Origin of the sequence: Sphingomonas caseinilytica (assembly GCF_023516455.1) — a bacterium.
Taxonomy (GTDB): domain Bacteria; phylum Pseudomonadota; class Alphaproteobacteria; order Sphingomonadales; family Sphingomonadaceae; genus Sphingomicrobium; species Sphingomicrobium caseinilyticum.
In genome coordinates, this window is sequence record NZ_JAMGBA010000001.1 from 1 (window position 1) to 55460 (window position 55460).

At 63.0% G+C, this 55460-nt stretch carries 61 protein-coding genes (1 of these 61 running past the window's edge); 25 read left to right on the plus strand and 36 right to left on the minus strand.

Annotation, left to right across the window (positions count from 1 at the left end; translation table 11 throughout):
• Both LZ496_RS00005 and LZ496_RS00010 read right to left on the minus strand, forming a co-directional pair.
• A partial coding sequence (locus tag LZ496_RS00005; protein ID WP_249902555.1) for an Hsp20 family protein occupies positions 1-336 on the minus strand: 336 nt, incomplete at its 3' end.
• 206 nt (positions 337-542) lie between these two features.
• A complete protein-coding gene (locus LZ496_RS00010; RefSeq protein ID WP_249902556.1) occupies positions 543-1793 on the minus strand; it encodes a SulP family inorganic anion transporter in 1251 nt (416 codons plus the stop codon).
• 143 nt (positions 1794-1936) lie between these two features.
• On the opposite strand from LZ496_RS00010, the gene LZ496_RS00015 reads away from it, so the two are divergent.
• The 3 genes from LZ496_RS00015 to LZ496_RS00025 all read left to right on the plus strand — a co-directional run bounded on the left by LZ496_RS00015 (position 1937) and on the right by LZ496_RS00025 (position 4581).
• Positions 1937-2296 (plus strand): hypothetical protein, encoded by a 360-nt coding sequence (locus LZ496_RS00015; protein WP_249902557.1) that lies wholly within the window; start codon positions 1937-1939, stop codon positions 2294-2296.
• Positions 2297-2611: 315 nt separating this feature from the next.
• Positions 2612-3517, plus strand: coding sequence for a UDP-2,3-diacylglucosamine diphosphatase (locus LZ496_RS00020; protein WP_436286439.1), 906 nt, complete (start codon positions 2612-2614; stop codon positions 3515-3517).
• Complete coding sequence (locus tag LZ496_RS00025; RefSeq protein ID WP_249902558.1) at positions 3514-4581, plus strand: glycosyltransferase family 4 protein; 1068 nt, start codon at positions 3514-3516, stop codon at positions 4579-4581. The genes LZ496_RS00020 and LZ496_RS00025 overlap by 4 nt, the downstream gene beginning before the upstream one ends.
• Here the strand turns inward: LZ496_RS00025 and LZ496_RS00030 are convergent.
• From LZ496_RS00030 to LZ496_RS00075, 10 genes are all read right to left on the minus strand, one after another.
• Positions 4578-5393, minus strand: coding sequence for a class I SAM-dependent methyltransferase (locus LZ496_RS00030; protein WP_436286457.1), 816 nt, complete (start codon positions 5391-5393; stop codon positions 4578-4580). The two genes, LZ496_RS00025 and LZ496_RS00030, sit on opposite strands and share 4 nt — an antisense overlap.
• Before the next feature lie 79 nt (positions 5394-5472).
• Complete coding sequence (locus LZ496_RS00035; protein WP_249902560.1) at positions 5473-6984, minus strand: CpaF family protein; 1512 nt, start codon at positions 6982-6984, stop codon at positions 5473-5475.
• 117 nt (positions 6985-7101) lie between these two features.
• Positions 7102-8229 (minus strand): glycosyltransferase family 2 protein, encoded by a 1128-nt coding sequence (locus tag LZ496_RS00040; RefSeq protein WP_249902561.1) that lies wholly within the window; start codon positions 8227-8229, stop codon positions 7102-7104.
• A gap of 57 nt (positions 8230-8286) precedes the next feature.
• The gene (locus tag LZ496_RS00045) at positions 8287-9729 is read right to left on the minus strand and encodes a hypothetical protein (protein WP_249902562.1); all 1443 of its coding nucleotides are present in this window, start codon (positions 9727-9729) and stop codon (positions 8287-8289) included.
• Positions 9730-9873: 144 nt separating this feature from the next.
• Positions 9874-10134, minus strand: a complete 261-nt coding sequence (locus LZ496_RS00050; protein ID WP_249902563.1) for an ATP synthase F1 subunit epsilon — start codon at positions 10132-10134, stop codon at positions 9874-9876.
• 4 nt (positions 10135-10138) lie between these two features.
• Complete coding sequence (locus LZ496_RS00055; RefSeq protein WP_249902564.1) at positions 10139-10324, minus strand: eL24 family ribosomal protein; 186 nt, start codon at positions 10322-10324, stop codon at positions 10139-10141.
• Between the two features lie 5 nt (positions 10325-10329).
• Entirely contained in the window at positions 10330-11847 is a 1518-nt protein-coding gene (gene atpD / locus LZ496_RS00060) for a F0F1 ATP synthase subunit beta (RefSeq protein WP_249902565.1), read from the minus strand.
• Positions 11848-11877: 30 nt separating this feature from the next.
• A complete protein-coding gene (locus tag LZ496_RS00065) occupies positions 11878-12765 on the minus strand; it encodes a F0F1 ATP synthase subunit gamma (RefSeq protein ID WP_249902567.1) in 888 nt (295 codons plus the stop codon).
• Between the two features lie 18 nt (positions 12766-12783).
• Positions 12784-14313, minus strand: a complete 1530-nt coding sequence (gene atpA / locus LZ496_RS00070) for a F0F1 ATP synthase subunit alpha (RefSeq protein ID WP_249902568.1) — start codon at positions 14311-14313, stop codon at positions 12784-12786.
• Between the two features lie 2 nt (positions 14314-14315).
• On the minus strand, positions 14316-14870 hold the full coding sequence (locus LZ496_RS00075; RefSeq protein ID WP_249902569.1) for a F0F1 ATP synthase subunit delta: 555 nt from the start codon (positions 14868-14870) through the stop codon (positions 14316-14318).
• 219 nt (positions 14871-15089) lie between these two features.
• Here LZ496_RS00075 and LZ496_RS00080 point away from each other — a divergent pair, with 219 nt between their 5' ends.
• A complete protein-coding gene (locus tag LZ496_RS00080) occupies positions 15090-15557 on the plus strand; it encodes a DUF1203 domain-containing protein (protein ID WP_249902570.1) in 468 nt (155 codons plus the stop codon).
• Here LZ496_RS00080 and LZ496_RS00085 read toward each other — a convergent pair.
• Complete coding sequence (locus LZ496_RS00085; protein ID WP_249902571.1) at positions 15554-16015, minus strand: GNAT family N-acetyltransferase; 462 nt, start codon at positions 16013-16015, stop codon at positions 15554-15556. The two genes, LZ496_RS00080 and LZ496_RS00085, sit on opposite strands and share 4 nt — an antisense overlap.
• Before the next feature lie 68 nt (positions 16016-16083).
• Between LZ496_RS00085 and LZ496_RS00090 the strand changes: the two genes are divergently transcribed.
• The gene (locus tag LZ496_RS00090) at positions 16084-17151 is read left to right on the plus strand and encodes a bifunctional transcriptional activator/DNA repair enzyme AdaA (protein WP_436286440.1); all 1068 of its coding nucleotides are present in this window, start codon (positions 16084-16086) and stop codon (positions 17149-17151) included.
• Between the two features lie 4 nt (positions 17152-17155).
• Here LZ496_RS00090 and LZ496_RS00095 read toward each other — a convergent pair whose 3' ends face one another.
• The 5 genes from LZ496_RS00095 to LZ496_RS00115 all read right to left on the minus strand — a co-directional run bounded on the left by LZ496_RS00095 (position 17156) and on the right by LZ496_RS00115 (position 20899).
• Positions 17156-19318, minus strand: a complete 2163-nt coding sequence (locus tag LZ496_RS00095; RefSeq protein ID WP_249902573.1) for a primosomal protein N' — start codon at positions 19316-19318, stop codon at positions 17156-17158.
• 18 nt (positions 19319-19336) lie between these two features.
• Entirely contained in the window at positions 19337-20119 is a 783-nt protein-coding gene (purC, locus tag LZ496_RS00100) for a phosphoribosylaminoimidazolesuccinocarboxamide synthase (RefSeq protein ID WP_249902574.1), read from the minus strand.
• 81 nt (positions 20120-20200) lie between these two features.
• Positions 20201-20503, minus strand: a complete 303-nt coding sequence (locus LZ496_RS00105; protein ID WP_249902575.1) for a hypothetical protein — start codon at positions 20501-20503, stop codon at positions 20201-20203.
• A 2-nt stretch (positions 20504-20505) separates the two neighbouring features.
• On the minus strand, positions 20506-20712 hold the full coding sequence (locus LZ496_RS00110; RefSeq protein WP_249902576.1) for a hypothetical protein: 207 nt from the start codon (positions 20710-20712) through the stop codon (positions 20506-20508).
• A 13-nt stretch (positions 20713-20725) separates the two neighbouring features.
• Positions 20726-20899: a hypothetical protein gene (locus LZ496_RS00115; protein ID WP_249902577.1), complete on the minus strand. Its 174-nt coding sequence runs from the start codon at positions 20897-20899 to the stop codon at positions 20726-20728.
• Positions 20900-21041: 142 nt separating this feature from the next.
• On the opposite strand from LZ496_RS00115, the gene LZ496_RS00120 reads away from it, so the two are divergent.
• The gene (locus LZ496_RS00120; protein WP_249902578.1) at positions 21042-21965 is read left to right on the plus strand and encodes a LysR substrate-binding domain-containing protein; all 924 of its coding nucleotides are present in this window, start codon (positions 21042-21044) and stop codon (positions 21963-21965) included.
• Between the two features lie 544 nt (positions 21966-22509).
• On the plus strand, positions 22510-22971 hold the full coding sequence (locus LZ496_RS00125; protein ID WP_249902579.1) for a pyridoxamine 5'-phosphate oxidase family protein: 462 nt from the start codon (positions 22510-22512) through the stop codon (positions 22969-22971).
• On the opposite strand, the gene LZ496_RS00130 is transcribed toward LZ496_RS00125, so the two are convergent.
• The 3 genes from LZ496_RS00130 to LZ496_RS00140 all read right to left on the minus strand — a co-directional run bounded on the left by LZ496_RS00130 (position 22940) and on the right by LZ496_RS00140 (position 23988).
• The gene (locus LZ496_RS00130; RefSeq protein WP_249902580.1) at positions 22940-23149 is read right to left on the minus strand and encodes a hypothetical protein; all 210 of its coding nucleotides are present in this window, start codon (positions 23147-23149) and stop codon (positions 22940-22942) included. The genes LZ496_RS00125 and LZ496_RS00130 overlap by 32 nt on opposite strands.
• A gap of 158 nt (positions 23150-23307) precedes the next feature.
• Positions 23308-23511 carry a hypothetical protein gene (locus tag LZ496_RS00135; protein WP_249902581.1) on the minus strand — a complete coding sequence of 68 codons (204 nt, stop codon included), beginning with the start codon at positions 23509-23511 and terminating at the stop codon, positions 23308-23310.
• A 315-nt stretch (positions 23512-23826) separates the two neighbouring features.
• Positions 23827-23988: a hypothetical protein gene (locus LZ496_RS00140; protein WP_249902582.1), complete on the minus strand. Its 162-nt coding sequence runs from the start codon at positions 23986-23988 to the stop codon at positions 23827-23829.
• 207 nt (positions 23989-24195) lie between these two features.
• Here LZ496_RS00140 and LZ496_RS00145 point away from each other — a divergent pair, with 207 nt between their 5' ends.
• From LZ496_RS00145 to LZ496_RS00160, 4 genes are all read left to right on the plus strand, one after another.
• Positions 24196-24948, plus strand: coding sequence for a hypothetical protein (locus LZ496_RS00145; protein WP_249902583.1), 753 nt, complete (start codon positions 24196-24198; stop codon positions 24946-24948).
• Positions 24949-25184: 236 nt separating this feature from the next.
• Positions 25185-27431, plus strand: a complete 2247-nt coding sequence (gene parC / locus LZ496_RS00150) for a DNA topoisomerase IV subunit A (RefSeq protein WP_249902584.1) — start codon at positions 25185-25187, stop codon at positions 27429-27431.
• Positions 27432-27605: 174 nt separating this feature from the next.
• Positions 27606-29351 carry a putative bifunctional diguanylate cyclase/phosphodiesterase gene (locus tag LZ496_RS00155; RefSeq protein ID WP_249902585.1) on the plus strand — a complete coding sequence of 582 codons (1746 nt, stop codon included), beginning with the start codon at positions 27606-27608 and terminating at the stop codon, positions 29349-29351.
• Between the two features lie 55 nt (positions 29352-29406).
• On the plus strand, positions 29407-29694 hold the full coding sequence (locus LZ496_RS00160; protein WP_249902586.1) for a PilZ domain-containing protein: 288 nt from the start codon (positions 29407-29409) through the stop codon (positions 29692-29694).
• On the opposite strand, the gene LZ496_RS00165 is transcribed toward LZ496_RS00160, so the two are convergent.
• From LZ496_RS00165 to LZ496_RS00175, 3 genes are read right to left on the minus strand one after another with little or no spacing between them, the layout of a single operon-like run.
• The gene (locus LZ496_RS00165) at positions 29691-30860 is read right to left on the minus strand and encodes a CCA tRNA nucleotidyltransferase (protein WP_249902587.1); all 1170 of its coding nucleotides are present in this window, start codon (positions 30858-30860) and stop codon (positions 29691-29693) included. The two genes, LZ496_RS00160 and LZ496_RS00165, sit on opposite strands and share 4 nt — an antisense overlap.
• Complete coding sequence (locus LZ496_RS00170; RefSeq protein WP_249902588.1) at positions 30857-31441, minus strand: CoA pyrophosphatase; 585 nt, start codon at positions 31439-31441, stop codon at positions 30857-30859. Before LZ496_RS00170 ends, LZ496_RS00165 begins: the two co-directional genes overlap by 4 nt.
• Positions 31438-32004 carry a DUF1285 domain-containing protein gene (locus LZ496_RS00175; RefSeq protein ID WP_249902589.1) on the minus strand — a complete coding sequence of 189 codons (567 nt, stop codon included), beginning with the start codon at positions 32002-32004 and terminating at the stop codon, positions 31438-31440. The genes LZ496_RS00170 and LZ496_RS00175 overlap by 4 nt, the downstream gene beginning before the upstream one ends.
• Positions 32005-32104: 100 nt before the next feature.
• Between LZ496_RS00175 and LZ496_RS00180 the strand changes: the two genes are divergently transcribed.
• From LZ496_RS00180 to LZ496_RS00215, 8 genes are all read left to right on the plus strand, one after another.
• The gene (locus LZ496_RS00180) at positions 32105-32863 is read left to right on the plus strand and encodes an SDR family oxidoreductase (protein WP_249902590.1); all 759 of its coding nucleotides are present in this window, start codon (positions 32105-32107) and stop codon (positions 32861-32863) included.
• Entirely contained in the window at positions 32863-33282 is a 420-nt protein-coding gene (locus LZ496_RS00185; RefSeq protein WP_249902591.1) for a dihydroneopterin aldolase, read from the plus strand. Before LZ496_RS00180 ends, LZ496_RS00185 begins: the two co-directional genes overlap by 1 nt.
• A 219-nt stretch (positions 33283-33501) precedes the next feature.
• Positions 33502-34167, plus strand: a complete 666-nt coding sequence (locus LZ496_RS00190; RefSeq protein WP_249902592.1) for an energy transducer TonB — start codon at positions 33502-33504, stop codon at positions 34165-34167.
• A gap of 50 nt (positions 34168-34217) precedes the next feature.
• Positions 34218-34973 carry a MotA/TolQ/ExbB proton channel family protein gene (locus tag LZ496_RS00195; protein ID WP_249902593.1) on the plus strand — a complete coding sequence of 252 codons (756 nt, stop codon included), beginning with the start codon at positions 34218-34220 and terminating at the stop codon, positions 34971-34973.
• Positions 34974-35046: 73 nt separating this feature from the next.
• The gene (locus tag LZ496_RS00200; protein WP_249902594.1) at positions 35047-35538 is read left to right on the plus strand and encodes an ExbD/TolR family protein; all 492 of its coding nucleotides are present in this window, start codon (positions 35047-35049) and stop codon (positions 35536-35538) included.
• 18 nt (positions 35539-35556) lie between these two features.
• Positions 35557-35991 carry an ExbD/TolR family protein gene (locus LZ496_RS00205; RefSeq protein WP_249902595.1) on the plus strand — a complete coding sequence of 145 codons (435 nt, stop codon included), beginning with the start codon at positions 35557-35559 and terminating at the stop codon, positions 35989-35991.
• A gap of 132 nt (positions 35992-36123) precedes the next feature.
• The gene (locus LZ496_RS00210; RefSeq protein ID WP_249902596.1) at positions 36124-36564 is read left to right on the plus strand and encodes an ExbD/TolR family protein; all 441 of its coding nucleotides are present in this window, start codon (positions 36124-36126) and stop codon (positions 36562-36564) included.
• 49 nt (positions 36565-36613) lie between these two features.
• Positions 36614-37408 carry a hypothetical protein gene (locus tag LZ496_RS00215; RefSeq protein WP_249902597.1) on the plus strand — a complete coding sequence of 265 codons (795 nt, stop codon included), beginning with the start codon at positions 36614-36616 and terminating at the stop codon, positions 37406-37408.
• Here LZ496_RS00215 and LZ496_RS00220 read toward each other — a convergent pair whose 3' ends face one another.
• Together LZ496_RS00220 and msrB are read right to left on the minus strand one after the other, a co-directional pair.
• Complete coding sequence (locus tag LZ496_RS00220) at positions 37409-39115, minus strand: cytochrome c biogenesis protein DipZ (RefSeq protein WP_249902598.1); 1707 nt, start codon at positions 39113-39115, stop codon at positions 37409-37411.
• A complete protein-coding gene (gene msrB, locus LZ496_RS00225) occupies positions 39115-39603 on the minus strand; it encodes a peptide-methionine (R)-S-oxide reductase MsrB (protein WP_249902599.1) in 489 nt (162 codons plus the stop codon). Before msrB ends, LZ496_RS00220 begins: the two co-directional genes overlap by 1 nt.
• Positions 39604-39724: 121 nt before the next feature.
• Here msrB and LZ496_RS00230 point away from each other — a divergent pair, with 121 nt between their 5' ends.
• Positions 39725-40150 (plus strand): DUF1801 domain-containing protein, encoded by a 426-nt coding sequence (locus tag LZ496_RS00230; RefSeq protein ID WP_249902600.1) that lies wholly within the window; start codon positions 39725-39727, stop codon positions 40148-40150.
• Between the two features lie 13 nt (positions 40151-40163).
• Here the strand turns inward: LZ496_RS00230 and LZ496_RS00235 are convergent, their stop codons facing one another.
• Positions 40164-40973 carry a TerC family protein gene (locus LZ496_RS00235; protein WP_249902601.1) on the minus strand — a complete coding sequence of 270 codons (810 nt, stop codon included), beginning with the start codon at positions 40971-40973 and terminating at the stop codon, positions 40164-40166.
• A 238-nt stretch (positions 40974-41211) separates the two neighbouring features.
• On the opposite strand from LZ496_RS00235, the gene LZ496_RS00240 reads away from it, so the two are divergent.
• Entirely contained in the window at positions 41212-41478 is a 267-nt protein-coding gene (locus LZ496_RS00240) for a hypothetical protein (RefSeq protein WP_249902602.1), read from the plus strand.
• Here LZ496_RS00240 and LZ496_RS00245 read toward each other — a convergent pair.
• Positions 41475-41651, minus strand: coding sequence for a hypothetical protein (locus tag LZ496_RS00245; protein ID WP_249902603.1), 177 nt, complete (start codon positions 41649-41651; stop codon positions 41475-41477). The genes LZ496_RS00240 and LZ496_RS00245 overlap by 4 nt on opposite strands.
• A 122-nt stretch (positions 41652-41773) precedes the next feature.
• Between LZ496_RS00245 and LZ496_RS00250 the strand changes: the two genes are divergently transcribed.
• Complete coding sequence (locus LZ496_RS00250) at positions 41774-42085, plus strand: GIY-YIG nuclease family protein (RefSeq protein WP_249902604.1); 312 nt, start codon at positions 41774-41776, stop codon at positions 42083-42085.
• Positions 42086-42140: 55 nt separating this feature from the next.
• Here the strand turns inward: LZ496_RS00250 and LZ496_RS00255 are convergent, their stop codons facing one another.
• A complete protein-coding gene (locus LZ496_RS00255; protein WP_249902605.1) occupies positions 42141-43754 on the minus strand; it encodes an MFS transporter in 1614 nt (537 codons plus the stop codon).
• Between the two features lie 163 nt (positions 43755-43917).
• Here LZ496_RS00255 and LZ496_RS00260 point away from each other — a divergent pair, with 163 nt between their 5' ends.
• The gene (locus LZ496_RS00260) at positions 43918-44280 is read left to right on the plus strand and encodes a hypothetical protein (RefSeq protein WP_249902606.1); all 363 of its coding nucleotides are present in this window, start codon (positions 43918-43920) and stop codon (positions 44278-44280) included.
• A 16-nt stretch (positions 44281-44296) separates the two neighbouring features.
• Here the strand turns inward: LZ496_RS00260 and LZ496_RS00265 are convergent, their stop codons facing one another.
• Positions 44297-46069, minus strand: coding sequence for an ABC transporter transmembrane domain-containing protein (locus tag LZ496_RS00265; RefSeq protein WP_249902607.1), 1773 nt, complete (start codon positions 46067-46069; stop codon positions 44297-44299).
• Between the two features lie 138 nt (positions 46070-46207).
• On the opposite strand from LZ496_RS00265, the gene LZ496_RS00270 reads away from it, so the two are divergent.
• Together LZ496_RS00270 and LZ496_RS00275 are read left to right on the plus strand one after the other, a co-directional pair.
• Positions 46208-47437, plus strand: a complete 1230-nt coding sequence (locus tag LZ496_RS00270) for a polyhydroxyalkanoate depolymerase (protein WP_249902608.1) — start codon at positions 46208-46210, stop codon at positions 47435-47437.
• Positions 47438-47517: 80 nt separating this feature from the next.
• On the plus strand, positions 47518-49362 hold the full coding sequence (locus LZ496_RS00275) for a DUF885 domain-containing protein (protein ID WP_249903816.1): 1845 nt from the start codon (positions 47518-47520) through the stop codon (positions 49360-49362).
• On the opposite strand, the gene LZ496_RS00280 is transcribed toward LZ496_RS00275, so the two are convergent.
• From LZ496_RS00280 to LZ496_RS00305, 6 genes are all read right to left on the minus strand, one after another.
• Positions 49359-51122 carry a tetratricopeptide repeat protein gene (locus tag LZ496_RS00280; RefSeq protein WP_249902609.1) on the minus strand — a complete coding sequence of 588 codons (1764 nt, stop codon included), beginning with the start codon at positions 51120-51122 and terminating at the stop codon, positions 49359-49361. The genes LZ496_RS00275 and LZ496_RS00280 overlap by 4 nt on opposite strands.
• Before the next feature lie 67 nt (positions 51123-51189).
• A complete protein-coding gene (locus LZ496_RS00285; RefSeq protein WP_249902610.1) occupies positions 51190-51438 on the minus strand; it encodes a hypothetical protein in 249 nt (82 codons plus the stop codon).
• A 40-nt stretch (positions 51439-51478) separates the two neighbouring features.
• Complete coding sequence (locus tag LZ496_RS00290) at positions 51479-52828, minus strand: MFS transporter (protein ID WP_249902611.1); 1350 nt, start codon at positions 52826-52828, stop codon at positions 51479-51481.
• A gap of 47 nt (positions 52829-52875) precedes the next feature.
• Positions 52876-53484 (minus strand): DUF4126 domain-containing protein, encoded by a 609-nt coding sequence (locus LZ496_RS00295; RefSeq protein WP_249902612.1) that lies wholly within the window; start codon positions 53482-53484, stop codon positions 52876-52878.
• The gene (locus LZ496_RS00300; RefSeq protein WP_249902613.1) at positions 53450-54421 is read right to left on the minus strand and encodes a DUF2268 domain-containing putative Zn-dependent protease; all 972 of its coding nucleotides are present in this window, start codon (positions 54419-54421) and stop codon (positions 53450-53452) included. The genes LZ496_RS00295 and LZ496_RS00300 overlap by 35 nt, the downstream gene beginning before the upstream one ends.
• Before the next feature lie 261 nt (positions 54422-54682).
• Positions 54683-55460, minus strand: partial view of an acetyl-CoA C-acyltransferase gene (locus tag LZ496_RS00305; protein ID WP_249902614.1) — the 3' portion only. The gene runs 407 nt beyond the window's last position; only the last 778 of its 1185 coding nucleotides appear in the window; its start codon lies off the right edge, out of view; it ends in the stop codon at positions 54683-54685.

Here is a 55460-nt window from a genome sequence, read left to right on the forward strand (position 1 = left end):
ATCGGCCTCAGCCACCTTGACGAAATCGGCCAGGCCGAACTTTCGTTCGAACTGCCGGTTGGCGATTCCGCGATGGATGTAATCAATACCTTCGTCATCGCTTCGCTTGCCACTGACGATCAGCTGGTTTTGCTGGGCAGTGATGTCAATTTCATCGCGGCTGAAGCCAGCCACCGCCAGGTTGATGCGGTAATGGTTGTCGTCAACTCTAATGAGATCGAACGGCGGGTAGTTTTCAGAACCCTGTCCTAGCGAGCTGTTTTCCAGAAGGTCAAACAGCCGATCAAAGCCGACCGTGGAGCGCCGATAGGGCGCAAAATCAAACGCACTGCGCATATCTGTCCTCCTCTAGAGCAACCAGACGGGACGCAGTGCCGACAAGCCCCTGAGTCCCGTCGCCAGCCAGTTCTTGGCCGGCGGGCGGGAATTTGGTTTTGGGGAAAAAGATTTCAAGAGGCCGAAACGAACCTTCGCTAACGTCCACTTTGGGTGGAAAGCGGTCATTAGCCTCGCAGTCGATGATCGAACGCGGATCCGCCGGTCTATCGATCGGGTGGCGTCCACTCAGCGGGCTCGACATCTCTTCGAATAAGGCGTTGCGCCAGGCCCACAGCCGTTCCGACCGCAATTGCCACTGTGAGGTCGCTGACAACGGTCAGTGTCATGGTGAGGAACAGCAAGAACCGGTCTGCGGGACGTGCGTGTAGGTGCTCGCGCCAGCGATGCGGCTCGCTCATTGACCATGCGGTTACGATTAATAGCGCAGCCAGCGCAGGCATCGCGAGATAGCCAGCCAGCGGAGCAGCTGCGACAACGAATATCAGGATCGCGATCGCATGGACAATGCCCGACACGGGCGTGCGCCCGCCTGCCCGCACATTGGTCGCAGTGCGGGCGATAGCGCCGGTTGCTGGAAGGCCGCCAAACAGGGGCGAGGCGATGTTTGCGGCACCCTGGGCAAGCAGTTCGGCGTTGGATCGATGAGCCCCGCCGACCATCCGGTCTGCAACAATCGCAGAGAGCAGGGATTCAACTCCGGCCAGGAAGGCGATCACCAAAGCCGAGGGAAGTAGCTCGCTAATCCGCGCAATACTTATCGGCGGCAATGAGGGATACGGAAGCCCGTTTGGCAGATCGCCAAATCGAGAATGGATTGTCTCGACTGGAAACGAGAATAGCGCGACCAAGGCTGACGCCAGTGCAATGACCACAATCGAGCCCGCCCGACGTCGTAGCAGAGCAATCGCGACGATTGAGGCAAGGCCGACGACGGCGGCCACGGCGTTCACTGAGTGCCGTGCATTCCACAGGGCGGGCACAGTGTCGACGAAGTCGGCAGGTAGTTTTGTGACGGATAAGCCGAACAGATCCTTGAGCTGGCTGACGGCAATGATCAGCGCAATTCCCATCGTGAAGCCCTCGATCACCGATTCCGGGATGAGCGCGATCAGTTTTCCGGCCCGGGCCAAGGCGGCGCCGACCAATATCACGCCGGCCATCAGGGTTGCTAGCAGCAGGCCGTCGAAGCCGAATTGCTCGATCACTCCATAGACAACGACAATGAAAGCGCCGGTAGGGCCCCCGATCTGGACCCTGCTTCCGCCCAGCCCCGAAATCAGTAACCCACCTACAATTGCCGTAACCAACCCCGCCGCCGGTTCAGCCCCCGAGGCAATAGCGATGGCGATGCTCAATGGGAGCGCGACCATCGCGACGGTGAAGCCCGCCAGTGCGTCGGCCACGAAAAGCTTCGAGGAATAATCCTGAATGGTGGTGAGCAGCTTTGGCTTCATTGGCCAAGGCTATCGGGTCGATTGGCGGGGGGCAAATGGCAGCCGCTGCGTCCCTCCGGTTGGATTGCGGACGCTTGGCTAATGACCGCAATGGGTCGAACCTTTTGACCTCGGCGAGCGAGCCCGTGCCAGAAGCTTCGCGGATGCAGACAATGGCCGCGGCCAAGCGCCACAACCGTGAATTTGATGCTCGCAGGCGCGCCGCAGAAGAGGAAGCCGCGCGCCAACGGGCTGCGGCGGAACGAAGGCGCCAACTGGAACAGAAGGCGGTCACGGTCCTCGAACAGCTGCTTGATGAGCAAGCTCGACTGCAGCGATTGCGGACATTTGTTGGTCCGTTAATGGAGGTGGCGCCGAACCTTCCGGAGAGAACGAGACGGCTGTTGGTTTGGGCAGGGGCAAGGCTCGATCAGCTCGAGGCCGGCCTCAGTCCCGAGGGACTGGAGCAACGCCTTGTCGCTGCCGATCTGTTCGATGAAGAAAGTGACCAGGAAACGGCGTAAATCAGCCAAAATGCTCCACAGTGTTCCGCTGGTTCAAAGTGAACTTGGGCGGTTGGGAAACGGCCTTCAGATTGGCTAAAACGGCAATCTTCCAGATCCATAAACGTTGAAAATCAACAGCTTGGCTGAGGCAGCCGGAGTTGACATCGCAGGGGTCGCAAGTTCAATCCTTGCCACGCCCACCATTTTTCCAATAAAATTCAATGAGTTGTTGCTTTAGGCACTGAGCGCCTTGCAACAATAATGTCGTCGAACTGCAACGCCGATGACGCGGCGCTTCGCTAGGAACTTCCTTGACCGTATCGGGAGGGGTTGATGGGATCTGTCCAGCCGCCGCCGCGGAAATCCGCCGGCATCAAGCTTCCGCCAGGCTTTGTGCCGGCATTCCAGGACGAACCGATGCATTTCGAGCCGGGTATTCCCCGGCTTCTTCTTAGGACCGTCTGGATTTCCGACACGCACCTGGGAACGCCTGGCTGCAAGGCGGAACTTCTGCTCGATTTCCTCAAAAGCATCGAGTGCGAAACGCTCTACCTGGTCGGCGACATCGTCGATGGCTGGCAATTGAAGAAGGGCTGGTATTGGCCGGCGAGGCATAATGACGTTGTGCGCTGTTGGCTGAAGATGGCCAAGCATGGAACGCGCGTCATTTTCGTGCCGGGCAACCATGACGAGATTTTCCGCGACTATGTCGGGCTCAATTTCGGCGGGATCGAAGTGGCGAGCCAGTGCATCCACGTCACGGCCGACGGTCGAAGTCTGCTGGTTCTTCACGGAGACGAATTCGACGGAATCGTGCTTTGCGCCAAGTGGCTCGCCCTGTTGGGCGACCAGGCTTATACCCTTCTGCTGAAGCTCAACGCTGTGCTCAACAGGGTACGCCGGATGCTGGGCAAGCCCTATTGGTCGCTGTCGGCGCTGCTCAAGAAGCGCGTGAAGAATGCGGTCGAGTTCATTTCCAATTTCGAGCAGGCCGTCGCTCACGCTGCTCACGAACGCGGCGCGGATGGCGTGGTGTGCGGCCACATCCATACCGCCGAAATCCGCCAGATCGGCGAGGTAACCTATTATAACGACGGCGACTGGGTCGAAAGCTGCACGGCGCTGGTCGAACATGCCGACGGGCGGATGGAGATCCTGGATTGGGCGGCGCGCAAGCGCGAAGAAGCGGCCGGGGGCGGCCAGGCTTCGATTGCCGTCCCGCAAAGGGCGTTCGCTTGAAGATCGCGATCGCGACTGACGCCTGGCATCCTCAAGTCAACGGCGTTGTCCGTTCGCTGGCGATGACCGCCGCCCGGCTTCTGGAAATCGGGCATGAGGTCAAAGTCATAGAGCCAAGTCCGTTTCGCACCATCGCCTGTCCCACCTATCCGGAAATCAGGCTCGCGCTTGGCGCTGGGAGCGGGGTAGAGGCGATGCTCGACGCGGCGGAGCCGGATGCGATCCATATTGCCACCGAAGGGCCTATTGGCTGGGCCGCGCGCGGGTGGTGCCTGAAGCGGGGCAGGCAATTCACCACCAGCTTCCACACGCGGTTTCCGGATTATGTAGCGATGCGCACCGGGATTCCGACAGACTGGATCTGGCCGGTCATGCGGCGCTTTCATCGGCCGGCAAAACGAACATTCGCAGTTACGAAATCACTTGCCGAAGAACTGGAGAAAAGAGGGATCGGGCCGATCCACCATTGGCCGCTCGGCGTCGACCTCAGCCAGTTCAATCCGGCGGTTGCACCTCACCCGGCCCTTCAGTCATTGCCGCGACCGATCATGCTCAATGTCGGCCGCGTGGCCGTCGAGAAGAATATAGAGGCATTTCTGAATTGCCCGGTGCCCGGCAGCAAAGTGGTAGTCGGCGGCGGGCCGGCGCTCGAAGCCCTGCAAGCTCGCTATCCCGAAACATTGTTCATGGGCGTCAGGCATGGTGCGGAGTTGGCATCCATCTATCGCGCCGCGGATGTTTTCGTGTTTCCAAGCCTGACCGACACCTTCGGACTGGTGAATATCGAGGCACTTGCCTGCGGACTTCCCGTCGCATCTTATCCGGCGAGCGGGCCACTCGACATACTCGGTCCGGACGGCCGGGGCGTGCATGCCGGCAAGCGGCGCATCGGCGGCGTCGACCGATATCTGGCCGCAGCCGTGCAGCGCGCACTTACCGCGGATCGCGTCGCCTGTGCTGCGGAGGCCCGGCATTACGGCTGGGACCGGTGCACCGATCGCTTCCTTGAAGGATTGGCGACCGACGCTCCGCTCTATCTGGATCAGCGCGCGGAAGCCGCCTAGTTCGGCTTGACGAACTTCAGTGTCATCCGGTCGCTTTCGCCGATCGCCAGATATTTCGCACGATCCTTGTCGCCGAGCTGTAGGGACGGTGGCAACGTCCAGACGCCTTCGGGATAGTCCTTGGTGTCCTTGGGATTGGCATTGATCTCGCTTGCCCCGGCAAACTGGAAGCCGGCGGCTTCGGCGAGTCTTCGGACGGTCGATACCTTGACGTAGCCGCTTGTCATTTGCCGAGCGTCGTCGGCTTCTTCGGGCAGACGATGCTCGACCACGCCGAGGGTTCCGCCCGGCTTCAACACGCGAAAGGCCTCGGCGAAGACCTGGTCGGCGATGGGGGCGTCGCCATCCAGCCAGCTGTGGACGTTGCGGAACGTCAGGACGAGGTCGGCGCTTCCCGCCGCGATAGATGTTGGCTGCCCGGAATTGAAGGTTGCCACCTGCACCTTGCCATAGACTGGATTGCTTCCGATCTTGGTGCGGATGCGCTGGTCGTAATTGCCGGCGGGCGGAACCACGTAAAGTGTGCCGCCGGTCGCGAGATAGGGGGCGAGCACTTCCGTGTACCAGCCACCACCAGGCCATAGCTCAACGACAGTCTGTCCTGGTTGAAGGCCGAAGAAGGTCAGCGTTTCGGCCGGGTGGCGATATTTGTCCCGAGCGACATTCGCCGGAGTGCGTGTCGGCGCGGCAAGCACGGCCGACAAAGGCGATGGCTGCTCCACGGCGGGCTTAGCTGCTTCGGTCGACTGCTGGGCGGCCAGGGGGGCAGCTGCGGCGGCGATCAGGAAAAACGCTGCGGCACGGCGAACCATCATTTGTCTCCTCAAACGAATGCGGCCCGGACATTGGCCGGGCCGCGTTACAGGAGCAATGCTGGTTTCGACGAATGACCTACAGGCAGGATTCCAGATAGGGCTGGTCGAAGCCGAATTGCTTGGCCTTTTCGAGCGTGTAGGGACGAAGGCCCATCGAGCGATATTCGCCGATGATCTTTCCATCCGCGGTCTCGTCCAAATACTCGAACTTGAACAGTTCCTGGGTGACGATGACTTCGCCTTCCATCCCGATCACCTCGGTGATGTTGGTCGTGCGGCGCGAACCGTCGCGTAGGCGCTTCACCTGGACGATGAGGTCGACCGAGTCAGCGATCTGGCGTGAGATCGCTTCCTTCGGGATCTTGATGTCGCCCATCATGACCATGTTTTCCATACGAGCCAGGCATTCGCGCGGGCTGTTGGAGTGAAGCGTCGCCATCGAGCCGTCGTGGCCGGTGTTCATCGCCGCCAGGAGATCGAAACACTCCTGGCCGCGAATTTCGCCGAGGATGATGCGGTCTGGGCGCATACGCAGGGCGTTGATGACGAGGTCGCGAATGGTAATAGCGCCCTGGCCCTCAAGGTTCGGCGGACGGGTTTCCAGCGGCAGCCAGTGCGGCTGCTGAAGCCGGAGTTCGGCCGCGTCCTCGATGGTAATCACGCGCTCGCCCGGGTCGATCATCTTCGACAGGGCATTGAGCATGGTCGTCTTACCCGAACCGGTACCGCCGGAGATGATGACGTTCATTCGGCAGGCGCCGGCGATCTTCAGGCAGGTCGCCATCTTCTCCGACATCGAGCCGAAGCCGCGCATCATGTCGAGCGTGATCGGTTTTTCGGAGAATTTACGAATGGAGATGGCGGTGCCGCGCAGGGAGAGCGGCGGAATAATGACGTTGACGCGGCTGCCATCCTGAAGGCGGGCGTCGGCCAGCGGCGTGGTCTGATCGACGCGGCGGCCGACCTTGTTGACGATGCGCTGGGCGATCTGGAACAGATGCTCCTCGTCGCGGAACTGGATCTTGGCCAGCTCAAGCTTGCCCTTGCGTTCGATGAAGGTCTGGTCGGGCCCGTTGACCATGATGTCGCTGACGGCCGGATCGGCGAGCAGTTCCTCGAGCGGCCCGAGACCCAGCAGTTCGTCGACCAGCACTTTTTCCAGCGCGAAGGTTTCGCGGCGGTTGAGGTTGATCTTCAGCTCCGCAAGCACTTCGGAGATGATCGGCCGGAATTCTTCGGCGAGCTCATCCTTGCCCAGCGTTGCCGCCGCCTCGGGATCGACACGCTCCAGCAAGCGCGGCAGCACTTGTTCCTTGATGCGGTGGACCGATGCCTCGAAGCCTTCGGCCTTGTGGCCCGCGCGCTCGCCGCTGGCGTTCTGACGGTCGTTGAGACGATCCATCGCCGCACCGGGCTGGGCAGGCATGCCACCGCCCTCGTCCGGGCCTTCGGATTCAACTGGCGTGGGGACATCTTCCGGTACAGGCGGAAACTGATCGCCGCCAGCTCCACCCTTCATCGGGCGGGCGACACCGAAGCTGGGCCGTTGCCCAGCACCGAGACCGTTGCGCTTGCCGAATGCGTTCATAACCAACGATTCCCAATTCAATCCGCGGAAAACCGAAATGGTGAATAAGGGGCAAACTTTGAGAAAAGACTAATATCGACCGAAATAATGCCTGACCCGTCGCCTGGATCGGTGACGTTAGCGCTTGGTCCAGGTCAGCCAGCTGCTGGCGACGTAGTTCCAGACCGAACCGACGATCGCTCCCGCAATCCCCGCGATCCACCAACCGTGGAACTGCTCGTACACCAGGCTGCCGATACCGACATTGGCGACCGCGCCCAAAGAGCAGACGAGGTAGAAGGAGAAGAGCCCGCCGACCCAGGCAAAGCCCTTGAGCTGCTGGTCGCGGTAGGTGAACTTGTTGTTCAAGGCGAAGTTGAACGTCATCGCGCCGATCACCGCCAACGCTTGCGATGTTGCGAAGGGCGCACCGACCATGTTCATTGCCATGTATAGCAGGGTGAGGTGCACACCGACGCCAAGCATTCCGATCGCACCGAACTGAACTAGCTTCACCGGGACGAACCGGCCGATCGCCTTGTCCAGCAGCAGTTCGAGATATTCGAGCGCGACCATCTCATCGAGCTTGGACTCGCCATGCTGACGCGTGCCGAACGTGTATCCGACCTCCGCAACTTTGAGCGGACGCGGATGAGAAGCGACAAGGTCCAGAAGAATCTTATAGCCGACGGTGCTGAGACGCGGCGCTGCTTCGAGCAGGATGTCACGGCGAACGGCGAAGAAACCGCTCATCGGATCCGAAAGCCTTGTCTTCATGATCGGCGAAGCGAGGGCTGTTGCAAACCGGCTGATCTTCAGGCGGTCCTCCGCCCATTCCCCGGTCGAGCCATTGGCTGCATAGCGCGTGCCGATTGCCAGTTCGTGGCCTTTGTCTGCAATGGCACGATAGAGATCGGGCAGGACCTTCTCGTCATGTTGGAGGTCCGCATCGATCACGGCAACGATCGGCGTCGTGGAAGCGAGGGCGCCCTCGACGACAGCCGACGATAGGCCGCGGCGGCCGATACGGCGGATCAGGCGGACGCGGCGGTCACTCTGCGCGATGCGGGTCAGAAGTTCGGGTGTACCGTCGGTCGAACTGTCGTCGACGAAGATTGCTTCCCATTCGATCCCGGCGAGCGCGACGCCAAGCCGTTCCAGCAGTGGTTCGACATTGCCGGCTTCGTTTTTCGTTGGAATGACGACGCTAAGCTGCAGTGGCTCATCGTTGATGGCATGCCTGGGATCGACGGACTGCTGCAACATACGGTTACCCCTGGGAATCTAAGGGTATCACCCAAGCAGCTTAAGGTAAAAGGGAAGTTAACGGTTGGGCGGGGCAAGGTCTCGACGTTGCCAGATTGTCACGTCATCGACGCTCTTAGAATAGCCGGGCGGCGTTATTAGGATCGGTCGGTAATTCTCCGCCATGCTGCGCGACAGAAGTGCCTGGATCTCGGGCATCCGGCGCCCCTTGGCGGCAGCTCGAGTGACGACCACCGCCGGCCGCTGCGCCAAGATGCGCGAGACTTCTGTGACGGTATCCACCCCGACCGCGCCGGCTTCGGTGATGAGTACCAGATGATCCGGGAACAGGTAACGTGACGGGCGGCAGTCGGGGAAGTCGATGTAAATGCGACTGGGGCCGTCCGCGACATAGACGCAGCCGCCGCGCCGCGCTTGGTCGATCGTGCGGCGGATATGCTCATACTGCGCCGCCTGGCGCTGGTGAAGGCGCCAGTCGATCGGCGTCCCTTCCACCAGGTAAAACCCGGCAACGCCGATGAACAGCAACCAGCGGCTGGAGCGATCGAATGCGGTTGCTGCAGAGATGCAGAGCGGGACCAGGAACGGCAGCGTATAATGGTCGAAGAAGGCAGGAACGCCGAGGTAACCGAGCAGGGCAGCAGCGATCCAGCCCAACAGCAGCTTCTGGCCTATGTCATGCGGCTGGGCTCGCCAGCGATGGACAGCTCCCAAGCCGCCCATGCCGATCAACGGCAGCAGGAATAGGATAAAATAGGCCGCGCCAGCGACCTTCGCCAATAGTCGCCATCCCCGTCGTTCGAAAATCGAGACGTAGTTGGCATAGACGAACTCGCCGAGCGCAGCTTCGCCTGCCACGGCATAGCCAGCGAGGCAGAGGAGGGTGGGGAGGAGGGCGACAACGACCATTGCCGCGCCCGTAAGGGCGACTGCCCCCCGGCCGCAGCCGTTGCGCTTTAGCATCCACAGAAAGGCGAGGCCGAAATATGCGCCTTCGATAAAGCTGATCTGCTTGATGGTCATCGCCAGGCCGCAGAGTAACATGGCGCCCATTGCATGGCGGCGGATGGAGCCGGCGCGGTCCTGATCCGAAGCGCGGAACATGAGCCATGCGGCGCCGGCGATCAGTAGATTATAGAATACCGGGGACTGGCCGGTCTGTCCGCCGAATACCGGCATGGCCAAGAGGTAGGCGACCGCGGCCAGCGTGGCGCTGGTCGCCGAAGCGAAACGAAGTGCGATCTGGCGGATGACTAGCGCGGTGGCGGCGGCAAATGCTGTGCCGACGAGGTTTAGGCCGAGGATGCTGCCGTCACTTATCCAGGCGATCCCGGCGTAGAGCAGGAACAGCCCGAGTGGTTTGCGGTCCCATATGTCAAGATAAGGCCAGCGGCCATTCAGCAACTCTTCGCCGGCCAGCAGGTAAAATTGGTCGTCAACATGTGCGACCGGGTCCCACCAGGCAACGATGCGCGTGGCGACCGCGACCGCCAGGATCAAAAGGATGGCTGTCCGCGTGGAGCTTAGGAAATCTTCTTTCCCGCCGGCGGAAAGTGACGGAGATGGGCTTAAATCAATCGACGCCGCACTTCCCAACATGTCCTCCCTTTACCCGCCCTTACCTCGGCGGGCGCAGGGAGAGTGTCAGGCGTTGGCGCTTTCGGCAAGCACGACCAGGCCCTGATCGCCGACCTCGGCGAAGCCGCCGGAAACGGTGATGGTTTCAGGTCCGGAACCCGGGGTCTTGTAGATCTTGAGCTCGCCGTCCTTCAGCGTGGTCATGAAGGGCGCATGGCCGGCCATGACGCCGAACTCGCCTTCGCTGCCCGGGACGACAACCATATGCACTTCGTCCGAACGGACGAGCTTTTCCGGGGTCACCAGCTCGAAATGAAGGTCGGCCATCTACTTACTTCTTTCCTTCGATCGCGGAGTCGAACGACGACGCCGCTTTCTCGAATTTGTCCCGGCAGCCCGGGTTGCAAAAGCCGACCACCTTGCCCTGGTAGAGCGTCAGGCTGTCTTCCTGGACGGGGTCACCCGACCAGGGACAGGTCTCGTTGACGCAATCTTCCAGGCGAAGGCCGTCGGCCATTTCGCTTAGGCGCCCTGGGCCAGCTTTTCGGCCTTGGCGACCGCTTCCTCGATGCCGCCGACCATGTAGAAGGCAGCTTCCGGAAGATGGTCATATTCGCCACTCACAACCGCCTTGAAAGAGGCGACCGTGTCTTCGACCTGGACGAACTTGCCCTGGATGCCGGTGAACACTTCGGCGACGTGGAACGGCTGGCTGAGGAAGCGTTGGATCTTGCGGGCGCGGCTGACGACCAGCTTATCTTCTTCCGAAAGCTCGTCCATGCCCAGGATCGCGATGATGTCCTGGAGCGACTTGTACTTCTGCAACGTCTCCTGGACCGCGCGGGCCACGTCATAATGCTCCTGGCCGACAATCGCTGCGCTCAGCACGCGGCTGGTCGAGTCCAGCGGATCGACGGCCGGGTAAATGCCCAGCTCCGAAATGGCGCGCGACAGAGTGGTCGTCGCGTCCAAGTGGGCGAAGGAGGTGGCCGGTGCCGGATCGGTCAAGTCGTCGGCCGGAACGTAGATTGCCTGGACGGACGTGATCGAGCCCTTGTTGGTCGACGTAATCCGCTCCTGAAGCGTGCCCATGTCGGTAGCCAGTGTCGGCTGATAGCCCACGGCTGAAGGAATACGGCCCAAGAGCGCCGACACTTCCGAACCTGCCTGTGTGAAGCGGAAGATGTTGTCGACGAAGAACAGAACGTCCTGGCCTTCCTGGTCGCGGAAATATTCGGCCTGGGTGAGGCCCGACAGGGCGACGCGGGCGCGCGCTCCCGGCGGCTCGTTCATCTGGCCGAACACCAGAGCGACCTTCGAGCCTTCCGGCGTCGGGTTGCCGTCGGCGTCCTTGGCGATAACGCCTGCGTCGAGGAATTCGTGATAGAGGTCGTTGCCCTCACGAGTACGCTCGCCGACGCCCGCGAACACGGACACGCCGCCGTGGCCCTTTGCGATGTTGTTGATCAGTTCCTGGATCAGCACGGTCTTGCCGACGCCGGCGCCGCCGAACAGGCCGATCTTGCCGCCCTTGGCGTAGGGGGCGAGGAGGTCGATGACCTTGATACCGGTGACGAGGATGCTCGCTTCGGTCGACTGGTCGACGAAGGCTGGCGCGTCGGCGTGGATCGGGGCGAACTTGTCGCTGCCGATCGGTCCACGCTCGTCGATCGGCTCGCCGATGACGTTCATGATGCGGCCGAGGGTCATGGGGCCGACTGGAACCTGGATCTGCGAACCCGTTGCGGTGACCTGCTGGCCGCGGGTCAGGCCGTCGGTGCCGTCCATGGCGATGGTGCGGACGATGTTCTCGCCGAGGTGCTGCGCGACCTCGAGCACCAGGCGCTGGCCGCCATTGTCCGTCTCAAGCGCGGCCAGGATCGGCGGCAGCTCGCCTTCGAACGCGACGTCGACGACGGCGCCGATCACCTGCGCGACCTTGCCGACGATGTTGCCGCCGGTGGTCGGCGACGTGGGAGCGGGCGCGCTCTTGGTCGCGGCCTTCTTGGTGCGGGTCTTGGGCTCAGCGGCGGTTGCCATGTTCGGTTTCCTTGCCTTTTCTTATTCGTTTTAGAGCGCTTCGGCGCCCGAGATGATTTCGACGAGTTCGGTGGTGATCGCCGCCTGACGCTGGCGATTATACTGGATCGAGAGGCGATTGATCATGTCGCCCGCGTTGCGGGTCGCATTGTCCATCGCCGTCATCTGCGATCCGTAGAAGCCGGCGGCGTTTTCGAGCAGCGCATGATAAAGCTGAACCGAGAAATTGCGCGGCAGCAGTTCGGCCAGGATCGCTTCTTCGTCCGGCTCATATTCGACCGATGCCGGCGCAGCCTTGGCCTTGTCCGTTTCGGCAACTGGCGTTCCGACCACCGGGAAGATCTGCTTGATCTTCGGCTCCTGGGCCAGGACCGACCGGAACTCGCTGTAGGCGAGGTGCACGACGTCGAACTGCGAGCTCTGGAACCGGTCCACGAGGTCCTCGGCAATGGCTCGAGCGTCAGTGAAGGCGGGCGCCTTCATGTGGCTCGTGTCATACTGGCCGATGATCGCCTTCGGGGCGACGCGCTGGATCGCCGGGCGGCCCTTGCGGCCAACGATGTAGAACAGGACGGTCTTGCCCTCGGCGACCAACTCCTGCGCCTTCTTGCGGACGGCGCGGATGATGTTTGTGTTGAAGGCGCCGGCCAGACCGCGGTCGCTGGTGACGACGACGATCAGGTGCGTGTCGTCCTTGCCCGTGCCGCGGATCAGGCGGGGCGAGCTATCGCTGACCTGGACTCTTGAAACCAGCCGGTTGACGGTTTCCGACAAGCGGGTCGAATAAGGACGGCCGGCCTCGGCGCTCGACTGCGCACGGCGCAGCTTCGCCGCGGCGACCATCTTCATCGCCTTGGTGATCTTCTGCGTCGACTTCACCGAGCCGATGCGAAGCTTCAATGACTTGAGGCTGGCCATCGCCGAAGCGTCCCTGTCTTAAGCGAACTGGTTGCCGAAGGTGGTGAGCGCATCCTTCAGCTTGGCGGCGGTGTCGTCGTCCAGCTGCTTGCTGTCGCGGATCGACTTCAGCACATCGGCATGCTCGGCGCGAAGGAAGCTGATCATCGCCGCTTCGTAGCGAACGACGTCCTTCACTTCGACCGCGTCGAGGAAGCCCTGGGTGCCCGAATAGATCGAGGCGACCTGCTCTTCGACCGGCATCGGGCTGTACTGAGGCTGCTTCAGCAGCTCGGTCAGGCGCGCGCCGCGGGCCAGCAGCTTCTGGGTCGCGGCGTCGAGGTCCGAGCCGAACTGGGCGAAGGCTGCCATTTCGCGATACTGGGCGAGCTCCAGCTTGATCGAGCCGGCGACCTTCTTCATCGCCTTGGTCTGCGCGGCCGAACCGACGCGGCTGACCGAAAGACCGACGTTAATCGCCGGGCGGATGCCCTGGTAGAAGAGGTCGGTTTCGAGGAAGATCTGGCCATCGGTGATCGAGATCACGTTGGTCGGAATGTAGGCCGACACGTCGCCTGCCTGCGTTTCAATGATCGGCAGCGCGGTCAACGAGCCATTGCCGTTATCGTCGTTCATCTTCGCGGCGCGCTCGAGGAGGCGCGAGTGGAGATAGAAGACGTCGCCCGGATAGGCTTCGCGGCCCGGCGGACGGCGGAGCAGCAGCGACATCTGGCGATAGGCGACGGCCTGCTTCGAAAGATCGTCGTAAACGATGACGGCGTGCATGGCGTTATCACGGAAGAATTCGCCCATCGTCACGCCGGCGTAGGGCGCGAGATACTGAAGCGGAGCCGGTTCCGAAGCGGTCGCGGCGACGACGATCGAATATTCCATCGCGCCATTCTCTTCGAGCGCGCGGACGATCTGGGCGACAGTCGAGCGCTTCTGTCCGACCGCGACATAGATGCAATAGAGCTTCTGGCTCTCGTCGCCGCCCTTGTTGATTTCCTTCTGGTTGATGAAGGTATCGATGGCGACGGCGGTCTTGCCGGTCTGGCGGTCGCCGATGATCAGCTCGCGCTGACCCCGGCCGACGGGAACGAGCGCGTCGAGCGCCTTGAGGCCGGTCTGCACCGGCTCGTGCACCGACTTCCTCGGGATGATGCCCGGGGCCTTCACTTCGACGCGGCGGCGCTCGGTCGTCTCGATCGGGCCCTTGCCGTCGATCGGGTTGCCGAGTGCGTCGACGACGCGGCCGAGCAGGCCCTTGCCGACGGGAACGTCGACGATCGCGCCGGTGCGCTTGGCGGTCGTGCCTTCCTTGATCGCGGAGTCGGAGCCGAAGATCACGACGCCGACATTGTCGCTCTCGAGGTTGAGGGCCATGCCCTTGGTGCCGTCCTCGAACTCGACCATTTCGCCGGCCTGGACATTGTCGAGACCGTGAATACGGGCGATGCCGTCGCCGACCGACAGCACGCTACCGACTTCCGAAACCTGCGCGTCGGCGTCGAAGTTCGCGATCTGGTCGCGAATGACGCGGGAAATTTCAGCGGCGCGGATATCCATGTTCAGCCTTTCATCGCCTGGGCGAGTGTGTTGAGTTTCGTGCGGATCGAGGCATCGATCATCTGGCTTCCGTGCCGGACGATAATGCCTCCGAGAATTTCGGGATCGACCTTGGCTTCAACCGCGACATCGCGGCCGAGGCGGGCCTTAAGGTTCGACTTGAGTGCGGTCATCTGGCCGTCGTCGAGCGGACGGGCCGAGATGACTTCGGCGGTTGTTTCGCCGCGGTGCTGGGCTGCGAGTTGGCGAAAGATCTTGATGACCGCCTTCAGCTCGCGGAGCCGGCCATTGTCGGCGAGGACGCCGAGGAACTTACCGGTGATCGGATCGATACCAAGGGCAGGGGTCACGGCGCGCATTGCCCGGCCGGCGTCGACACGGTCGATCAGCGGGCTGGTTGCCAGCGTCCTAAGGTCAGGCGATTCGGCAATCGCCGCCTCGACAGTCGCGAGGCTGCGGGTGACCGCATCAATCTGCTTTTCGTCACGGGCAAGGCCGAACAGAGCGGTTGCGTACCGCCCCGCTAAGCTGGCCTGGATGCCGCCGGAATTATCCACGCGCTCAAAGCTCCAACAGGTGAATCTGTACCATGCATTGAACGGGGCACAGCAGCCGGGAAACCGCGCGCCCCTCATGGGTTGGCGCGCCCCTAGCAGGGGGTAGCAGGGGATGCAAGGAGGCGAATTCCCGAGTTATCGGGGGGCCAAATCCCGAGGCGTGCGTTTAAGCGCAAGCGGTGGGAAGCCGGTTTGCTTCGACTGCCCTAATCTGGCGGCATGACCTACCGCATTTCCGGCCTCGAGCCTTCGCAATTCGCACACCTAATCGGACTTAGTGATGAGGAACTGGTCCGCCATGGCGCAGCCCGAATGATTGCCAGCGAGGAATCTGGCTTTCCGTGCCGCATCCAACTCGACGATGCCAAGGCAGGCGAGCCACTCTTGCTCGTCAACTACGTCTCGCACGATGGTAATAATCCTTACCGGGCCAGCCATGCGATTTTCGTCAGCGAAACGGCCCCAGTTGCGTCAACTTATGAGGATGAGATCCCGCCTGCACTGGATCGGCGCATCCTGTCACTGCGCGCCTTTGATGCCAACGGCATGATGGTCGATGCGGCAATCGTACAGCCGGGCGAGGCGGATCCCGCTATTCGGCGCATGCTTGCTGACGCGGCGATCGACCATATCGATGCTCATAATGCCACTCGCGGCTGCTTCGCCGCCCGGGTCGAGCGAGCTTAGATCGCCCTGGTGAAAAAGCGGGTGAACGGGGTGTCTGCGTACCCAGCGAATGAGCCGCAATTCACAAAACCCTCTCGCTCGTACAGCCGAAGCGCGGCCGCGAACTGGTCGGTCGAACCCGTCTCGAGGCTAAGGCGGGACATTCCTTCAGCTCGGGCAGCCGCGACGATGTGGTCAAGCAAGGCCTTACCGACGCCGCGGCCTAGCGCCTCGCTTGCTGTGCGCATCGATTTGATTTCGCCATGTCCCGGCTCAAGCCGTTTCAGCGCGCCGCAGCCGAGCAAGCCGCCGTTCTCCCGTATCGTGAAGAAACGGATCGCGGGATCCTTCAACCCGTCGATCGGAAGCACATGGCAGGCTTCCGGCGGCGATCCAGCTCGCATCTCGGCGAAATGCTGGGTCAAGAGAGCGCGCACATCTTCAAGTTCGAGCTCGCCTTCATGGAATTGCCAGGCCAAAACCACTACCTCACTTTGACCGCAAGTGTTGGGAAGCGGGACCTAGGCCCGACACCTATGTTAGGTCCATGCTGATGCGAACAATTGACACGAACGACGCTTGGGAAGCCGCCTGGGAGGCCTTTGATCGCCGTGACCGAAGCTGGGATGGCCGGGTCATCGGTGCGGTCAAGACGACCGGGATCTACTGTAAGCCAAGCTGCCCGGCCCGCCGGCCGAAGCGCGAGAATGTGGAATTCTTTCTCGACGCCGAGGCGGCCCGTGCTGCCGGCTATCGGCCGTGCCTGCGCTGCAAGCCGGATGAAGTCGGACGCGACCGAGAGGCAGTGGCCAAGGCGATCCAGCTGATCGAGCGAGCGGAGGAGCCGCCAAGACTGGGCGAGCTTGCCAGCGCGGTCGGCTATGCCGAACATCATTTCCAGCGAATTTTCACCCGCGATGCCGGCGTGTCGCCGGCCGCATATGCGCGCGCCGTGCGCGCTCGCCGCGCCGAAGCCCATCTTCAGGAGGACAAGAGCGTGACTGAGGCAATGTACGATGCGGGCTATGCCGCGCCCAGCCGCTTCTACGCCGACGCCAAGGAACGTTTGGGTATGACGCCTTCAGCTTGGCGAGACGGCGGGCGAGGCGAGACCATCCGTTATGTGGTCACCGATAGCCCGCTCGGTCCCTTGCTTGTCGCGGCCACGGCGAAAGGCATTTGCCGGCTGACGTTCGACGAAGACGAGCGCGCGCTTCGGAGTCGGTTCCCGAATGCGGAAATCCTTCCCGACGATGGCACGATCGCGCCGTGGGTCGCGGGTGCGCTGAAAGCGATCAACACGCCGCAATCGGCGCCCGAACTTCCGATCGACGTGCACGGCACCGCATTCCAGGAAGCGGTGTGGAGGGAGCTGCGCAAGATCCCGCTCGGCGAGACGCGGAGCTATGCCGACATTGCCAAGGCCGTAGGCGACCCGAACGCAACGCGCGCTGTGGGCACTGCCAATGGTTCCAACCCAGTCGCGGTCCTCGTACCGTGTCACCGGGTAATTCGCTCAGATGGTACACTCGGCGGCTATGCGGGCGGTCTCGATCGGAAGAAGAAGCTGCTCGCAGCAGAGGGTGCGTCGCTACCCCAGCCTGATTTGCTGTAGAGCCTTATAGGAAGCTGTAGGGATCTACATCCACGGCAACCCGAACCTTGCTGCTCCATTCCAATGCGCCAAGCCAGTCGCGGATGACGTCCTGGACGTCCAGTTTTCGGGCTGCGTGGACGAGTAGGCGCTGCCGGTGGCGGCCGCGGAGCATGGCGAGCGGGGCGGGAGCTGGGCCGAATACCGCCATGCCTTCGATGGTTGGGGCGGCATTGCCGATCCGGCGCGCAACGGATTCTGCCTGGGCCTTGTCCTCGCTGGAAACGATGATCGCGGCTAGCCGTCCGAAGGGCGGCATTGCGGCATCGCGGCGGGCGTCGGTTTCGGCGGCGTAGAAACCGGGTGCGTCGCCTGAAACTAGCGCCGCAATCACCGGAGCTTCCGGATCGTGGGTCTGGACCAGCACTCTGCCCGGCTTGTCTCCCCGACCGGCGCGGCCGGCGACTTGCTGGATCTGCTGGAAGCTACGCTCTGCTGCGCGAAGGTCGCCACCCTGCAGACCGAGGTCGGCGTCGACGACACCTACCAGGGTGAGGTTGGGAAAGTGATAGCCTTTGGTGACGAGCTGCGTGCCGACGACGATGTCGATTTCACCGGCCTCCATCGCGTGGACAAATTCAGCGGCGCGTGCCGGCGACCAGATCGTGTCGCTGGTGACAATCGACGTTCGCGCTTCGGGAAAGAGGTCCGCGACTTCGTCGGCAATCCGCTCCACGCCCGGCCCACAAGCGACGAGGCTTTCCTCCTCGCCGCATTCCGGGCAGTTCTTCGGCGGAGGCATGACATGGCCGCAGTGATGGCATGCCAGCCGGTGCATCAGCCGATGTTCGACCATCCAGGCCGTGCAGTTCGGGCATTGGAAACGGTGGCCGCAAGTTCGGCACAGCGTCAGCGGCGCAAAGCCGCGGCGATTGAGGAACAACAGCGATTGCTCGCCGGCTGCAAGGTTGGCCTCGATTTCCGTCACAAGGCTCGGCGCCAGCCAGCGACCGCGCTGCGGCGGATCCCGGGTGAGGTCGATGGCGCGAATTTCCGGCAGCTCGGCCAGGCCATGGCGTTCGGTCAGCTTCAGCTCTCGGTAGCGGCCGATGTCGACCATGTTGCGCGTCTCGATGGCCGGGGTCGCCGAAGCGAGGATGACGGGGATTTCCTCGAAATGGCCGCGCATTACGGCGACGTCTCGGGCGTGATACTGGACGCCTTCCTCCTGCTTGAAGCTCGGCTCATGGGCTTCGTCGACAACGATCAAGCCGAGGTTGGCGTAGGGCAGGAAAAGCGACGAGCGAGCGCCCACGACGACGCGGGCTTCGCCACTGGCAATGGCACGCCACGCCCGCCGACGCTGCGAAGAGCGCAGGTCCGAGTGCCAGGTCACCGGCTCGCAGCCGAACCGGGCGGTGAAGCGTGTCAGGAACGGCTCAGTCAGCGCGATCTCGGGGAGCAGGACCAGCACCTGCTTTTCCTGGCGAACCGCTTCGGCGATCGCCTCGAAATAGACTTCGGTCTTGCCGGAGCCGGTGACCCCGTCGAGCAGGACCGGGTCGAAGCCTTGGCCCACGGTTGCGGTGAGGCTAGCCGACGCCGCTTGCTGTTCCGCGTTGAGGGCTGGCGGCGCGAAATCGGGACCAGGTTCGGGATAGGGCTGGTCCGCGTCGACTTCGACCCGTTCCAGTGCCCCGGCATTGACCAGCCCGCGCATCACCGCGTCGCTGACCTCCGCGTGCGCGGCCAATTCGCGGATCGTGCCTTGCCGGCCTTCTATTCTCGCCAAGGCCTGAAGGCGTTGGGGCGTGAGGCGTGCAGGTTTATCGCCGGTGGGCCGATATTCGATCAGCTGGCGAGGACCTGCCAATGCAGCCGACGTCGATAGAACCATCCGCAATACCGCTGCGATCGGCGACAGATAATAGTCGGCGGTCCATTCGCACAGCCGGCGTAGCGGTGCCGGGATCGGCGGCACGTCGACCAGTCCCGCAAGGGGCCTGAGGCGGTTGTCGCCGACTTCTTCGGTCTGGAGCCGGTCGGCCTCCCAGGCGACACCGATCAACTGTCGCGGGCCGAGCGGTGCGATGACGACGCTGCCCGGTTCGACGGACATACCGTCCGGTACCCTGTAATCCAGCGGACCAAGGGCGGCATTCAAGGTAACTACTCTGGCCCGGGGCACTCCCACACCGGTGACGCGCTACTTTCCGCGCTTCTTGCGGTGCTCGTCGAGATCCAGGACTGCGTTCGCCTCTTCCCCTTCGGGAAGTAGGCCGAGGCGGCGGGCGACTTCCTGATAGGCTTCGGCTTCGCCGCCGAGGCTCTGGCGGAAGCGGTCCTTGTCCAGCTTCTCGTTGGTCTTCATGTCCCACAGTCGGCAGCCGTCGGGCGAGATCTCGTCGGCCAGGATGATCCGGCTGTACTCGCCGTCATAAACGCGGCCGAATTCCAGTTTGAAGTCGATCAGGCGGATGCCGATGGCAGCGAACAGGCCGCACATGAAGTCATTGATGCGGATCGCCATGTCGGCGATGTCGTTCATCTCTTCCTGGCTGGCCCAGCCGAAGCAGGCGATATGCTCGTCCGCGATCATCGGATCGCCAAGGGCATCGTCCTTGTAATAATATTCGATGATCGTGCGGGGGAGCTGGGTGCCTTCCTCGATCCCGAGCCGCTTGGAGATCGAACCTGCCGCGACGTTGCGGACCACCACCTCGATCGGAACGATCTCTACCTGGCGGATCAGCTGCTCGCGCATATTGAGGCGGCGGATGAAATGGGTCGGTACGCCGATCGTCTGCAGCGCGGTGAAGATATGTTCGCTGATGCGGTTGTTGAGGACGCCCTTGCCGCTGATCGTGCCGCGCTTCTGAGCGTTGAAGGCGGTCGCATCATCCTTGAAATATTGGATGAGCGTTCCGGGCTCCGGACCTTCGTAAAGGATCTTGGCCTTGCCTTCGTAGATTTGGCGGCGGCGGGACATTGGCGTTGGGGACTCCGGCGAACATGAAAGAGGGGGCGGCTATAGGCGAGCCGCCCCCTACAACGCAATTGATCGAAGCGGTCAGCCTTCGATGACTTCGAAGTGAACCACCTCCGGCTCCATCTCGATCAAATAATCGGGATCGAAGTCATAATATTTGGCCTTCGCGAGGTCGTCCCCGGCGAAACGCCGGATCGCCGAGAGATCGTCCCACAGGGTGAACATCTCGACCTGGACGACCCCGTTGGAGCGCCGGAACAGGCACCAGGCTGCCCGGTTGCCGCGGGTGGAGCGGTAATCGGGCAACCCGACCTCGGCCATCAGCTGGAGATATTCGGATGCCTTTTCACAGGACACCTGGCCATGCCAACGCCGCGCAATCATGATCAGCAGCAACCGCCGTAACGCAGCTGCGACCAGCGGCTTTCCAGCCGCGACGACGAAGCCATGCCGTGGAACGCGTCGACAAAGGCATTGAAGATCAGTCGGAAATCGCCCGCCAGCGATTCCCGGCCCAGCGCCTCGGGAGCGGGCCGTTCGGACCGTCTAGGTGACGGTCCGCGTGCGGCCCGCTGGATCGGTTCATGTTTCATGGGTCAGTTCCAGTTATCGAGCGGTGCGAGCCGAAGCCTGTCCCGCATTATGCTTCCAGGGAGCATCGAACTGAATGAAGTTGAGGACCTTCAAGGTCCGTCCGATGCCTGCCACCAGCCGGTCGATGCCGTCGTGAAGGGCATCCCGCCCGGCCTGATAGTCACGGTCGAAAATCTCGTCGCGCATCATTGCCTCCTTTGTTTGCGCCGGACGGGCGGGGTGGGGAGAGGGGCCCGTCCAGCGCTTGATGACCATGTAGAGGAGTCGGCTCGTTCATCCCAATGAAAGGCTGGACTGACTTGATAAGCTGGCCTTATAAGCAGCATTGATGAGAAAGCTTCCGCCGCTTGCCGCCGTCCGCGTCTTCGAGGCCGCGGCCCGCCATGAGAATTTTACGGCCGCAGCCAATGAGTTGGGGATGACCCAGGCGGCCGTTTCCTATCAGGTCAAATTATTGGAAGAGCGGCTCGGCGCCGCCCTGTTCGTGCGCGAGAAGGGGCGCGCCAAGCTGACTGGCCTCGGCCTTCGGCTGCTGCCCCAACTGACCCAGGCATTCGACAATATCGAGGCCGCCTTCGCCCAGCACCGCGAGGAGGATGAGGCGCTGTTGACGGTGGCCACCACTTTCACCTTCGCCAACACCTGGCTGGCGTGGCGGCTGGGCAGCTTCCAGGTCGAGCATCCCGACCTTGCTGTCCGGCTGGCGACGTCGAACAAGCTGGTCGACCTTCGGGTCGGCGAGGCGGACGTGGCGATCCGCGCCAGCGCCCGGCCGTGGGAGGGGCTGGTCTCGATCGAGCTGATGAAGGTCGACTTCACCCCGATGTGCGCGCCTTCCTTCTGGAAGCGGATGACCGAGCAGCTCGGCCGTCCGCCGGAGCCCAAGGACCTGCCCAACCTGCCGCTGATCAGCCCGGAGGATTATTGGTGGGACCAATGGTTCGAGGCGGCTGGTGTCGAAGGCGCCGATCGGCCGCGCAAGGCCGGACTTCGCCTGGACAGCCAGGCCGACGAGGGTCATGCCGCGATGGGCGGGCAGGGCTTCGTCCTGCTGACCCCGGCCTTCTGGCGCAACGATCTTCGCGACGGGCGACTGTGCCAGCCGTTCGAGCTGAGGGCGACCGCCGGTTTCCGCTACTGGCTGTGCATCGCGCCGGAGCGCCGAAACGTACCGAAGATCAAACGCTTCAAGGAATGGCTGCTTCGGCAGGTGGAACTGAGCAAGCAGTTGCCGCTGGAGGCGGTGGCGTAAGAGACGCCGAGCGCAGGAGAGACTTTGCGTAGCGAAGTCGAGCCAGCGCGAAGAGACGTCGAATGCCGGCCAGCCTCGCGAAGCGAGGTCTGACGTCACGGGATTCACTCCCGTGACGGCGCTACACCCTTCGGGCGCCTGGGCCCCGGCCTTCGCCGGGGAACAGCCTAACTGGCTTAGCTTCACTATTTTCATGGGCGAATGAGCCATTATTGTGAAGTTAGCGGGGCTTGGGGTGCGCGGATGCGAGGCTCGCGAAGCAGCCGGCGCGGGAAATGCGGGCGTCGGTTTCATGGATTCCTCCCTGGTCAGAGCCGGGAGGCCGTTCGGCGATACAGGAGATGTGGGCTGTAGGACAGAGGTTTTGAGGGGGTGGGAGCTGTCATGCCAGCGGAGGCTGGCATCCATGTTTCGCCGTCAATCACATGGGCCCCAGCCTGCGCTGGGGCGACGGAATAAGGTGTACCAACGGGGCGACGGATCAGGGTGAACCAACCTTGCCGCCCCTGCGTTGGCCGCGAAAGCCAGTAGCAGGAGTATTCCCATGCCCGACCTCAGCCTTTCCGACATCAGCGAGAAGATGCGCGACATCGATTTCACGATGCTTTCGACGCGGACGGAGGGCGGCGCGCTCGCCGCGCGGCCGATGAGCAACAATCGCGAAGTCGACTATGACGGGGACAGCTATTTCTTCACCTGCGACGAGACGCGGCTGGTCGCCGACATCATGCGCGATTCCAACGTCGGGCTGGCTTACCAGGCCAAGTCGGGAATGCTGGGGATGAAGCCCTTCTTCCTGGCGGTCGAGGGAAGGGCGGAAGCGATCAAGGACAAGGGCCGGTTCGAGGAGCATTGGCACAAGGAGCTGGACGCCTGGTTCAAGCAGGGCGTGGATACGCCCGGCCTGACCCTCATCAAGGTGCATGCCGAGCGGCTGCATTATTGGGACGGGTTCGACTCCGGAGAGCTGGACCTCACGCGCCAGAAGGCGGCAGCGGAAGGCTGAAAGGCGCGCGTCCGAGGAGGGCCCGGCCAAGCCGAAGCTCCGGCTGCTCGGCAAGCGCTTCATAGAGCCTCGCCAGTTCAAGGTGGATGGCGGCGACTTCCGACTGGGTTGCGTCGGCGGCAGCCGCGCGCTCCTGGGCGGCGCGCGCGCGATAATATTCGATGTCGTCTGAAGACACGGGGGGTGCGCTCCACGAGAGGATCAGCGGGAGCGCGACGAATTGTCTCTCAGTCCCCGGAATGCTGGAAACCGGACGGGGATGCGAAGTCGTTACAGGAGCGAAGCGGACAAGGATAGTCGCCTATCCGACACAGCGGCCGATTTAATCGTGCACCATCAGTCGGTTGGGCGAGATTCCTTCTTCCCATCCCGGACTTTCTGGCCCTGCGCCTTCATCGCGCCCTTGAGCAGCCGGTGGGAGGTTTCGGCGGCGGCCTCCGGGGTCAGCTTGACGTCGACGTGGTCGGGGCCGTCGACGGACACGACGCCCGCTTCGGCTTCGACGTCACTGGGATCCTCGTAAATTACCTTGTCGTTCATTGTTTGTGTCCTCCAGCAGAGCCGCCGAGCGCAGCGAAGCGATTGCGGAGCAATCGTTAGCAGCGCGTAGAGCTGGCGAATGCCGGCCGACCGGCGGCGCAGACGACCGGTAGCAGCCGTTCCAACATGCTGGGGGCATGTTGGCCATGCGGCTGCTCGTCACGGATTTACTCCGTGACGGCCCAGCGCCTCAAAAGTGACCCGTACAGTATGCAATCAGCAGGATGAGCGGGATCGGGATACCGATGAACCAAAGCAACGCGGAACGCATGATACTCTCCTTGCGCCCGCTCCGGGGGCACAATGATCGTAACGTCAGGCCGGTTCCGGCTCCCGCGCTGCTTCCTTCGCCATTCGGTCGTACATTGCGGCGAGGTCGTCATGCACTCGTGCGATGTTGCGATTGGGGGCGCTGGCCGCGGAGGCCCGCTCTTCGGTGGCGCGTGCGAGGTAATATTCCCGTGTCTCGGAAGCCATTGCCGGCTCCTTGTCGTGGAAGCGGGCGGCCATAGGCGATTTAATGAGGAATTAATAGCTGAGTTCAGTTCGGCTTGCTCGGTGGGCCGACGGCGAGTGCAAACCATTGCGGACATTGGCGCTTCTGCTAGCCTCCGCTGCGAGCGGGGCTCCTTATGAATTATCATCCCGACACGACCGGGGACTTCCAACATGCGGGCGAAGCGCATGTTTAGGACCGTCCGTCACTGGTGGCAGGAAGGGGACGGCAAGACCACCGCCCGTCTTTTCGTGTTCGAGCTGTTTGTCGTCGTTGCCGGCGTCTTGATCGCGCTTGGCGCTGAGGAACTGGTTTCGAGCTGGCATTGGCAGGGCGAAGTCCGCGACAGCGACCGGCGGATAAGCGATGAACTTGGCCATAATCTGGTGAACGCCTACGAGCGCCTGGCGATCAATGATTGCCTCGAACCGCGACTGATCGAGCTGCGCGACGAATTGGCTAAAGGGGAGCCGATGTGGCCCGGTAGCCGGGCGCGTTTCGCCAATGACATTTACGACCCGGCGTTCCCGTCCGTTTACAGGACGCCGAACCGGCCGTGGCCCAATGACGCTTGGGAGACCGCACTGAATGGCGAAATTCTGGGCCACTTCCGACCTGAACGAGTGGCTGAACTCGCAGCACTGTTCGACGAGGTTTCCGGGCTTCGCCGAAGCCAATCGGAGGAGATAGACCTGGCCGCGTCGCTCGGCGACCTCGCCTTCCCAGGTCCGATCAGCCCGGCCGAACGCCGCGCAAATTTGAAACTGGTGGCAAAATTGGGTGCGCTCAACGCCCGGATCGTCTTTCAAAGCCGTCTGCTGTTGGACAATGCTGCGGAAGCCGGGCTCTCGCCAGACCGGGAGCAATTGAAGGAAAGTCTCGATCAACAGCGCCGCTATCGGGGGAATTGCGTTCGCGCGCCCGCCAATCCGGCGGGCTAGCGCGCTAGTGCCGGGAGGCCTTCCAATGTCCGCTTTCCCCCCCTTGTTGCCATTGTCTACCACTCGTCATTCCCGCGAAGGCGGGAACCTAGCCAAACAAAAACTGGGTCCCCGCTTACGCGGGCATGACGAAAAAGTGGAATGGATCCCAGCCTTCGCTGGGATGACAAAAAAAGACGTGGGTCCCAGCCTCCGCTGGGATGACGGGAAGGGCGGCAGCTTGCTAAGCCAGCCGCATGGACTCCGAAAATCTCTCCGTCATTGATTCCCCTTTCGACGCTGCGCTTAGCGAACGCTATCTCGTCTACGCTCTCTCGACGATCACCGCGCGTTCGCTGCCCGACGTTCGCGACGGGTTGAAGCCGGTTCATCGCCGCCTGCTGTGGGCGATGCGGTTGCTGCGGCTGGATCCGGCCGGCGGGTACAAGAAATGCGCGCGCGTCGTGGGCGATGTGATCGGCAAGTATCACCCGCACGGCGACCAGTCGGTTTATGACGCGATGGTTCGGCTGGCGCAGGATTTCGCGCTTCGTTACCCGCTGGTCGACGGGCAGGGCAATTTCGGCAACATCGACGGGGATAATGCCGCCGCCTACCGCTACACCGAAGCGAAGATGACGGCGGTTGCGATCCAGCTGATGAACGGGCTGGACGAGGGGACGGTCCCGTTCCGCCCGACCTACAATGGCGAAGAGGAAGAGCCGGAGGTGTTCCCCGGCCTGTTCCCGAACCTGCTGGCCAATGGCGCGAGCGGGATCGCGGTTGGCATGGCGACGAGCATTCCGCCGCATAATGTGTCCGAGCTGGCCGACGCGGCGATGGCCCTCATCGACAACAAAAGGATGGAAGACCGCGAGCTGTTGCAGTTCGTGAAGGGTCCCGACTTCCCGACCGGCGGCGTTCTGGTCGAGGATGAGGATGTGATCGCGCGGGCCTATGTCAGCGGGCGGGGCAGTTTCCGGGTCCGCGCGCGGATCGAGAAGGTAGCCGAGAAGGGCGGGGGCTGGCACCTGCTGGTCCACGAGATCCCCTATGGCGTGCAGAAGGGGAAGCTGATCGAGCAGATCGCCGATCTCATCGCCAACAAGAAGCTGCCGATCCTGGCCGACGTCCGCGACGAGAGCGACGAGAAGGTGCGGATCGTGCTGGAGCCGCGATCGCGGACGGTGGATGCGGCGCTGCTGGAGGAGAGCCTCTACAAGCTGACCGAGCTGGAGACGCGCTTCCCGCTGAATTTGAACGTGCTCGACAAGACGCGGACGCCGGGGGTGATGAGCCTCAAGGAGGCGCTGCTTGCCTGGCTGGAATTCCAGTTCGAGGTGCTGGTCAACCGGTCGCTGCACCGGATCGGCAAGATCGACGACCGGTTGGAGCTGGTCGAGGGCTTCCTGGTCGCGTTTCTCAACCTCGACCGGGTGATCGAGATCATCCGTTACGAGGACGAGCCCAAGGCGGTGATGATCGCCGAGTTCAAGCTGACCGACCGGCAGGCCGAAGCGATCCTCAACATGCGGCTCAGGCAGTTGCGCAAGCTGGAGGAGATGGAGCTCAACAAGGAGCGGGCGGCGCTGGCGAAGGAGCGCGAGGAGCTCGACAAGCTGGTCAACAGCCAGGAGCGGCAGAAGACGCGGCTGAAGAAGGACCTTGCCGCGATGAAGGAGAAGTTCGGCGATGCGCGCCGGACCGAGCTGAAGCCCGATGCGGGTGCGGTCCGGGCCGAGATCGACTGGACCCAGATGATCGAGAAGGAGCCGATCACCGTCATCCTGTCGCAGCGCGGCTGGATCCGGGCGATGAAGGGGCATGTCGCGCTTCACGAGATCGACGACCTGAAATGGCGCGAGGGCGACGGGCCGCATCTGGCGTTCCATGCGCAGACCACGGACCGGCTGCTGGTCGCCGCGGACAATGGGCGGGTCTATACGCTGGGCGGCGACAAGCTTCCCGGCGGACGCGGGTTCGGTGAGCCCATACGCCTGACCATCGACCTGGAGGCGGAGAGCGAGATCATCGCGATGTTCGTGGTGAAGCCGGAATCGCGGATGCTGGTGGGCTCATCCGACGGGCGCGGCTTCCTGACGACGGGCGAAGCGGTGCTGGCCGAGACGCGCAAGGGCAAGCAGCTGATGAACCTTCGGCCCAAGGCGAAGGTGTCGGTGCTGAAGCTGGTGCCCGGGGGCGCTGACTCGGTCGCGGTGATCGGCGAGAACCGCAAGATGCTGGTGTTCAAGCTGGACGAGCTTCCGGAGCTTGGGCGCGGGTCTGGCGTACAGCTGCAGCGCTACCGCGACGGCGGGCTTTCGGATGCGATGGCGTTCGTGCTGGGCGAAGGCATCAGCTGGCCGCTGGGCGGCGACAGCGGGCGGGTGCGGTCGGAGACGGACCTGACGCCCTGGCGGGCGATCCGGGGAGCGAGCGGCCGGATTGCGCCGAACGGCTTCCCCCGATCCAACCGGTTCGAGGCCGTTCCAGCGGCAAGCTAGTCGTCATTGCGAGGAGCGTAGCGACGCGGCAATCCAGCCGCCGCTACTGGATTGCTTCGCTGCGCTCGCAATGACGAGAAGGGCTACGATTATGTCGGAAAACCGACATTTTCCTAACTTATGTCAACCACGGTCGAAACTGCCCATTAACCTGTAGGGTTTAACGCGGTTCGAATGCAGGTTGCAGCGAACCGTTCGGTAGCGCCTTCGGGTGAGCGCTCCGCCGGTCAGAGAACGGACTTTGACGTCCGGGCTCTGGCGGACGATGGCGCGTTGCTGGACGCCTTGCCGATCGCAGCCGGCGTGTTCGGCCTGAAGCAGAAGAAACTCTGGGTTCATTCGCTCAACAAGAAATTCTTCGACCTCGCGGGCTGCAGCGGCGACGCGGAGAGCTTCGCGGAATTCTTTGTCCGCTATTCGGCGAGCGAGGCGGGCGAATTCATCCGCAATTATCTGCGTAACCCGGCCAAGTCGCCCGACGAGATCGACCATGTAGACGGCGAAGGGCCGCAGAAGCGCTTCCTGAAACTGAAGGTGGCGCCTCTGGTCGCGGATTCCGGAGGCGAGCCGCGCTGCCTGCTGAGCGTTGTCGACCGGACGATCGAGGTTCAGGCCGAAAATAATCTCCGCGCCGAAATGCTGCGCGACAGCCTGACGGGCCTGCCCAATCGCCTGAGCTTTACCGAGACGGTCGAGAATTGCGGCGGGACGTCCAAGCGCGACTGCGAATATGCGGTGCTGGTGGTGGATATGCTGCGGTTCAGCCGCATCAACGAGTCCATGGGCAGCCTTGCCGGCGACGAGCTCCTGATCACCTTTGCGCGCCGGCTGATCTCCGCGCTTCGCGGCGGCGATATCCTGGCCCGGACTGGCGGGAATGAGTTCGGCATCCTGGTCGGCCTGAAGCGCGGCGTGACCGACGCGCTGGCGGCCGCGGACCGTATCCAGCAGATCATGTCGACGCCGTTCAAGCTGTCCGAACTGGAGATCCGCGTCGAATGCGCCATCGGCGTCGCGCTAATGCATACCAAGCAGGACGCCGAGGAGCTGTTCCGCAATGCCCAGTTCGCGGTCAAGCAGGCCAAGGCGGCAGGAACCCCGCAGGTTTACGAACCGAAGGAAGCAAGCGCGGCCCGCCGGCGCTTCTCGATCGAGACGGAGCTTCGACGGGCGCTCGACAAGGACCAGCTGAAGCTGTTCTACCAGCCGCTCATCAATTTGAAGTCGGGCGAGGTCGCGGGCTTCGAGGCACTTGCCCGCTGGACCCATGAAGATCGCGGCGAGATCAGCCCGGCCGAATTCATCCCCGTAGCGGAGGAAAGCGGCCTGATCCTGCAACTGGGTCGCTGGGCGATGGATAATGCGGCGCAGACGCTGGCCAATTGGGACAAGGCGATCGGCGAGACGCTGCCGCTCTATGTCGGGGTCAATTTGAGCGCGATCCAGGTCGCACGCGACAATATCGCCGACATGGTGTCGAGCGCCCTGCGGTCCAGCGGCCTCACCGGCGACCGGCTGACACTCGAGCTTACGGAAAGCTCGATCGTCCAGGACCCGGGCCGGGCGACGCGGGTGTTCGAAGCGCTGAAGGCGCTCGACGCGACGGTTGCGATGGACGATTTCGGCACCGGCTATTCCAGCCTCGCTTACCTGCAGCGCCTGCCGATCGACGTCTTGAAGATCGACAAGAGCTTCGTCAGCGGAATGATGCGCGACCCCGACGCAGTGGCGATCGTGCGTGCGGTGCTGAGCCTGGCCGAGGCGCTGGGCATGTCGACCACTGCCGAGGGCGTCGAGACCGTCGAGCTGGCGACGACATTGGCCGCATTGGGCTGCGCGTCGGGCCAGGGCTATTACTTCGCCAAGCCGCTCGAAGAAGATGAAGCGCTGGCCTATTGGAAATCCCGTCGGCGGAGGTAGCCATGATCGGTGCCGCCATGATTGCCACAACCCTAAAATATGTTAGCTTTGCCTCGTGAAAGGGGCAGTGGCGAAGATGCGTGAACGGGGACATATCAAGCGCTCGCCGCGCGTCGACACCCGGATCGAAACCTTCGTAACCGACAGCGACGGGAACCGTATCTCCGTGGTGGTGATCGATTTGAGCCGCGACGGATGCCGCCTGGAAACGCCCGCCATGCTGCGGATCGGCGAAAAGGTTCAGATCGAAGTGCCGAAGCACGGGACGTTCGCGGCGCAGATCCGCTGGGCATTGGGGAACGAAGCCGGGGCCGTCTTCCTGGAGCCGGTATTCGTCGATTAGCTAAGCGCTTCTTCGACCAGCCGTTCGAATTCCGCACCGCCCGGAAAGCCGGCGGCTTCCCAGCTATCCTCGATACGCCGCAACGTCCGCGCAACCTCGGGTCCTTCCGGCACGCCGCGGGCGATCACATCGCCGCCGCCGATCGGCATTCGCGGCGGGTTCCATTTGGAAATCGTCCTGGCTTCGGCGGCCATGCCGGATAGGAGCAACCGGTCGACCGCTCCTTCGACGCCGACGCGATAGGCAAGCGCCTTCGGGTTCAGGCCAAGCTGCTGGTTCGCAGCGCTGACGAGCCGCTTCTTCGCCTTGTTCGACAGTTTCAGCCTGGCGCCGATCCGCTCTGCCGTCGCCGGTTCCGGCGGAAGCAGCGCGGCGAGCCGGCGAAGCGGGTCGGACTTGATTCCGGCGGCTCGCTCGGCGGAGACCAGCCGGCCGAGCCGATCGACATCCGATACTTCCGGAACGACCGGCGCGAACAAGCCGCGCTCGTGCATCAGCCGGACCGTTGCCGTCGGATCGTCGAGCGCCAACAGTTTCAACAGCTCGTCCGCGATCCGTTCGCGCGACAAGGCCATCAGGTCGTTGGCGCGCTCCGTGCAGGCTTCCAGCGCATGGGGATCGGGCGAGCCATGACCGTAGCGGGAATGAAAGCGGAAATAGCGGAGGATGCGTAAGTGGTCTTCGGCGATCCGTTGAAGCGGTTCGCCGATGAATCTCACGGTTCGCGACTTCAAATCGTCGAGGCCGCCGAAATAGTCGAACAGTTCGCCGCTATAAGGGTCGGCGTAGAGCGCGTTGATGGTGAAGTCGCGCCGGCCGGCGTCCTTGGCCCAATCGTCGGTGAACGCCACGGTCGCCCGGCGCCCGTCGGTGGATACGTCGGACCGCAATGTGGTGACTTCGACGACGGTTCCGGATGAAACGGCGGTGATCGTGCCATGGTCGATCCCCGTCGGAACCGCCTTGATACCCGCGGCCTCGAGCCGGCGAACCACCTCGTCGGGAGGAAGGACGGTGGCGAGGTCGAGGTCGCCCGGTTTTTCGCCGAGCAGCAGGTCGCGGACGGCACCCCCGACGAACCGGGCCGTGCCTCGCTTTGCATCGAGCGCGTTAAGGAGCCGCTTGACCCCGGTGCGCTTCAGGAAGGCGTTCGGATCAAGCTTCACGGATAGAGCCCGATCCGCCGCGAGAGATTGACGAGCATCGCCGCGGTCGCGCCCCAGATGTGGCGGCCTTCCCAATCGATCTGATAATATTGCCGCGTCCGGCCGCGATATTCGGCGCTCATGCATCGCTGGTTGATGGGATCGAGCACAAAATCAAGCGGCGCCTCGAACCAGTCCGCCACTTCGCCGGGATTTGGCGTGAGATCCATGTCGGGTGGAACGACACCCACGACCGGCGTCACCCAATAGCCTGTCACCGTGCAATATGGATCGGTCTCGCCGAGCAGGCGGACCAGGGTCGGGTTCAGCGCCAGCTCCTCAAAAGCCTCCCGAAGGGCGGCGGCCGGCGCATCCTCGCCTTCGTCGATCCGCCCACCCGGGAAGGCCACCTGACCGGCATGCGTTCGAAGATCGTCGCGCCGCTGGGTGAGGATGAGCCCTGGCGCCGGACGATCGGTGATCGCCACCAGCACCGCGGCCAGGCGGGTTTCTCCTTCATGGCCCTCAATAAGGTCGCCGGGGAGCAAGCCGTGGGGCGGCTCGTCTGCCAGCGCCAGCGAGATTCGCTCGATCAGGCTCATGCACTCAGCCCGAAGAACATGCCGTCGGACCAGACTCCCGCGGGGTTGTGACCCTCCGCCAGCGCGATTTCCGCCAGTTCGTAATAGAGGGGCCGCGCAAGCTCCGCTTCCAGCCCGAACCTCACGGCGACGCGAGGTGAGGGGCCAGCGTCGGTTTCAATGACAGATAGGGGGTGATCCGGGCCAATGACGAGGCCGTCACCGCTATCGAGCGTCAGGCCGATCCGCCGCTGGTCGCCGTCGCCGGACGTGGTCATTTGCGTGGCGCGAAACGCGGTTGCCTCCACATCGATCGTCAATTTCTCGGCGGGCGTGACCAGCACATGGCTTCCATCCGATTCGCGGCGCAGCACGGTTGCGAACAGCCGGACCATTGCCGGACGATTGATCGGGCTTCCTTCATGATACCAGGTGCCGTCGCGAGCGATGCGCATGCCCGAATGGCCGCAGTGTTCGGGATTCCAGCGATCGACAGGTGGCGGCTCGCCTCGCGCCGCGATGGCGGCAGTCAGCTCTCCGATGCTGTTGCCAATGGCTTCGAGTGGCGGATGGCGTTCGGGCATGGATTCGACTTAGGTGGCCCGTCATTGCGAGCGCAAGCGAAGCAATCCATTTTTCCAGTTCTGGATTGCTTCGTCGTTTCACTCCTCGCAATGACGGCGAATGGGTATGCAAGCTCGAACGGCAATCGTCACTGGGGGTGGCAAGCGGGTTGGGGAGGCCATCGTCCGTGCGCTGCTGGAAGACGGCTGGACGGTCGTCGCGCATGTCCATCATGATGCTGACTCGGTCCCTGATGGAGCAATCAAGGTTGTCGCCGAACTGGCTGCTGTCGATTGTGCCAGGCGAATCTTCGGAGCCGCTGACGGCCATCCACCGGTCAGGCTGTTGGTCAACAATGCCGCGCGGTTTGGCCTGGACCAGCTGGGATCGGCCAGTGCCGAACAATTCGACGTGCATCTTGCGGTAAATGCGAGAGCGCCGATGCTGCTGATCGACGAACTTGCGGCGAGGAAGGGGGAGGGTGACGCGCTGGTCGTCAACATGCTGGACGCCAAGCTTGCTGCGCCGAACCCCGATTTCCTGAGCTACACCATTTCCAAATATGCGCTTGCCGGATTGCAGGAAGTGGCCGCCCGGGCGCTCGCCGGGCAGGGTATCCGCGTGAACGGAATCGCGCCCGCGCTAATGCTGCCGTCTGGCGAGCAGGGCGAAGCGAACTTTGCGGCCGTTCATGCGCTGACACCACTTAATCGCGGAGTAGAGGTCGCGGACGTGGTTTCGGCGATTCGTTACTTGATTGATTCGACCGCCATCACCGGCCAGACGCTGGTCCTTGATGGCGGGCAGCGTTTCATGGCGCTTCCGCGCGACGTTCAATTTTTGTCGCCATCCGGCGACGGGCAATTCCTGGAGACATGATGTCCAACGAAGCGGTGAAGCTTGAGGGAATCGTTCCCGCCCACCTGAAAGTCCGCCAAAGCCGGATCATCCTCGATTCGCTGGAGGTCATGGCCGACATCGGCTTCCACGATTTCGAAATCGGATCGCCCCAGCGGCTCCTGATCACCATTGAATTATGGCTTGAGGATTTCGCCGCTCCGCAAGGGGATGATGCGGTCTACGCCTGGAACTACGACTATTTGAAGCAGGAGGTTGTGCGCATTGCGCAGGAGCGCCGTTACAATCTTCAGGAAACTTTGATTCATGCGCTGTTTCAGAGGATCGCCGCCTATCGCGGAGTCAGGGCCATCCGCATTAAAAGTATGAAACCCGATGTCTATCCCGACGCAAATGGCGTCGGAGTCGAGGTATCGTCATTTACTGGGGAAGCCCCGTAAAACGTAAGGGAAACCACCCATCCTTGCCATGAATCGGTGCGGTCCTTGCCGCATTCGGAACAAAATTCGTTGCGCAGCCATTTTCGCTTGATTAAGGGTGGCGCGTATCTGCCGATGATACAGTAATACATCGGCGGTTCCACGACAGCTCGGGTCGCGTCATTTTCGCTTACTCCGAGATGCTCGTTGGAATCGAACATCGAGGAGATTTGCGGCTTAATGTCATACGCCAATCGCAAACAGATGAGCTCCAATCGCACGGCGGCGATTGTCATCGTGGCGCTCATCCATGTCGCCCTCGGCTATGCCTTGGTCAGCGGCCTTGCCTACAACGTCGTGAAGAAGGCAGCCGAGGACCTGAAGACGTTTGACGTCGAGGACGAGCCGCCGCCCCCGCCGGAGGAACCGCCGCCCCCGCCGGAGCAGAACACCCCACCGCCGCCGCAGGTTGTTGCGCCGCCGCCGATCGTGCGGACCAACACCGTCGCGCCGCCGATCATTTCGACGCCGGTTGCACCGCCGCCGGTGATCACGCCGCGTGCCGCGCCCGCCCCGCCGGCACCGCCCGCACCGCCACCTCCCAGGGTGTCGCAGGCCGCCCGCGCAAAGGGTAACCTGGTTTCGCTGTTCTCGACCGACGACTATCCGCAGTCGGCGATCCGCAACGAAGAGCAGGGCACCACCGCGGTCCGCCTGAGCATCGGCACCGACGGCCGCGTCGTCGGCTGTGACGTCACAGGTTCTTCGGGATCGACCGCATTGGACAACGCCACCTGCAACATCCTCAAGCGCCGCGCGCGTTTCACGCCGGCGAAGGATCAGGCGGGCAATCCGGTGACGGACTCGTACAGCCAGCGTATTCGCTGGGAACTTCCTGAAGACTAAGTTTCAATCGATCCAAGAAACCCACGAATTTACATAGGAAAGTCTAGATTATGGCAGCTCCAACCACCGCTCCCGCCGGCGACAGCCCTTATGGCCTGATGCAGGCCCTTCATGAAGGCGGCCTGATTTCATGGGCGACCTTCATCATCCTGGTCGGCATGTCGGTTTTCAGCTTCTACATCCTGTTCACGAAGCTGCTGCAGCAGCAGAAGATCATGAGCCAGGGCAACAAGGTTCGCGCCAGCTTCTGGAACTCGCCGAACCTGCGTGAAGCTGCCAACAAGCTGGAACAGCGCAGCGCTTACCGCGCCATCGTCGAGGACGCCCTCGTTGCTCAGGACCAGCACAGCAAGCTGACCGATCCGGTCGACCAGCATGACTGGATGGCCAACTCGCTCGCCCGTTCGCAGGGTTCGATCACCAACCGTCTGGGTGAAGGCCTGGCCTTCCTCGCGACCGTCGGTTCGACCGCTCCGTTCATCGGTCTGTTCGGTACCGTCATCGGCATCTACCGCGCCCTGATCAAGATCGGTGCGTCGGGCCAGGCGTCGATTTCGACCGTTGCCGGCCCGGTCGGCGAAGCGCTGATCATGACCGCGCTCGGCCTGGTCGTCGCGGTTCCCGCCGTGCTCGCCTACAACTGGCTGATCCGCCGCAACAAGTCGATTTCGGAAGATCTCGCGGCGTTCACCAACGACATCCACGGCTATCTGATGTCGAACGGCGCGGTGAAGCCGGCGATCGCAACGGCCAAGCCGGCCCAGGTCGCCAAGCCGGCTCCGACGGCAACGACCACCGCTCGCTAAGCGGATCATTCCCGGGCCGGCGGCATTGCGTTGCCGGCCCGGAGAACGAAGTACGAAGAAGGATTAACGCCTCATGGCAATGCAAGTAGGCGAACACGACTCGGGCGACGACGTCCCCATGTCGGACATCAACACCACGCCGCTCGTCGACGTGATGTTGGTTCTCCTGATCATCTTTCTCATCACCGTCCCGGTGGTTGTCCAATCGGTGCCGATCACGCTCCCGGCGGTTCGCAACGAGGCGACCGAGACCAAGCCTGAGAACGTCTCATTGACGGTTCGCGGCGGTCCGGGTGGAGCCTGCGAAGTTTATTGGAACCTCACTCCGATCACGAGTGAGGAACTGCTGGACCGCGCAGTCCAGGCGCTTGAGAAGCAGATCGCGGCCGTCGGCGGCGTCGAGAACATCAACGAAGAGAATATGCCGGAAGTGCACATCCGCGGCGACATCAACACGCCGTACAAGTGCATCGGTGGCACCGTCTTCACGATGCAGCGCGCCGGGTTCGCCCGCGTCGGCTTCATTTCCCAGCCGCCGGCCGGTGGGCCGGTCACCCGGCTGTAGTTTTAGGAGCAAGCCACCATGGCGATGCAAACCACTGGCTCGAATGAAGCTGGCGAGCCCATGATGGACATCAACACGACGCCGTTGATCGACGTCATGCTGGTGCTTCTCATCATGTTCATCATTACCATCCCGCCGCAGACCCACGCCGTGAAGCTGGACCTGCCGCAGGACCAGAGCAATCAGCCGCCGCCGCCGATCGATCCGGTCAAGAACAAGATCGTCGTCACCCAGGGTGGTGCGATCCTGTGGAACGGTGCGCCGGTGAACCTGGTGCAGCTGCGCCAGTATCTGGACGTCACGCAGCAGATGGATCCGGTGCCGGAACTCCACCTGCAGCCGGAGCCGGAAGCCAAATACGTCATCGTCGATGACGTGCTGGCGGTGACGAAGCAGGCTAAGGTCTCGAAGATGGGGTTCGTTGGTAACGAAGCCTATATGACGGTCTTCTAAGCTTTTCTGCTTCGAACGATTTAGGGCGGCCCTTCGGGGCCGCCCTTTTTCGTTCGGGCTTCGAATTTCCGGCAGTCTTGCGGATTGCTGCCAATGATATATCATCTCACCTTCTGACGGAGGAGATATGCCATGGCGCGTTCAATGTCTTCCTCACCCTTGCCGGGCGGCATCCGGGAAATTCCGCCGATGGCCGAGATGAACACCACGCCCCTTATCGACGTGATGCTGGTGCTGCTCATCATGTTCATCATCACGGTGCCGATGCAGTCGCATCAGATCGAACAGCAACTGCCGCAGCGCGGCCCCATCGTTAAGATCGAGCGGATAAAGAACGAGCTCGGCATGTCGCCCGCCGGCCAGCTTCGCTGGAACGGCGAGGCAATCAGCGACCGTGAATTGGCGAGCGCTTTGAGTGCGATTGCCGGCATGGACGAACAGCCCGAAGTCCACTTCCGGCCAGACGCCACGGCCAGGTATGAGCGGGTAGACCATGTCCTCGGCATTGCGGCGCAGAGCGGGGCGGACCGTTTCGGTTTCTCCGGCAACGAACAATATGGCGCCGTCTTCTGATCGTCGACGAGTAACTGGATTTCAACCGCTAGGCTGCTAGCAGCGCGGAATGGATATTATCGCCGCGCACCAACAGGGGCTGATCGAGAAGCTGGCCGAGGAGGCGTCGGCGCTGGCCGGGCGGCCGAAGGATTTCGGGCAGCGCGCGGTCGTCCTCCATCACCTATACGATCATTCGCGTGGGGCACATCATTGGGCGCTCGCCGAGGCCCGGCGCAATCTCGCCATTGCCGAAGGACTGGTTCGGTTGCGGCGGCGGGTTGCGCGCTGGGGATGGCTGGCGGCGAGGCGCGAGCGGGCGCGGCTGGCGCTGGAGGGTCTGGCGGACGCGCTGGGCGAACAGTCGCGGGAGCGCTGTGCTGCGGCCTACACTGCCTATCGCTCGACCGGTGCACGGTCCTTGCGGGAGGAAGCGGAGCGCAACCTGCCGGGCGCGCTGCTCGACGCACTCACGACATGCCACGCCGCCCGGCGGTCAGGTGCTGTCATGGCGAGCGATGATGTGGGCGATTTGTTCGATGCCAGCCAGGCGTTCGTTGCGGGCGGCACAGCCTCCGAAGCGGTTGAGGCCGCGTGGCTTGCGCTGGACGCGACTGGACTGCGACGGGCCGCCCACCGGTTGTTGGGCGCCCGGGCGATGAGCCGTGCGCTGGACCGGGACCGGAGGCGCGGCTGGCCGAAAATCGAGGCCGCGCTTCGGCGCGATCCTGTGCTTCCGGCCAGCTTCAGGGCCAACCCTGCGCAACATTTCTATGCGCTGCAGAATGTCGTGGCCGAGCGACGCCGCCAGCAGTGGCGGGAGGAATGCGACCGGGACGAGGATTCGTTCGAGCTTGCGGCCTGATCAGCCGAAGGTGAAGGCGTAGGCTTCGGCCCCAGGGTCCAGGAATGTGATCGTGAACAGCCGCTCGCGACTGGGATCCTGCTGGCGGACCAGCTGGTAGAGACGCTGGCCGGTGATCTGACCGTTACCGGCCGCATCAATGTCCATCCCGCGATCGTTGCCGGGTGCCTTCCCGTCGATCAGGACTTGGAATCTAATCGGGCGTCCGGATGCGCTTCCGAGAACCAAATGCAGGTCGCGCGCCCGGAACTCGTAGGCGATCTTTCCGCCTGGCTGAAGAAGTACCGATCGTTCCTCCTCGACGTTCCAGCGGCCTTCGAACCCCCAGAAATTGAGCTGGTAGAAGTCGGGCAGACGGTACCGATGTTCGCCGTCCCTTAGTCCTTCGGGAGAGGCGAAGTTGCGCGCCCGCCTGGTGCCGAGCCAGGTTTCGCGGCTCCGGATCGACGCGAAATCGGCGGCGGCGCTGGCACCCTTCAAGTCGACCTTCGCCTTGGCGGCAAGACGCATCGCGCCATTTTCCGCCAGCAGCGAGCGGATTGCCGCCTCGGTCTGGTCGGTGCTACCCTCACCGAAGTGATGATAGCGGATTCGGCCCTGGGCATCGGCGAGGTAATGCGCCGGCCAGTAGCGGTTATCGAAGGCGCGCCAGATGGCGAGATTGCTGTCGACCGCAACGGGGTAGCGGATGCCGAAGTCGGCAATGGCCTTGCGAACGTTGGCGGGATCTTTCTCGAACGCGAATTCTGGGGAGTGGACGCCGATCACCACCAGCCCGTCCTTGCGATATTGCTCGGCCCAGGCGCGGACATAGGGCACGGAACGGATGCAGTTGATGCAGCTGTAGGTCCAGAAGTCGATTAGTACGACCTTGCCCTTGAGCTGCTCGCGGGTCAGCGGCGGCGAGTTGAGCCAGGTGATTGCGCCGTCCAGTGGCGGAAGCACGCCTTCGACCGGCAGGGTGCCGCCGGTCCGGGTAGTCAGTTCCTCGCCCTCCATTCCCAGCGCGCGGGCAAGGCGATGTTCGAAGGCGAAAGTCTGTGCAGTGGAAAGCCGAGCAAGGACGCGCGTGTCGAGGCCGAGCGCGATGGTGCCGACGCCGATCAGGATCAAGACGCCCAATAGGCGCCGGACGCCTTCACCGGCCCCGATCGAACGCTTCATGGCCGCAAAGACCTTGCCGCCGACCAGCAGGGCGAGGGCGAGGCTTGTTGCCGCGCCCAGCGAATAAGCGAGCAGCAGCCCGGTCGTGGTCGAGCTGGTACCGGACAAGGCCGCGCCGGTCAGGATGATGCCGAGGATCGGTCCGGCGCAGGGAGCCCAAAGAAGTCCGGTGGCGACGCCTAGGAGGAGCGAGCCGCCGATCCGGTCCTCGCTGCCCTTCGACGACAGCCGTTCCCCGAGCCCGACAAGTGGACGCATGGCGCGATCCGCGAGTGCCGGGAAGACGAGCAGCAATGCAAAGGCGGCCAGCAGCACGAGCGCGATCCAACGGCCGACATTGTTTGCCGTGATCGCCAATTCGCCGCCTACTGCCGCCAAGGTCGCGACACCCGCGAAGGTCAGCGCCATGCCGGCGAGTAGCGGAAGGCCATTACGAAGGAACGGCCGATCGGCGCGCGCGAATACGAAGGGCAGCACCGGCAGGATGCAGGGGCTGAGGATGGTAAGGATGCCGCCTAGATAGGCGAGGAGGAACAGGAGCATCAGGCCGGTTTAAATGTGAGCGACAGGCCGTTGATGCAATGCCGCTTGCGGGTCGGCGGAGGGCCGTCGTCGAACACATGGCCGAGATGGCCTCCACAGCGGCGGCAATGCTCCTCCGTGCGGTCCATGCCGAGCGTTCGATCGCGCTTATAGGCCACGGCCTTGGCAAGGGTCCGGGTAAAGCTGGGCCAGCCGGTTCCGCTGTCATACTTCGCGGCGGAGCTGAATACCGGCAGGTCGCAGCCTGCGCAGGCATATACGCCCTTGCGCTTCTCCTTGAGCAGCGGGCTGGTGAAGGGGCGTTCCGTGGCGGCCTCGCGCAGGACCTGGAAACGGGCAGAGCCCAGCTTCTGGCGCCACACGGCCTCGCTGTGCTGGACTTCGAAACTCGCCTCGGCGCGGCCGCTGGTAAGGATCGCGATGCCGGCGAGAGCGGTGCCGGAAGCCAAACCCAGAAAGGCGCGTCGGTTGCAGGCGGTAAGCGGCATTTCGAACCGGCTATAGCATGCCAAGATGAACGGTACTTGCAGCTGTTTTATGAAGTTCGAAATGGGGATGCTTCGCCAAATGCGCTAAATGAGATGAATCCGATGTCCGTTGGAGACGCCTATGGCAGAGACGAAGACCAAGCCGACCGACGTAAGCGTCGACGCCTTTCTCGAGGCGGTAGCGCATCCCGGTCGCCGTGCCGACGGCCATGGACTTCGTTCGATGATGGAGCGCGTCACCGGCGAGCCGGCGGTGATGTGGGGGCCGTCGATCGTCGGCTTCGGCTTTTCCCATTATCGCTATGCCAGCGGACATGAGGGCGACATGTGCCGGGTAGGCTATTCGCCGCGTTCGGCCAATCTGGTCCTCTATACCGGCGGCTTTCCCGAATATGACGCGCTTCTGTCCAAGCTCGGCAAGCACAAGCGATCCAAGGCGTGCCTCTACATCAACAGGCTGGCCGACGTAGATCTCTCCGTGCTGGAGGAGATCATACGTCGGACCTATGAGGCGACACCCGATGTGAGCGACGGCCCAGTCTGTTGAGGTTCTTGCCCCTCTAGAGGCCGTCGCCCTCAGCCGCCGGTGTTTGCGCCAACGCCCGCTCGCGGCGGCGGCGCGACCAGATGTTGAGCGCCTCGACCCCTGCCGAGAATGCCATCGCGGTATAGATATAGCCCTTCGGGACATGGACGCCGAAACCGTCGGCGATCAGCACGGCGCCGATCATCAGCAGGAAGCCCAGGGCCAGCATCACCACGGTGGGATTGCGATGGATGAAGCCGGCCAGCGGATCGGCCGCGAGCAGCATCACGATGACCGCCGTGATGACGGCAATGACCATCACTACCAGATGTTCGGTCATGCCGACGGCGGTCAGGATGGAGTCGATCGAGAAAACGAGGTCGAGCAACAGGATCTGGCCGATGATCGCGCCGAACCCGATCGTGACCTTGGCGGTGTCGAAGATGTCGTCGCTCGGCCGGGGATCCACATTGTGGTGGATTTCCTTGGTCGCCTTCCACAGGAGGAACAGGCCGCCCGCGATCAGGATCAGGTCCCGCCAGGAGAAGTTGGTTTCAAAGTTGGGCTCGCCGTTCGCGCCGATCGGGCCGGTAATTCCGAAATCGACTACCGTAGCCGTCAGCCCGACAAGCCAGGCGATGGTGGAAAGAAGCGCAAGCCGCATGACCAGCGCCAGGCCGATGCCCAGCCGGCGAGCCTTTTGCCGCTGCGATTCCGGTAGTTTGTTGGACAGGATCGAAATGAAGATGAGATTGTCGATCCCAAGCACCACTTCCATGACCATCAAGGTCGCGAGCGCCGCCCAGACGGCGGGCTCGCTGAACAGGGTTATCAGGGCTTCCATGAAATATTCTCCGCTCCGGCACTCGATGTTGAGTTGATCGAATTGGCCGGATGCAGAGGGAGGAGGCTTGTGAACTGCATCGAGCTAACTCGATGCGGTCCGACATCACGATCGTCTGGAAGACGGCCGCCAGAGGGGCCCGGTCCCGCCCGACGTTCCTAGGGGATCGATCCCGGCGGTTCAATATGGTTGGGCGGTAACGCGCGACAGCATGGCCCAGAGTAGCTAATATGCGGGCATGAACTTCGATCAGCTGCTGAACCAATATTTCGGGACCTCGGATTTGTCGCAGGCTTCCCCGGCGGTGCAGGAGGCCGGCATCGACCGGCTTCGCGTCGATTTGGGCCTTGCGACGGACCGGGCGCAGCGGTTTGCGCTATGGTCGCTGCTGTACATGTTGGGACAAGCGCCCGACCTTGATGTCGCATTCAAGGAAGAGGCCGATCGGGAGGCGGCGCGCAACCTGATGGACCTGCTGGCGGCGTCCGGAGAGGATCGAGGTTAGGTTTGCGGGCGAGGGATGCGCTTGCCCTTTGTCCGGCTGGTCAGGTGGAAACAGTTGCAGCGGTCGCATCGGTAGGTCCGAAGGTCGAGGCCCGACTGTTTCGCCGCGGCGAGCGCTTCCTCGGCCGAACGGTAGCGGGACTTCCTCGCACAGACGCTCAAGCGGGTTCGCATTGGAGTTCATAGCTCACCATGCAGCCCAATGCGCAACTGGAAGCAGCCAAATGAGATTTCTTGATAGTCGAATTCGCATGCCCCTGCTTCGTCATTCCCGCGAAAGCGGGAACCCAGATGCAATGCCGAACGACTTTTCGCCAACTGTCTATCTACTCGCTTCAAAGCGGAACGGGACGCTCTACACGGGAGTAACGTCTGACCTGATTGCTCGCCTCTATCACCATCGAAACGGAACGTTTGACGGTTTCACCAAACAATATGCTGTGAAATCGTTGGTGTGGTTTGAGCAGCATGCGACCATGGAATCCGCGATCTTGAGAGAGAAGCGCATCAAGAAGTGGAACCGTCGATGGAAGCTCGGACTGATCGAACAAAGCAATCCGGATTGGCTCGACCTTGCGGAGGACCTCGGATTGCCGCCTCTCGCCTAATCATTTCTGGGTTCCCGCTTTCGCGGGAATGACGAAATTGGGGTGTGGCAGGCAACTAATCCGTCAGGCGGCGGCGGAAGGTTTCGGGGAGGAATAGCAGGCCGACGATCACCGTCATCAGCGCAACGACGATCGGGTACCAAAGGCCGTAGTAGATGTCCCCGGTCGCAGCGACCATGGCGAAGGCGACAGTCGGCAGGAATCCGCCGAACCAGCCGTTGCCGACATGGTAGGGCAGCGACATTGACGTGTAGCGGATGCGGGTCGGGAACAGTTCGACCAACAGCGCCGCGATCGGCCCGTAGACCATGGTTACATAGAGGGCGAGGATGAACAGGATGGCGACGACCATCGGCTTGTTGATCGCCGCCGGATCCGCCTTGGCTGGATAGCCCGCTTCAGCGACCGCTTCGCCAAGGCGTTTGCCATAGGTGGAGAGGTCGCCGACCTCCAATTGTCGGCTGCCGACCGTGACTTCGCCCGTGCCGCCGGGCTCACTGGAGTAAGGGACACCGGCCTTGGCCAGCGTGGACTTGGCAACGTCGCATCCGGTCTTGTCGAACTTGGTCCGGCCGATGGGGTCGAATTGCACCGAGCAGGTCGCCGGATCGGCATGGACGATGACCGGGGCATTGGCCTGCGCGTGTGCAAGCGCTGGATTGGCGGCGCTGGTTAGCGCCCCGAACAGCGGGAAATAGGTGAGGGCGGCCAGCGCGCATCCGGCCAGGATGATCTTCTTCCGGCCGATCCGGTCCGACAGCCAGCCGAAGAGGATGAAGAAGGGCGTGGCGAGGGCCAGCGCGATGGCGATCAAGATGTTGGCGGTCGCGCCGTCGACCTTCAGTGTCTTTTCAAGGAAGAAGAGCGCGTAGAATTGGCCCGCGTACCAGATGACCGCCTGGCCCGCGACCGCACCGACCAGCGCGATCAGCACCAGCTTCAGGTTCGGCCAGCGCGCGAACGCCTCGGTCAGCGGCGCCTTCGAGCCTTCGCCGGCGTCCTTCATCTCCCGGAAGACGGGGCTCTCTTCGAGCTGCAGCCGGATCCAGAGCGACAGACCGAGCAGCAGGATTGAGATGAGGAAGGGAATTCGCCATCCCCAAGCTGCGAATTCCGCCTCGCCAAGCGCGGTCCTGATGCCGATCACCACCAGCAAGGCAGCGAACAGGCCAAGCGTCGCGGTTGTCTGGATGAAGCTTGTGTAGAGGCCGCGCCGGCCTTCGGGCGCATGTTCGGCGACATAGGTGGCCGCGCCGCCATATTCACCGCCCAGCGCCAGCCCCTGGAGCAGCCTCAGCGCGACAAGCAATATCGGCGCCGCGACCCCGATCGACGCGTAGCTGGGAAGCAGTCCGACGAGAAAGGTCGACAGGCCCATGATGCCCATGGTGACGAGGAAGGTATTCTTGCGGCCGACCAGGTCGCCAATCCTGCCGAACAATATCGCGCCGAACGGCCGAACCGCGAAGCCCGCGGCAAAGGCAGCGAGGGCCAGGATGAAGGCGGTGGTGTCGTTGACGCCCGAAAAGAATTGCGCCGAGATTATCGTCGCCAAGAGGCCGTAGAGGTAGAAATCATACCATTCGAAAATGGTGCCGAGGGAGGAGGCGCCGATGACGAATGCGGGCGATTGCCTGGTACGCGCTTCACCTGCTTCGACTGTCGCCATCCACCATGCTCCCCTCGCCTTTGCGATGGGTGCCGTGCCGAATTGAGATGTGCAAGTCTGCCAGATCTTGAAAATAGCTCAGCCCTGGATCGCCAATGGTGGCGTCGCGGCCGGCATTGGGTCATCATGCGCGCTATTGGGACGCAATGGGTGGACGTGGACCATGAAAAGAATCGGGAGCTTGGCGTTCGTTTCAACCCTGTTGGTGGGGGCAATCGCTTCACCGCTGATCGGCCAAACCGAGACCAGGCTTCCGCCGGACCGTCCGCCGTCGCTGATGACGCCAACGGAAATTCGGGCGTTCAATGAAGGCCTGGATGCGACGCACCCATATTACATTCGATGCAAGAAGGATCCGGTGATCGGCTCGCTCGCGCGCAAGCTGCGCGTCTGCCGAACCAATGACGAATGGAAGCGGTATGCGGCGGCGGGCAATGACAACGGGCGCGAAATCCTGGACGATGTTATCAGGGCGCCGGTCAGCGGTCCCCCGGCCCTCGACGCCTGTCCCAACAACCGCTGCTAGCGAAAGCCGGGCTCGGCTAAGCGGCGAGCCCGTCAAATTGTAGCCGAGCGAGGCGGGCATAAAGGCCGCCTTGCGCGGTCAGCGAGCTATGGTCGCCTTCCTCGACGATCCGGCCATGGTCCATGACAATGATCCGGTCGGCAGCGCGGACCGTCGCAAGGCGATGGGCGATGACGATGGTCGTGCGGCCGGCGACAAGGCGATCGAGCGCTTCCTGCACCAAGCGCTCGCTTTCCGCGTCCAGCGCCGAGGTGGCTTCGTCGAGCAGCAGCAAAGGCGCGTTGCGGCGGAGGAGGGCGCGGGCGATGGCGATGCGCTGACGCTGTCCGCCCGACAGGCGAGCGCCGCCTTCGCCCATGAAGGTGTCGAGGCCTTCGGGCAGCGCGCGGAGGAAGGTTTCGGCGTTGGCGTCGCGCGCCGCTTCCCAGATTTCGTCCTCGCTCGCATCCCAATTGCCGTAGCGGAGGTTGTCGCGGGCGGAGGCGGCGAAGATAACGACTTCCTGCGGGACCATTGCGATCCGCTGGCGCACGTCGGCGGGGTCGGCGTCTTTCAGGTTTACGCCGTCGAGCGACACGCTCCCCTGTTCGGGATCGTAAAAGCGCTGGGCGAGCTGGAAGATGGTGGTCTTGCCCGCGCCGGACGGCCCGACGACGGCCAGGCGCTCATTGGGGCGAAGCTCCAGGCTGAAACCGTCCAGCGCCGACGTGTCCTTTCGGGTCGGGTAGTGGAAGGTGACGTTTTCGAACTTTAGACGCCCTTCGGCCGGGACGGGCAGGGGCGTGGGGTTGGCTGGAGCCTTGATCTCCGGCTCCGCCTTCAGAAGCTCATTGAGACGCTCCGAAGCGCCTGCGGCGCGGAGCAGGTCGCCATAGACTTCGCTCAATGCGCCGAACGCGCCCGCAAGCAGGCCGCCGTAAAGGACGAAGGCGGCGATCGTGCCGCCGGTCATCTTGCCTGAACTGACATCGACCGCGCCCTGCCAGATCACCCAGGTGATGGAAGAGAAGACGAGGGCGATGATGAGGAAGGTCATCACCGCGCGAAGGCCGATGCGCTTCCTTGCCGTGGCGAACACGGCCTCGGTCGCGTTGGTGAAGCGTTCGGCCTCGCGATCCTGCTGGTTGAAGGCCTGGACGATCTTCATCGCGCCCAGCACCTCGCCGGTGACCGTGCCGACATCGGCGATCCGGTCCTGGCTGCTCTTGGAAATGGTGCGGACGCGGCGGCCGAGGATGGTCAGCGGAAGGACGATCAGGGCGATGCCGATCAGCATCATCGCCGCGAGCTTCGGCGCCAGGACGAACAGGATGACCGCGCAGGCGATCCCCATCACGACATTGCGCAAGGCGACCGATACGGTGGTGCCGACAACCTGTTCGATGATCGTCGTATCGACCGTGATGCGGCTGGTGATCTCGGCCGGGCGATTCTCTTCGAAAAAGCCGGGGGCGAGGCGCAGCAGGTTGCGGTGCACCGCAAGGCGGATGTCGGCGACGACTCGTTCGCCCAGCCAGCTGACGAAGTAAAAGCGGACTGAGGTGGCGAGCGCCATGATCAGCACCAGGAACAGCAGATACTGGAACCAGCGGGCAATATCGCCGCCCCCTGAGAATCCGCGGTCGATGATCAGCTTGAAGGAATAGGGCACGCCAGACGTTGCTGCCGCCGCGAACAGAAGGGCGATTCCCGCGCAGGCAATGTGACCGGGATAACGGCGGGCAAAATCCCAAACCATGCCGAGGTCTGAAAGTGACTTGCCCTTTGGGCGATCCGGGGTGCTTGCCATGGAACAGCGACCTAGCAGTGTGTCTGCCTTGCCTCAATTGCCGCAATGCGAGGGTGCGATGCAGCAAATTCGCTTGCGAAGAGTTGAATCCAGTCTCACATTCCGGATTAACGTGCTCGACAACTTCAGGACAATTTGATGCTTTATGACGCCTATGAGGTGCAGCGCTCGCTGCTGACCAGTGCGAGCAAGCTTGCAGGCCTAGGCGCCGGATGGCTCAGCAACCCGACGAATCCGTTCGGCTATTCTTCCATGGGCCCGCTGGTTGCAGCGGGCCTTGAAGTATTTGCCCATGCGTCGGCGCCGCGCGGCAAGCCGGAGTTCGGGATTGCCGAAGTCGAGGTGGGGAAAAAGACCGCGCAGGTCGACGAAGACATAGCGCTCCGCCTGCCGTTCGGGCAATTGAAGCACTTCCGCAAGGAAGGCGTGGAAGCTGGCGAGCCGCTGCTGATCGTGGCGCCGATGTCGGGCCACTATGCGACCCTGCTGCGCGGGACGGTGGCGAGGATGCTGCCGACGCACGACGTGTTTATCACCGACTGGCGCGACGCCAAGCTCGTGCCGGTCAGCGAAGGCAGTTTCGATCTCGACGATTACATCGACTACATCATTGAATTTTGTCAGGAAATTTACAAGCGGACGGGCAAGCGGCCGCATATGCTGGCGGTTTGCCAGCCCTCCGTCCCGGCCTATGCCGCGACCGCGGTGATGAACGCAGACAAGCATCCGGCGCGGCCGAAGACACTGACCATGATGGGCGGCCCGGTCGACACGCGCAAAGCGCCGACGGCGGTGAACACACTGGCGACCCAGCGGCCGCATGCATGGTTCCAGCGCAATGTCATCGCCACCGTGCCGATGATCTATCCGGGGCATGGGCGGCAGGTTTATCCGGGCTTCCTTCAGCTCGCCGGGTTCATGACGATGAACCTTGGCAATCACCTCATCAGCCATTGGGAGATGTTCAAGCATCTCGTGGTCGGCGACGACGAGAGCGCGGATGCGACCCGCGGCTTCTACGACGAATATCTGTCGGTCTGCGACATGACCGCCGAATTCTACCTGCAGACCGTCGACGTGGTGTTCCAACGTCACCTGCTGCCGAAGGGCGAGCTCGAGCATCGCGGGCGCCGGGTCGATCCCAAGGCAATCAAGGATACGCCGCTGCTGGCGATCGAGGGCGAGCGCGACGATATCTCGGGAATTGGGCAGACCAAGGCGGGCCTTGACCTCGCGACGGGCCTGGCAGCCTCAAAGAAGCAATATCATTTGGCCAAAGATGTCGGCCATTACGGCATCTTCAACGGCCGCAAATGGCGCGAGCGGATCGCGCCGGTCGTCGAGAAATTCATCGCCGCCAACGCTTAGGCGGCTCGCCAAAAAGACCTGTCTCCAAGGCTCGCAGCGGCTATAGCCGCTCGTGACAGAGACAGGAGCGGGCGATGAGCATGACCCTTGGACGGCGCGAATTCCTTGGCGGCGTTGCTGCCGCCGGTCTTCTTGCAGGTTGTCGCTTCACAGAGTCATCAGGGAACGAAGCCGCTGCGACGGGCGACCTGGCCAAGCAGCTTCAGGGCATGGCCGACCAGATGCTGGCCGAATATCCCGAGAACGCGACCATCCTCGGCATCGCTACCGGCGACAAGGAGCCGCTCAATCATCGCTTTACCGACCGTACGCCGGCCGGTGTCGCGGCGCGGGCGGATGCTGCGAAGAAGCGGCTTGCGACGCTCAAGGAGCTCGACCTTTCCGATCTTAGCGTGCCCGCCAATCTCGATGCGGCCGTTGCGCTGGCAGGGCATGAGCTGGCCGACGAGGGTTTTCGCTTCCCGTTCGGCGATGCGATCGTCCTCGACCCCAATATCGGTTTCCGAAACACGCCCTATGTGGTGAACCAGCTGGGCGGGGCCTTCGTCGACTTCCCGGATTTCCTGAGCAGCCGCCATCCGGTCACCAATGAGCAGGAAGCGGTCGCATTCGCCGACCGCGTCGACGCCTATGCGCTGAACCTGGACGGCGAGACCGAACGCCTGACCCACGACCGCGAGGCGGGCGTGATCGCACCGGACTTCACGCTCGACAGTACGCTGAAGATCATCGGCGGTGGCGCTGCCGAGAAACCAGAAACGTCGGGCGTGGTGACGACGCTACGCGATGCGGTGACCAAGGCCGGCATTGATGCGAAGATCGTGGATCGTGTGACGCAATCGATGGCCACCAAGGTGTTACCAGCGCTGCAACGCCAACTGGAGGAATTGAAGAAGCACCGCGCCGCGGCGACGTCGGATGCCGGCGTGTGGCACTTCAAGGACGGCGACGCCTATTACCAATGGGCGCTGAAGGCCGGGACGACGACGACCCGTTCGCCGGACGAGATCCACCAGCTTGGCCTGGAGCAGGTGAAGGCGATCCAGTCCCGAATGGAGCAGATCATGGCCAAGCAGGGCCTGACCGGCGGGACGGTCGGCGAACGCATGGCCGCGCTGGGCAAGGATCCTGCGCAGCTTTATCCCAATACAGCGGCCGGCCGCGAGCAATTGCTGGCCTATCTCAATGGACGGATTGCGGACATCAGGACGCGGCTGCCGAATGCCTTCGCGACCATGGTCCCGGGCAAGCTGGTGATCAAGCGCGTGCCCGAGGCAATCGAGGCGGGAGCCCCGGGCGGATATGCCGCCGCTGGTTCGATCGACGGCAAGGTGCCGGGCCAATATTACATCAACCTGCGCAACACGGCGGAGTGGCCGAAATTCTCGTTGCCGACGCTCTGCTATCACGAGGGCATTCCGGGCCATATCTGGCAGGGCGAATATGCCAACCGCATGCCACTCATCCGCTCGATGCTGGCCTTCAACGCCTATAGCGAGGGCTGGGCGTTGTACTCTGAGCAGTTGGCGGATGAGCTTGGAGTCTATGCGGACGATCCGCTGGGCCAGCTGGGTTATCTCCAGTCGTCCAGCTTCCGTGCATGCCGACTGGTCGTCGATACCGGTTTGCACGCGAAGCATTGGACTCGCGACCAGGCCATCGACTGGTTCGTGAAGACCAACGGCGACGATCGTGGCTCAGTGACCGGGGAGGTCGACCGTTACTGCTCGATGCCTGGCCAGGCATGCGGCTACAAAGTCGGGCACCTCGAGATCGTGCGCTTACGGGACAAGGCGAAGGCCGCGCTGGGCGCCAAATATGACCTGCGCACGTTCGACGATGCGGTGGTCAAAGGCGGCAACGTGCCGATGACCTTGCTTGAAACCGTTATCGACCAGTTCGTGGCCGCCAGCGGCAAGGCCTAGAGCCGCTCCATTCTCAGCCACTTCGGGTCGCCAAGCCAGGCGCGGTTGAGCGCTGCTTGCGCGGCGGCCGCTTGTGCCGGACGGCCGAGACGCCGCTCGGCGGAAGCTAGGCCGTAGAGCGCCCAGCCATTGTTCGGGAACTTCGACAAGGCCGCGGTGAAGGCGTCGCGGGCTTCGTCATATTTGCCCGCACGGAACAGCGCAGAGCCCAACGACTGGTTCACCGGATAATACCACCAGGGCGGCTCCATGTAGGAGATCTTGTCTTCTACGGCGACCGCGGCACGGAAGTGATCTGCGGCCTGAAGGTGGCGGCCCCGGAAGGATGCCGCCTTGCCGAGCGCGACATGTTCGGCGAGCGTAAGAATGTCCGGTGCGGGCATGCCCTGGTCCACCATCGGTTTCAGCAAGTCGGAGCCGCGTAAGCGCCTCAGCTCGGTCAGTTCCGCATCGAAGCCGCGCTGGTTGTTCTGCTGCGCATAGGCAACGGCGCGCACATAGTGGCGGATGCCTTGTACATAGGCGAGGCGGGGATCGGCCTCTGGCAGCGCGAGCACCTCGGCGGGTGAAGCGAACTGCAATGTCGCGAAATAGGGCGCGGCATAAATCGCCTGTACCCAACCGAGCTGCGCCGCGGTTCCGGCATCGACGATGCCTGCAAGCCGCTTGGCCTCGCTGATCGCGGTAGGCAGATCGCCGCCCATCTGCGCGGACGTCACGATGAAGTGGACGTTATGCGGATAGTAGCCATAGCGGACGAAGCCCTTGTCGTCCGACTCCTTGATGTAGTCCTCGTCGCGGTGAGCGGCGTCGATGTTGACGCGGATCGAGTCTTTCCAGCGGCCAAGCCGGTAATAAATATGGGCCGGCATGTGGACGAGGTGACCAGCATCCCTGGCCAGCGAATTCAGCCGGTCGGCCGCCGCTTCGGCGCGCTTGGGATCCGGCCCGTTTTCCATCAGATGGATGTAGAGGTGCGGCGCCTGGGGATGCTGGGTATTCCGTGCGAGGACCGTCTCGACCAAGCGGATCGCTTCGCCGAGGCGCGGCTTGGCGGACTGCTTGTCTGGCTCCCAATAATCCCAAGGAAGCGTGTCCATCGCCGCTTCGGCCGCGAGCAGCGAAATGTCGTCGTGCGCGGGATAGTAGCGCGCGACGGTCAGCATCGCGTCGGCGTAGGCGCCGTCGAGATCGGCTCGCGTGACGTTTGGATCGGCCGAATAGCGCTTGGTCAGCGCCATGATCAGCGCGCGCTCCGGCGGCGTGACTTTAGCCGACAGGGATTGCGCCTGGGCAATGGACTTCAACGCCAGCGTGTTCGCGTCGGGTGTCAGCGGCGCGTTGATATTGGGACCATAAGCGAGGGACTCGCCCCACCAGCACATGGCGCATTCGGGATCGAGCCGCTGCGCCTCACGGAAAGAGGCGATCGCGGCGGCGTGGTTGAAGCCATAGGCGAAGCCCATGCCCTGGTTGAAATAGCGCTGCGCCTCCGGGTTGGAGGTGGTGATCGGGAAGTCGATCTTGCCAAGACCGCTGTAGAGCCGGATGCCGGCCGTCGATGTCGGGGCCTGAACCATCGAGGCGGCGAGCGCCATCGTGGCGCGCAGTGACGAACCCTTGGGACCGCCGCAAAGGCTTGCCATCCGCGCCGACGGATCGAGCAGCGACAGCAGTTCCGGAGAAAATTGAGCCGGCGCCGCAACGCCCAGCAAAGTGGTCGAGGCCAATCCAATGGCCAGCCGTTCGAAACGCCCCATCTCCACCTCCCGCAAAGTGGTTGTGGCGGCCGTTTACCACAGCAGCAAATGAAACGAAATTGGCGGTTTACTCAGCCTGTTCGATTGCGGCCTCGACCATCTTGCGCCAGGTGTCGCCATCGCCCGCGGCGGTCATCTGTTCGTCCGGTTCGCGCATGGTGTGAAGGACGGCGAGCGCCTGGTTCATATGCTGCGGCCAGGCGACATCAACCTTTTCGCCGGCCGACGGATCGCTGCCTTCTGCATTGCTGCTATGCGCCGCGCCGGCAAGGACGCGCGCGATGCGCTCGGCGAGCGGTGTGGTGGATTCAGGCATGGGTTTCGCTCCTGTCGCTGCTCGACAGGACTCAACTCAATTAGGCGGTTATGGGTTCACGTTGGCGCCGCCAATTGCCGCGAAGGCCGAAGAATGCGGCGGCACCGGCGAGGCCCGCAGCAACTGCCATCGCAACGAGCGTGGCGGCGAAGGGCCGGAGCAATGCTTCGCCGCTGTTGACCAGGACCGCACCGAGCATTGCCACGACGATCAGGCCGCCGAGCCGGGCGACGGCGCTGTTGAAGCCGGATGCCATGCCGGTCTGATGCCTTTCCACGGCGGCGAGGACGGTGCTGGTCAGTGGCGCAACGGCCAGGGCCATGCCGATGGACAGGGTCAGGATCGCAGGGAAGGCGTGCGTCCAATAGGCCTGGTCTTCGGCGATGCGGGTTCCGAGAAGGAGGCCGATGCCGACGATGATCGGGCCAAGCGTAAGCGGGATCTTCGGCCCCAATCGTACCGCGAGCTTGCCCATCAATGGCGACGCCAGTCCGAGCAGGATCGACAGCGGAAGGAGAGAAAGTCCGGCCTGGATCGGCGAATAGCCGCCTGCCTCGATCAGCACATAGGGAATGAGGAGAAGCGATCCGCCGAAGGCCCCATAGAGCAGGAAGGTCATCAGGTTGAGCGACGAGAAGCAGCGGTTGCCGAACAAGGCGAGCGGGATCATGGCCTTGTCGCCAAGGCGGCGCTCCCACAGCAGGAAGCCGGCCAGCAGCGCTGCTCCAGCAGCGATCGTGATGGCGGCCGTCGGTGTGAGCGCGAACTTCTGGGACCAGAGGGTGAGGCCATAAGTGGATGCGCCAAGGCCAAGTGTCGCCAGGCCGGCGCCGAGGCCGTCAAGCCGCGCTTTTTCAGGTTCGCTGACCTCCTCCACCCGCGTCAGCGCGACGAGGATGGCGGCCGCGACGAGCGGCAGGTTGATGTAGAAGATGCTCGGCCAGCCGACATGTTCGACCAGCCAGCCGCCGATGAGCGGTGCGATCGCGGCACATATCGCTCCGGCGGCGGCCCAGGTTCCGATCGCCTGTCCGCGTTGTTCGCCTTCATAGACACCGTTGAGCAACGCCAGGCTGTTGGGGAGGAGCAGTGCCGCCCCGACACCCTGCAGCGCCCGGCCTGCAAGCAGCATCTCCAGTGAGCCGCTCAAGGCGCAGATCAGCGAAGCGATTCCGAACAGGCCGGTACCGATGACGAGCCACAAGCGGCGGCCGTGGTGATCGCCGAGCGCGCCGCCGAGCAGGATCAGCGCCGCTAGTGGCAGGGTATAGGCGTTGACGACCCACTGAACCTCCGCCGCACCGGCGCCGGTGGATGCGCGGATCGCCGGCAGCGCGACATTGAGGATCGAGCCGTCGATGAAGCTCAGCGACGAAGCCGCGATAGACATGACGAGCGTCCAGCCGGGATGGGGCCGAGCCTTGCCCGCAGCTCGGTTCACGCGGCGGGAGTCCGGGGCGGATTGATGCGGTCGATGAGGTTTCGAAGTGCCCGCCTTGCCGCGAACACCAGCCAGATTGAAAGCAGGACCAGCCCAAATGCGATCAGTGCGGCGGCAATGGGATTGGCGATGGCGAGTGCGAGCAATCCCCCGGTGGCGACATCCTCGGCGGTCGAAACGATGACATTCGAAAAAGGCTCGGGGCTGGTGTTGACGAGGGTTCGCGCGCCCGCTTTTCCGGCATGGGCCAAAAACGCTGCACCGCCACCCAGAAGGAAGCTGCCGACTTGCCAGGCCGGATCGGCGGCATCGACTACGGCAAGGCTGAGCAATGCGCCGCCAAGGGGACGGATCACGGTGTGGATGCTGTCCCAGGCGCTGTCGACCCAGGCGATCTTGTCGGCGAAGAATTCGGCGAAGGTGCCGACCGCCGCGATGGCCAGCACCCAATAGTTGGCGAGTACGCCCAGCGCCTGGAGATGTTCGGGAAGGGCGATCCAGCCGAATTTCATCGCGATGCCGGTGACGAGCGCGACCAGGTAAAGCCGCCAGCCGGCGAGTAAGCTGACGCTAGCCGCCAGTGCGAGAAGTTCGACTGCGCTCACGGGCCTCCGTGGTTGATTGGCCGCACGTTGCCATCCTTGCCAATGATGCGTCAATCAACGGCTTGGCCTCGGAAAGGCTCATTTTCGCCATCTGCTGGAGATCGTGCGTCCGCCCGATGTCGCGGGCGACGAGGAAACCGATGTAATAGCCCATGCGCGAAGGAAGCCCGGGAAGATTGTCGTCGCCCTGGAACAGCGCACTGAAATCGTCATACGCCGTCGAATCCAGGCGAAGTGCCACGGCACAGACGGCGCGCTTCCGGTTGGCTTCCACGGCCGGCCGGATCGGCTTTGGCAAGTTCAGCACCAACTCCTCGTCAGTAGCGCCAGGATCCAGCCGGCTTGAGACATAGGTCGCGAGCCCTTCCGCCCAAAGCGAGCACCAAAGGGTCATGCATTTGGCGAGTGCTGGCTCGTGATAAAGATGGAACATCTCGTGATAGAAAAAGGCGTCCAGGTTCTTGCCCGCGTGGAACTCGGCGATCACATCGGCCCCGAACAGCATCGTATATTTGCCGTTGAGCTCGCGCGTGCCCCCGTCAAGTTCCCCCATGCTGTCGATGAGGTAGGCGGGTTGGCGCGAAGTGAGCGGGCCGAACGCAGCCTCGAACCGGTGGCGGGCAGGGGTAAAAAGGCGGTTGAATTTGCGGCTGATGGCGAGGGTTTCGCTGCGCCGCCCGGGATAGGTCTTGAGCTGAGTCAAGATCCTGAAGTCATAGCCTTCGGGCCTTCGATCACGCTCGTAGAAGCCGTTGGCTATCGGGCCGATCTGCTTTTCGAAGGCGATGACTCGATCGGCATCGGGCATTTCCGCCGTGGACATGGCGAAACGGTCGAACTCGCCGGTCAGGTCGACGACGCGCAATTCGTCGACGGCATTGGCCGGAACGGACAGGGCCGACAGCAGCAGCCCGGCAACAAAACGCAAGACCTTCACGCTGGAAGCAACCGACTGACTCCATGACCTGCGTCTTCAACTCGAAGGCGCGATCATGGGTGCGGGGTGGTGGCCGTGTCGTGCGTGGATTGAGGCCTGCGGAGTGGGGAGGATTACGTAGGTTAAGAGGCGGGCGGCGGGGGCCGTCACGGGAGTAAATCCCGTGACGTCGATCCGGATGCTATGTGCCGGTCGGCCGGCCTTCCGCATCTCTCGACACTAGTCCGGCGTCGCGTCGCGTCGGCGGACTAATGCTCGGTGCTACAGGACCTCAAACAGCCCAGCCGCACCCATGCCGCCGCCAATGCACATGGTCGTGACGACATATTTCGCGCCGCGGCGCTTGCCCTCGATCAGTGCGTGGCCGGTGAGGCGCGCGCCCGACATGCCGTAGGGGTGGCCGATGGAAATGGCGCCGCCGTTAACGTTGAGGAGGTCGTTGGGAATGCCGAGCTTGTCGCGGCAGTAGAGCACCTGGACTGCGAAGGCCTCATTCAGCTCCCACAGGCCGATATCCTCCATCTTGAGGCCGAAGCGCTGGAGCAGCTTGGGAACGGCGAAGACGGGGCCGATGCCCATTTCGTCCGGTTCGGTGCCGGCGACGGCCATGCCGATGTAACGGCCGAGCGGTTCAAGGCCGCGGCGTTCGGCGGTAGCGGAATCCATCAGGATGCAGGCGGACGAGCCGTCGCTGAGCTGGCTGGCGTTGCCGGCGGTGATGTGGGTGCCCGGGCCAAGCACCGGCTGCAGGGCGGAAAGGCCCTCGATCGTGGTGTCGGCGCGATTGCCTTCGTCCTTGTCGAGCGTGACATCCTTGTAGGAAATCTCGCCCGTTTCCTTGTCCTTGATGGCCATCTTGGCGGTTGCCGGCACGATCTCGGCCGACAGGCGGCCAGCGGCCTGAGCGGCGGCGGTGCGCTGCTGCGACTGGAGCGCATATTCGTCCTGCGCTTCGCGGCTGATGCCGTAGCGTTGGGCGACCGTCTCGGCGGTGCCGAGCATGGGCATGTAGACGTCCTTGTGCATGGCGACGAGCGAG

Coding starts and splice junctions, on each gene's coding strand:
- LZ496_RS00270 (WP_249902608.1), top strand. CDS start 46,208: ATGCTTTATGACGCCTATGAGGTGCAGCGCTCGCTGCTGACCAGTGCG.
- LZ496_RS00145 (WP_249902583.1), top strand. CDS start 24,196: ATGTTTAGGACCGTCCGTCACTGGTGGCAGGAAGGGGACGGCAAGACC.
- LZ496_RS00210 (WP_249902596.1), top strand. CDS start 36,124: ATGGCGCGTTCAATGTCTTCCTCACCCTTGCCGGGCGGCATCCGGGAA.
- LZ496_RS00200 (WP_249902594.1), top strand. CDS start 35,047: ATGGCAATGCAAGTAGGCGAACACGACTCGGGCGACGACGTCCCCATG.
- LZ496_RS00195 (WP_249902593.1), top strand. CDS start 34,218: ATGGCAGCTCCAACCACCGCTCCCGCCGGCGACAGCCCTTATGGCCTG.
- LZ496_RS00115 (WP_249902577.1), bottom strand. CDS start 20,899: ATGCGCGACGAGATTTTCGACCGTGACTATCAGGCCGGGCGGGATGCC.
- LZ496_RS00040 (WP_249902561.1), bottom strand. CDS start 8,229: ATGTTGCAGCAGTCCGTCGATCCCAGGCATGCCATCAACGATGAGCCA.
- LZ496_RS00230 (WP_249902600.1), top strand. CDS start 39,725: ATGGCAGAGACGAAGACCAAGCCGACCGACGTAAGCGTCGACGCCTTT.
- LZ496_RS00205 (WP_249902595.1), top strand. CDS start 35,557: ATGGCGATGCAAACCACTGGCTCGAATGAAGCTGGCGAGCCCATGATG.
- LZ496_RS00080 (WP_249902570.1), top strand. CDS start 15,090: ATGACCTACCGCATTTCCGGCCTCGAGCCTTCGCAATTCGCACACCTA.
- LZ496_RS00015 (WP_249902557.1), top strand. CDS start 1,937: ATGCAGACAATGGCCGCGGCCAAGCGCCACAACCGTGAATTTGATGCT.
- LZ496_RS00275 (WP_249903816.1), top strand. CDS start 47,518: ATGACCCTTGGACGGCGCGAATTCCTTGGCGGCGTTGCTGCCGCCGGT.
- LZ496_RS00220 (WP_249902598.1), bottom strand. CDS start 39,115: ATGCTCCTGTTCCTCCTCGCCTATCTAGGCGGCATCCTTACCATCCTC.
- LZ496_RS00055 (WP_249902564.1), bottom strand. CDS start 10,324: ATGGCCGACGGCCTTCGCCTGGAAGATTGCGTCAACGAGACCTGTCCC.
- LZ496_RS00065 (WP_249902567.1), bottom strand. CDS start 12,765: ATGGCCAGCCTCAAGTCATTGAAGCTTCGCATCGGCTCGGTGAAGTCG.
- LZ496_RS00090 (WP_436286440.1), top strand. CDS start 16,084: ATGCTGATGCGAACAATTGACACGAACGACGCTTGGGAAGCCGCCTGG.
- LZ496_RS00255 (WP_249902605.1), bottom strand. CDS start 43,754: ATGGCGACAGTCGAAGCAGGTGAAGCGCGTACCAGGCAATCGCCCGCA.
- LZ496_RS00175 (WP_249902589.1), bottom strand. CDS start 32,004: ATGCCCGAACGCCATCCGCCACTCGAAGCCATTGGCAACAGCATCGGA.
- LZ496_RS00020 (WP_436286439.1), top strand. CDS start 2,612: ATGGGATCTGTCCAGCCGCCGCCGCGGAAATCCGCCGGCATCAAGCTT.
- LZ496_RS00180 (WP_249902590.1), top strand. CDS start 32,105: ATGGGTATGCAAGCTCGAACGGCAATCGTCACTGGGGGTGGCAAGCGG.
- LZ496_RS00155 (WP_249902585.1), top strand. CDS start 27,606: ATGCAGGTTGCAGCGAACCGTTCGGTAGCGCCTTCGGGTGAGCGCTCC.
- LZ496_RS00120 (WP_249902578.1), top strand. CDS start 21,042: ATGAGAAAGCTTCCGCCGCTTGCCGCCGTCCGCGTCTTCGAGGCCGCG.
- LZ496_RS00105 (WP_249902575.1), bottom strand. CDS start 20,503: ATGATTGCGCGGCGTTGGCATGGCCAGGTGTCCTGTGAAAAGGCATCC.
- LZ496_RS00185 (WP_249902591.1), top strand. CDS start 32,863: ATGTCCAACGAAGCGGTGAAGCTTGAGGGAATCGTTCCCGCCCACCTG.
- LZ496_RS00235 (WP_249902601.1), bottom strand. CDS start 40,973: ATGGAAGCCCTGATAACCCTGTTCAGCGAGCCCGCCGTCTGGGCGGCG.
- LZ496_RS00010 (WP_249902556.1), bottom strand. CDS start 1,793: ATGAAGCCAAAGCTGCTCACCACCATTCAGGATTATTCCTCGAAGCTT.
- LZ496_RS00215 (WP_249902597.1), top strand. CDS start 36,614: ATGGATATTATCGCCGCGCACCAACAGGGGCTGATCGAGAAGCTGGCC.
- msrB (WP_249902599.1), bottom strand. CDS start 39,603: ATGCCGCTTACCGCCTGCAACCGACGCGCCTTTCTGGGTTTGGCTTCC.
- LZ496_RS00190 (WP_249902592.1), top strand. CDS start 33,502: ATGTCATACGCCAATCGCAAACAGATGAGCTCCAATCGCACGGCGGCG.
- parC (WP_249902584.1), top strand. CDS start 25,185: ATGGACTCCGAAAATCTCTCCGTCATTGATTCCCCTTTCGACGCTGCG.
- purC (WP_249902574.1), bottom strand. CDS start 20,119: ATGTCCCGCCGCCGCCAAATCTACGAAGGCAAGGCCAAGATCCTTTAC.
- LZ496_RS00125 (WP_249902579.1), top strand. CDS start 22,510: ATGCCCGACCTCAGCCTTTCCGACATCAGCGAGAAGATGCGCGACATC.
- LZ496_RS00240 (WP_249902602.1), top strand. CDS start 41,212: ATGAACTTCGATCAGCTGCTGAACCAATATTTCGGGACCTCGGATTTG.
- atpA (WP_249902568.1), bottom strand. CDS start 14,313: ATGGATATCCGCGCCGCTGAAATTTCCCGCGTCATTCGCGACCAGATC.
- atpD (WP_249902565.1), bottom strand. CDS start 11,847: ATGGCAACCGCCGCTGAGCCCAAGACCCGCACCAAGAAGGCCGCGACC.
- LZ496_RS00260 (WP_249902606.1), top strand. CDS start 43,918: ATGAAAAGAATCGGGAGCTTGGCGTTCGTTTCAACCCTGTTGGTGGGG.
- LZ496_RS00170 (WP_249902588.1), bottom strand. CDS start 31,441: ATGAGCCTGATCGAGCGAATCTCGCTGGCGCTGGCAGACGAGCCGCCC.
- LZ496_RS00135 (WP_249902581.1), bottom strand. CDS start 23,511: ATGAACGACAAGGTAATTTACGAGGATCCCAGTGACGTCGAAGCCGAA.
- LZ496_RS00050 (WP_249902563.1), bottom strand. CDS start 10,134: ATGGCCGACCTTCATTTCGAGCTGGTGACCCCGGAAAAGCTCGTCCGT.
- LZ496_RS00290 (WP_249902611.1), bottom strand. CDS start 52,828: ATGTCTATCGCGGCTTCGTCGCTGAGCTTCATCGACGGCTCGATCCTC.
- LZ496_RS00250 (WP_249902604.1), top strand. CDS start 41,774: ATGCCGAACGACTTTTCGCCAACTGTCTATCTACTCGCTTCAAAGCGG.
- LZ496_RS00280 (WP_249902609.1), bottom strand. CDS start 51,122: ATGGGGCGTTTCGAACGGCTGGCCATTGGATTGGCCTCGACCACTTTG.
- LZ496_RS00110 (WP_249902576.1), bottom strand. CDS start 20,712: ATGAAACATGAACCGATCCAGCGGGCCGCACGCGGACCGTCACCTAGA.
- LZ496_RS00265 (WP_249902607.1), bottom strand. CDS start 46,069: ATGGCAAGCACCCCGGATCGCCCAAAGGGCAAGTCACTTTCAGACCTC.
- LZ496_RS00030 (WP_436286457.1), bottom strand. CDS start 5,393: ATGGTTCGCCGTGCCGCAGCGTTTTTCCTGATCGCCGCCGCAGCTGCC.
- LZ496_RS00140 (WP_249902582.1), bottom strand. CDS start 23,988: ATGGCTTCCGAGACACGGGAATATTACCTCGCACGCGCCACCGAAGAG.
- LZ496_RS00285 (WP_249902610.1), bottom strand. CDS start 51,438: ATGCCTGAATCCACCACACCGCTCGCCGAGCGCATCGCGCGCGTCCTT.
- LZ496_RS00245 (WP_249902603.1), bottom strand. CDS start 41,651: ATGCGAACCCGCTTGAGCGTCTGTGCGAGGAAGTCCCGCTACCGTTCG.
- LZ496_RS00035 (WP_249902560.1), bottom strand. CDS start 6,984: ATGAACGCATTCGGCAAGCGCAACGGTCTCGGTGCTGGGCAACGGCCC.